Origin of the sequence: Kineococcus sp. NBC_00420 (assembly GCF_036021035.1) — a bacterium.
In the GTDB taxonomy this organism is placed as follows: domain Bacteria; phylum Actinomycetota; class Actinomycetes; order Actinomycetales; family Kineococcaceae; genus Kineococcus.
Genome location: NZ_CP107930.1, coordinates 5223272 through 5279824, shown reverse-complemented (window position 1 = coordinate 5279824; position 56553 = coordinate 5223272). Strand labels below are relative to the sequence as shown.

Sequence of the window (56553 nt, the reverse complement as noted above, 5' to 3'; positions counted from 1 at the left end):
GGTGGGCGGTCTCACCGCCGGCCTGGACTCCTGTCGGGACACCGACGACGGGTTCCTCTGGGTCGTGCTCCAGGACCCCACCGCGGAAGAGCTGTCAGAGGTCGGCAGGGAGCTGCACCTGCACCGCCTCGCCGTCCAGGACGCCGTGACCGGGCACCAGCGCCCGAAGGTCGAGCGGTACGGGGACACGGTCTTCGTGGTCCTGAAGGTCCTCTCCTACTTCGACGAGACCTCCAGCGTCGAGACCAGCGAACTCATGATGTTCGTCGCGGAGCGCTTCGTCGTCACCGTCCGCCGCGGCGACACCGGGCCGGCCTACGACGTCCGGGACACCGTCCAGCGGGACCCGCACCGGCTGAAGCTCGGTCCCAAGGCCGTCATGCACGCCGTGATGGAACACGTCGTCGGCGAGTACACCCGCATCGACGACGAGCTCGAACGCGACGTCGAGCAGATGGAGGAGCAGGTCTTCTCCCCCGACCGTTCCTCCGACGCCCAGCGGATCTACTCCCTCAAACGGGAGGTCCTGGAGGTCCGCCGCGCTGCGGTGCCCCTCGTCGCCCCGCTCAAGGCCCTGGTCAGCGACGACCACGAGCCCGAGCACGAGACCGGGCACCACGTGCTCGACCAGCAGGCGCGGTTCGTCCTGCGCGACGTGCTGGACAACCTGACCCGGACCGTCGAGCACGTGGAGAGCTACGACCGCCTGCTCACCGACATCCTCAACGCCCACCTCGCACAGGTCTCGGTGCGCCAGAACGACGACATGCGCAAGATCTCGGCGTGGGCGGCCATCGCCGCGGTCCCGACGTTGGTGGCCGGCGTGTACGGCATGAACTTCCAGCACATGCCGGAGCTCTCCTGGCGCTACGGCTACCCCGGCTGCGTGCTGTTCATGGTGGCCGTCTGCTTCGGTCTGTTCCGGGTGTTCAAACGGTCGGGCTGGTTGTAGGAACCAGCCCGACCGTCGGGATCGTGCGTCAGGAGCCGCCGGGCGTCAGCTCCAGGTGAGGACCAGCTGGGGGCGCAGGTTCGCGTCCTTGTTCTCCCTCGACCACAGCCACAGGCTGTCGACGCCCAGGGCGTCGACGGCCAGGCTCTGGGTCTTGCCGAGGACGGGGGTCAGCGGTGCGACGTCCAACGCGACGTCGTAGGCGGAGTTCACCTTCGCGCCGGCCGCGACCTGGCCGAGCAGGACACCGGAGGCGGGAACCTTGTTGTTCCAGTTCATGCTCTGCTCCTTCCAGCTGTTGGAGGCGAGGCGGACCTGGTGGGCGTTGGCCGAGGCCGACAGCGGGTCGGAGGCGGTGTGGACGCGCAGGGTGGCTCCGGTGAGCTTCTTGCCGGCCGGGGCGGTCGGCAGGTCGAAGCGCAGGTAGGCGCGGGCACCGGGGCGCGAGACCAGCAGCGGGTCGCTGCCGTACTCGGTGCCGGGGGCACCCTCGTTGGCGTAGGTGTCGGCGATCGGAGCGAGGGTCGTGGTGGTGGGCTTCGACGCGGGTGCGGCGGGGGCGGTCGTGACGGGGGCCGGGGTCGTCGGGGCCGGAACCGTGGGGGCCGGGGTCGTGGGACGGGGCGACGCGGGAACGGTCGGGGTCGTGGACGGCGCCGGGCCGCTGACGGCGACGGTCGAACCCTCGCGCCGGCTGGAGGCCGCGACGTAGTGCAGGTCCTGCACCGAGGGCGAGCTGGTGACGGCCTTCGGCGAGGTGACGGCGGCGACGGTGCTGGCGCCGCGGGTCACGACGGCCGAGACGGTGCCGTTGGTGAGCGGGACCACGCAGGTGTCCACCCCCGCGTCGACCTGGCAGGAGTGCTTGGTGCCGCCGACGGTGACGGTCACGGTGCCGGGGGCGGTGAGGAAGGTCGTCGCCTCGACGGTGTCCTGGGCGCCGGTCCCACCGCGCAGCCGCATCGTCTTGCTCTGCGCGGTGGTCTGCTTGGCCGACACGGACTGGGTGCGGTGGGTGACGTAGACGGTGTCGCGCTTCACAGCCGGGGCGGAACCCGTCTTGAACCAGGACACGTAGTAGGCGTTCATGTCCAGGAACGACCAGCCCTGGTCCACCGACGGGGCGATCTGGCTGCCCTCGGTGTAGTCGTTCCAGGTCGGGATCTGCACCCAGTCGGCACCGGTGTTGCGGGCGATCGCCCAGGTGTTGCGGAGGTTCTGGGTGTTCGCCGCTTCGTCGTAGATGCCCTGGTTCGGACGCTCGTCCTGCACCGAGACGGGCTGCATCCACTTCAGGCCCAGGTTCTCGACGGCCTTCGCGCGGGTGGTCGGGGCGGCGGCGGCGTCGGTGGAGTTCCAGGCGGGGTTGCGCGAGCCCCAGTTCGAGACGCCGTAGGCGATCGACTTGAAGGAGCTCAGGCTGCTGCGCTCGTCCAGCGACAGCGGGAAGAACGCGACCGGCTTCTGGTACTTGGTCTTCATGGTGGACATGAAGTCGCTCCACCAGGCGGCGTTCCGGCTGTCGGCGTGGAACGGGGCGACGACCAGGCGACCGTCGGCGAGGCGGTGCGCGGCGGGACTACCGGCCAGGTCGGCCATCGCGGCGGCCAGGGTGTCCGGGGTGGCGGAGGATCCACCGGCGGTCATGTCCGGCATCAGCAGGATGGTGAAACCGCCGACGTTGGCGGCGGCCTGGAGCAGCAGCTGCTGGTTCGCGTACAGCGGGCTGGTCTTGTTGATCGACAGCAGGTCCACGCTGAAACCGTCGATGCCGGCCGACTTCGCCTGGCGCACCTCGAGTTCGAAGTTCTTGAGCTTCCAGTCGGAACCGGACTGCTTGGCGACCGGGAGGGGACGGTCGCGCAGGAACCCGCCGTAGGCGGCGTGCTTGCCGCTCTCACCGGTCGGCGTCAGGTAGTTCCGGGCGTAGTAGTCGTTGGCCGGGTCGGCGTTGTCCAGCGAGAGCGGCAGCGACGGCATGTAGTGGGCGAAGACGAGCTTCCCGTGAGCGGCGGCCGCGGAGGCCGACGGCATGTCGAACGGGAGGACGTCGTTCGTGGTGAACGCGCTGGCGCTGGTGCGGTCGCCGGTCGCCGCGGTCGCCGTGGTGGCGGTGACGAGCGGGACGAGCGTCGCGGTGGTGACGGCGGTCGCACCCAGCAGCGCGGTGAGGACGCGCTTGGTGCGGGTGGTGCCGGTGCGGAGCTGGGGGGACAGACGCATCGGGGGTTCCTCCGAGGTGGGGGTGTAACGAATCTCTGACCGGTTTCGATGTGCGGTGAACTACTCAGAACTTCGGGTCCCCCCACGGGCCCCTTTAGCTGGTCGGCGCGGTGCGACTGCGCGTGACGATCTCCCACGTCCGGCGTTTCCGGTTCCGGGTGCCCCCGGCCTCTGCTGGGCCGAACGGGTGAAGGATCTCGCTCTGCGTCAGGAAACGGCGGTCGCGTAGATCGTCTCGAGGCGGGTGGTGACCGCCGCCATCGAGAACTGCGAGTGTGATGTGCGCCACGCGGCGCTGCCCGCGGCGGCCAGTGCCCCGGGTCGGGTCAGCAGGTCGCGCACCGCGTCGAGCAGGTCGGCGGGGTCGGGACCGACGACGGCGCCGGCCCCGGCGGCCGCGATCGCGGGGGCGAGCCCGCAGTCGTCCACGACCACGACGCCACGGCCCGCGGCCATCGCCTCGAGCACGGCGACGGGGAACGGTTCGGCCACCGAGGGCAGCACCACGAGCGAGGCGGCGGCCAGCCGGTCGGCGACGGCGGACGGCGCCAGCGCCCCCTCCCACCGCAGCCGGGGGTCGGCGGCGGCCGCCACGACGCGGCGGACGGCCGGCCCCTCCCCCTCGTCGGGTCCCACGAGGGCGAAGTCGGCGTCGATCCCCTCCCCCAGCAACGCGGCCGCCGTCGAGGCGAAGAGCGCCGGACGTTTGCGGGCCACGAGCCGGCCGAGGAAGAGGACACCGGGCCGGGCCGGCAGGGGCGGCACCGGGTCGACGTCCGGGATGCCGTTGGTGAGGCGCTGCCACCCCGGACCCGCGGGGACGAGGGCGCGCAGCCCCGCCTCCTCGGCGGGGGTCAGGTGCAGGACGGCGGCGGCACGGCGCAGGACGGTGCGGGTGGCCAGGGCGTCGAGCGGGCCGGCCAGCGGGTGCGCGCTCGGGACGACCATGCCGTGGGGCTGCAGCACCAGCGGGGTGCCGACGGCCAGGGCGAGCCGGGCCACCGGCAGGGTGACGAGGTCACGGGCGAGGTGGACGTGCACGACGTCGGCCCAGCGCAGCGCCCGCCGGGCGTCGGCGAGCAGCGCGGGCGAGGTCAGACCGCTGAACCCGGCCCCGGGCAGCACGCCGTGGAGACGGTGGGCCCGCAGCGGGGTGCCGCCGAGCTCGGTGGGCGGGGCGCCGGGGTAGCCGCGGGCGCCGGCGAGGACGCGGACGTCGTGGCCCCGGGCCCGCAGGGCGGACGTCTGGTGGGTCGCGACCGCGACCGGTCCCCCGAACGCTCCGTCGGGTGAGACCAGCGTCAGCACGTGCAGGACGCGCACCGGCTCAGCGCCCCGGTTCGATCGCCTGCGGGGCGAGGACGGTGGCGCCGGCCGGCACGTCGCGCACGACGAGGGCGCAGGCCCCCACGACGGCCCCGCTGCCCACGACGACCCCCCGCAGGACGGTGGCCCGGGCGGCGATCCAGGCGCCGTCGCCGACCTCGATGGGCGCGTTGTCGAACTCGAAGGTGGGCGAACGGTGGTCGTGGCTGCCCGTGCAGAGCAGCACGTCCTGGGAGATGCAGACGTCGTGCCCGAGGACGACGGGTTCCAGGTTGAGCACCCAGGCGCCCTGACCGATCCAGCTGTCGGCCCCGACGGTCAGCTTCCAGGGCCAGTGCACGCGCACCCCGTGCCGGATGAGGACCCCCGCACCGATGCGGGCCCCGAACGCCCGCAGCAGCGCGACCCGCAGGGCGGCGGGGCACCACCACCGCACCACGACGAGACCCGAGACGAGCTGCCAGGCGATCTGCCAGAGCGGGCCCCGGCCCTTGTCGTAGCCGGCGCCGGTGAAACCGGACAGCCGCCGGATCACGCCACCGGCTCCAGGGCACGCCGGTACCAGTCGTAGGTCGCCGCGACGCCGTCGGCCAGGGGGGTGGACGCGCTCCAGCCGAGGGCGCGCAGCTTCGACACGTCGAGCAGCTTGCGCGGGGTGCCGTCGGGCTTCGACGCGTCCCACTCGATCCGACCGCGGTACCCGGCGACCCCGGCGACCATCCCCGCGAGTTCGGCGACCGTGACGTCGGACCCGGTCCCGACGTTGACCGGGTCGGGGTCGTCGTAGTGGCGCAACAGGAAGAGGCACGCCTGCGCCAGGTCGTCGACGTGCAGGAACTCCCGGCGCGGGGTGCCGCTCCCCCAGCACGTGACCACGGGGACGTCGTCGCGGGCGGCCTCGTGGAACCGGCGCAGCATCGCGGGCAGGACGTGGGAGGCCTCGGGGTCGAAGTTGTCGTGGGGGCCGTAGAGGTTGGTGGGCATCGCGGAGATCCACGGCAACCCGTACTGGCGACGGACCGCCTGCACCTGCAGGACACCGGCGATCTTGGCGATCGCGTAGGCGTCGTTGGTGGGTTCCAGCGGCCCGGTGAGCAACGAGTCCTCGCGGATGGGCTGCTCGGCGAACTTCGGGTAGATGCAGGAGGAACCCAGCAGCAGCAACCGCGGCGTCCCGACCGCGACGGCCGCGTCGAGGACGTTCACCTGGATCCGGAGGTTGTCGGAGAGGAACTGGGCCGGGAACGTCGAGTTCGCGCCGATGCCGCCGACCTTGGCGGCGGCGAGCACCACGACGTCGGGCCGCACCTCGTCGAAGAACCGGTCGACGGCGGGGCGTTCGCGCAGGTCGAGTTCGCCGGAGGTCCGCACGACGAGGTTGCGGAACCCCTCGGCCTCCAGCCTCCGCAGCACGGCCGACCCGACCAGTCCGCGGTGACCGGCGACGTAGACCGTCGACTCCGGGTCGAGGGGCCACCGTCCGTGACCAGTGGGGGCGTCCATGGCTCGAAAGGTACAGGTCCGGTGACCCGTTCGGCAGACAGATGTCCCTCCTGGATGATTGTATGCTCACTACGAGTGACCAGGCAGTCCACGGGGGGCGACGGATGCGCAAGATTGCGCTCATCACGGGCATCACGGGTCAGGACGGCTCCTACCTGGCCGAACTGTTGCTGGAGAAGGGTTACGCGGTCCACGGACTGGTGCGGCGGTCGTCGTCGTTCAACACCGCCAGGATCGACCACCTGTACCAGGACCCGCACGACCCGCACGCGCGGTTCTTCCTGCACTTCGGGGAACTGACCGACGGCTCCCGGATGGTGACCCTGCTCGACGACATCCGTCCCGACGAGGTGTACCACCTCGCCGCGCAGTCGCACGTGCGCGTGAGTTTCGAGGAACCGGAGTTCACCGGCGACACCACCGGGCTCGGCACCACGCGCATCCTCGAGGCCATCCGCATGATCGGCCTGCAGTGCCGGTTCTACCAGGCCTCCAGCTCGGAGATGTTCGGCGCCACGCCACCTCCGCAGTCCGAGGTCACCCCGTTCCACCCGCGCAGCCCCTACGGCGCGGCGAAGGTGTACGGGTACTGGATGACACGCAACTACCGCGAGGCGTACGGGATGTTCGCGGTGAACGGCATCCTCTTCAACCACGAGTCCCCCCGCCGCGGTGAGACGTTCGTCACCCGGAAGATCGCCTCCGCGGCCGCCCGGATCGCCGCCGGCAAGCAGGACACCCTCTACCTCGGCAACCTCGACGCCGTCCGCGACTGGGGTTACGCCAAGGAGTACGTCGAGGGCATGTGGCGGATGCTGCAGCAGGACCGACCGAGCGACTACGTCCTCGCCACCGGGGTCGGCACCTCGGTCCGGGAGTTCGCGCAGAACTGCTTCGAGTCGGTGGGCCTGGACTGGCGCGACCACGTCGCGCACGACGAGCGCTACGAACGGCCCTCCGAGGTCGACGCGCTCATCGGTGACCCGTCCAAGGCCCGTCGCGAACTCGGCTGGAGCGCTACCGTGCAGGCCACGGAACTCGCGCAGTTGATGACCGAGGCCGAACGGCGCGCCCTGGTGTCGCCCGTCGCCCGCTGAGGAGGAACCCCGCCGATGCCCGGCAGCACGCAGCGCACCCGGGAACCGGTGGGGACCGCGGAACCGGGGCACGACTCCTCGAGCGCGGCGCTGGCCCTGGGCGCCGCGGTCGTCCTGGGCGTCGTCGTCCCGCTGCTCGTGGTGCGCTTCACCCCCGACCCGGCACCGGCGGACACGTTGTGGCGCTGGGCGATCGCGTTCACCGTCCTCGTGGGGGCGCGACTCGGCTGGGTCGTGGTGACCGCCCCCCGACGCCTGTTCGAGGTCGTGTTCTGGATCTTCGTGTACGTCTTCCTCGCCCTGGCCCCGGTGGTCCAACTGCGGTCGGGACAGCACCCCGGGACGACCCCGCGTCCGCACGTCGAACTGCACGCTCAGGCGCTGCTCGCCGTCGTCGTGGGTACCGCGGCCGTCGCGCTCGGGATCGCCGTCGGCCGGCGACGGCGGGTGGCTGCGCGCCTCGGTGAGGTCCCGCGACGGCGGGCCGTCGTGCTCGCGGTGCTCGCGCTGCTGCTGTTCGGCTACTACACGTGGAAGACCGGGTTGCCGGCGATGTTCGCGGCCCGGGACACCCGCAGCGCGGCCGCCCTGGCGGCCTGGCCGGACCCGGCCGTCAACGCCGTCGTCCGCTCGTTGGCGACGTTCCCGCTCGTCGTCGCGTTCGTGGCGCTCGTGCGGATCCCGGCCCGCCGCGGCCTGCTGCTGGTGGTGGGGGCCGCGATCGTCGTCTCCATGAACCCGATCTCGAGCCCGCGCTACGTCGCGGGGACGGCCGGCCTCTCGGTCGTCGTGGCGCTGGGGGCCATGGCGACCAGGGCCCGGGCCCGCGCCTTCGGTCTGGGTTTCGTCGCCGCGCTGCTGCTGCTCTACCCGGTGGCCGACGCCGCCCGGCGGGTCGTCGCCGAGGTGAACACCCGCGGCGCGCTGCCGCCGACCCTGGACGTCATGACCTCGGGCGACTTCGACGCGTTCGAGCAGATCACCAACGCCGTCTGGTACGTCCGCGACCTCGGGTCGACCGACGGACGGCAACTCCTCGGCACCGTGCTGTTCTGGGTCCCGCGGGCCTTCTGGCCGGACAAACCGACCGACACCGGGATCCTGCTCGCCAACGCGCGCGAGTACCGCTTCAGCAACCTCTCGGCGCCGTTGTGGGCGGAGTTCCTCGTCAACGGCGGGTTCCTGCTGCTGGTCGTGGGGATGCTGCTCGTCGGCTACGTGGTGGCCCGCGCCGACGCCGGCGCCGACCTCGGCTTCCGCACCGGGCGCCGGCCCGTGCTGGCGGTCGTGATGCCGTTCTACTTCGTCATCCTGCTGCGGGGTTCGCTGTTGCAGGCCATGGCCGGGTTCCTCGTCATCCTGGCCTGCGGACTCTTCGTCGAGTCGACCCGCCGGGCCGGGCCGACCGGCCCGGCGGGTCGTCACGTGCTGCTGCTCGACCGACCGGTCAGCTGAACTGCAGGTCGAGGACCGGCCGGGCGTCGACCCGGCTCTGCTCCCGGGTCCACAGCGTCAGGTTGTCGGTGCCCGAACCCCGGATCGCCAACGTCACCGTGGTCCCGGGGGTCAGCGCCCCGGGGGTCAGCACCACCGCGAACGACTGCTCGGGGGTCGTGCCGCCCGGAACGGTGCCGAGCACGACGGAACCCGACACCGGCTTGTTCCTCCAGGTCAGCGTGCTCTCCCCCCAGTTCCCCGTCGCCAGCCGCACCGACGCGGTGTCGGTCGAACCGGCCAGCTTGTCGCTGGAGGTCCGCAGGCGCAGGGTGGCCCCGGTCAGCGTGGTCCCCGCCGGAGCCGCCGGGACGTCGAAGCGGAGGTAGGCGATCGCCCCCTGGTCCCCCCGCGACGTCATCTGGGTGCTGGTCCCGTAGTTGGTCCCCGGCGAACCCTCGTTGGCGAAGGCGTCGGCGGTCGGGACGAGGTTGACCGTCGGAGCGCCCTGCTGCAGGGTCACCGCGACCTCCGGGGAGGCGGGCGAGGTGTTCCCCGCGGCGTCCTTCGCCGTGACGCGGTAGTACCAGGTCCCCGTCGCCGGGTCGTCGGTCGCCGTCGTGGTCGTGGGGTTCGCGACCGCCGTGGCGGCGGAGGGGGTGAAGCCCGACGTTCCGGAACGGTGCACGACGTAGCTCGTCACGCCGACGGCGTCCGTGCTCGGCGTCCAGGTCAGTCGCACCTGGTCCCCCTCGACGGTCGCCGTGGGCGCGCCCGGCACCGTGGGCGGGGTGGTGTCGGCCGGGGCCGCACCCCGGGCGATCTCCACGTGACGGGCGACCTGCGCCGCGGACAGCGCCTTGGCGTAGTAGGCCGTCTCGTCGAGGGACCCCACGAAGCTCGTGTTCGTCGGCTTGTCGGGCCAGGCCGTCGAGATCGTGTCGCCCCCCACCCGCCAGTACCCGGAGACGTTCTGGTTGGTCGTCGTCGAGTTCGAGGAGACCTTGGCCCCGTCGACGTAGAGGACCATCCCGGACGAGCCCTGGGTCGCGGCCACGTGGTGCCACTGACCGTCGTTGTAGGACCCGGTGGTGGAGAGGGTGACGACCTTGCCGCCGGCGAGGACGCCGAAGACGAGCCGCCCGGAGTTCGTCATGTACACGTGCTTGTCGTTGCTGCTGGAGTTCAGCGTGCGGCGGTCGCCGAACCCCATGATCTTCCCGCCGACCGTGGTCGTCGTCTTGAACCACGTCTCCTCGGTGAAGGACTTCGGGGCCGCGTAGCGGACCTCGGAGAAGATGGTGCTGCCCCCACCGTTCAGCGTGCGCGCCGTGCTCGGGTCGTCGCCGACGGCCCCGGGGACGCGGAACGTGGCGCCACCGTTGAGGGCACCGCTCTGGTTGGCGATGCTGTCGGAGACGAGGACGTCACCCGCTTCGTCGTAGCGCCAGAGGAACACCGCACCGTCGGCGCGGACCTGCTCCGCGTAGGCCGACGTGGTGCCGCGCACGGTGATCCCGCGCCAGTCGGTCGTCCTCGTGGTGTTGCCGTCGCTGACCTCCACCCGGTACCTCGGGGTGGAACCCACCGTCAACCCGGAGTCGAGCACGGTGGACTGCGGCCGGTTCCAGAACCACGAGGTGGCACTGGTGGTGGCGATCGGAGCGGTGGTCCCCTCGCGGTAGACGCGGTAGGTGAGGGTGGAGTCGTCGAGGTCGAGGGACCGTCGCCAGGCGACGCGCACCTGCCCCGGTGCGGGGGACGTCAGCAGGAACGGGGTCGCCGAGGGCGCGGCCTGTTCGGGACCGCTGCCGAACCGCGTGATGCTCTGCTGGGCCACCCCGTTGACGTTGGTGAACTCCCCGACCCCCCACAGGACCGCTCCGCGGGAGGCGGTCTGGGCGATGGTGATGGCGCGCGGCCCGATGTGCTCGCCGATGCCGTCGTCGGTGTTGGGGAACCACGACAGCAGACTGGGTTTGTCCCCGGTCTGGGTGGTCTCCGCGAGGAAGTGGTAGCGCTGCTCGTCCGGGTAGGCGCTGATCGGGCGGCAGTCGTGCGCGTGCGAGGCGCTGTAGAGGACTCCCTGGTAGACCGCGACGGCCTGGGTCGCGCCGAGGCAGCCGTCGCGCCAGCGTTGCGTCCAGGTGTCCCAGTCGACGGCGAAGCGGCCGTCGAAGGACCCCGTGCCGTACCCCTCGTTGGCGACGTAGAACCCGGTGGCGTCCACCGCGATCGCCTTGACCCGTGAGGAGGCGGGGACGTAGGCGGGCGTGAAGCGGCGGACCGCCGCCCCCGTCGTGGCGTCCACCACGACGAGCCCGTGCGAGGCCGCACCGGTCACGTTGTCGAAGAGCCCCCCGAGCACCACCTGGCCACCGGAGGGACGCAGGGCGAGGGCCAGCACGTCGTTGTCCAGCGCAGGGTCCCAGGCCGTGAGCGTTCCGGGGGCGGTGGTTCCGACGGCGGTGGTGACGGCGGCGACGGCGGCCGCCTTCGAGCGCACGGCGGCGCCCACCTTCGTGAACGAGCCCCCGAACCAGACGGTCCGGGCGTCGGTGACGATGCTGCGGACGGGACCGTCGGGCAGCGGGGCGAACGCCGTGATCAGGGTGCAGCTGGCGATGTCGATGGCGGCGAGCTGCTGGCGGGGCGTGCCGGAGACGGTGTCGAAGCTGCCGCCCACGTAGAGGGTCGCGCCGTCCGGGGAGACGGCCAGCGCGCGGACGGTGGCGATGCCGTTCTTCAGGGTGAACGTCGGGGCGCAGGCCGTGGGCTCACCGGTGGCCGCGTCGAACACGGCGAGGTTCGTGCGGGGTTGCTCCCCCGTCCCGGCCGGGGACCCGGGGGGGCGGATCGAGGTGAACGTCCCGCCGACGAACACCTGACCCCCCGCGTTGGCGACGGCCCAGGCCACCCCGTTGGCCTGCCAGCTGGGCAGGGCCGCGGCGCCGAAGGCCACGGGCGCCTGGATCGCGGAGGCCGGGGTCACCGTCGCGACCAGGACGGCCGCCACGACCGCGAGCGCCGGCAGGACCCTCCTCAGCGGGTGAGTTCGCGCCGTTCGCTGCTGGAGGTCACCGGCGTGTACGGGAGGTAGACGACTCTGACGCCGCGGGCGGCGAACTCCTTCTCGAGGTGCATCCACTTGGGGCTTCCCTTCCAGTCGTCGCCCTTGAAGACGACGTCGAACCCGACGTCGGTCCACGTCGCGAGCTTGTCGGTGGTGGTCTCGAGGTGCACCGCGTCGACGACCCGCATGGCGGCCACGATCTCCAGCCGTTCCCGTTCGCCGATGACGGGCCGACGGCCCTTCTGGGCGAACGCGACGTCGTCGGAGACGACCCCGGCGATGAGGTGGTCGCAGTGGATCCGCGCGCGGCGCAGGATGTTGAGGTGGCCGATGTGGAACATGTCGAACACCCCGGGGACGTAGCCGGTGACGGCGCGGTGGCCGAGGGTCCCGCGCGAGCGGCCGGTCACCGCGCACCGTCGGAGGCGAGCTGGGCGTACCAGTGCCGCGAGAGGGCGACGAGCATCGCGGTGTGGGCCAGGGCCAGGGCCAGGTAGACGAACCCGAACACCTGCGGGAAGCCCCAGAGCAGGAACGCGACGCTGATCACGCCGTGGTCGACCGGCAGCAGCAGCACCGGGGACAGCCGGCTGGCTCCGGTCGCCTCGGACCGGCCGCCGCCCCGGGCCTCGTGCAGCTTGGCCGCCAGGGTCCCGCCCTGGAACATCACCAGCGAGACGAGGACGAAGAGCAGCGGGACGAGGAGCCACCCACCGCTCACCCCGTTCCGGTACCAGGCGATGAGCACCGCCGAGTGCAGGCAGACCTTCACCCCGCAGTCGACGACGTGGTCGAGCCACTCCCCCGCGGGCGAACCGCCGCCGGTCAACCGTGCGAGCTGCCCGTCGGCGGAGTCGAGGGCGAAGGCGAAGACCAGCGCGAGCCCCGCGAGGGCCCCCGTCAGCGGCCCCGGCGTCGGCAGGGCGATGAGGGCCGCGCCGAGCAGGGACACGAACGCGCTGGCCCAGGTGATCTGGTCCGGGGTCAGTCGCAGGGTCGCGGCCAGGGCCGCGAGCCAGCGACCGGCGGGGCGGTTGACGCGGGAGGAGTAGAGGGACACGCCGCGGGACGGCTTCTGGGCGGTGCGCAGTCGTTCGTGGTGGCTGCGCACCGACGCGTCCCCGGCCTCGGGCGCGGGGGTCCCCTCGGCGTGCAGGTGGGTCACGTCTACCCCGATCTCGTGCAGTCGGTCCTGGGTGCGGTCGTCGGCCGGGGAGCGGTCGTCGACGAACAGCTCGTCGAAGCGGACGGACTCCCAGACCTCCAGGGTGTCGGGGTGGTCCAGGGCGAGGGCCACGTCGACGCAGCGCAGTTCGGAGACGATGAGGAGGCGTTCGGTGAAGGGGACGACGGGCCGCCGGCCGTGCAGGAGCTCGGCGAGCTCGTCGGTGGCGACGCCGACGCAGAGCAGGTCGCAGCGGGTCCGGGCGTCCTCCAGCAGGTGCAGCTGGGTGGCGTCGAAGAGGTCGAAGGCGCCGGCGGCGAACCCCACGCGCCCGTCGGCGAGACGGTGACCGGGATGACCGGGATGACCGGGGCGGACGGAACCGGGGGTGGACAGGCGGGTCGTCTCGTCGTCAGGCATCGGCGTTCCGCAGGGTTCGGGCGGGCGCCGGCTCGGGCGCCGGCCGGGTGAGCAGGCTGTGCCAGCCGAGGCCGGTCTGGACCCCGGCGGCGAGGGCCACGGCGGCGGCCACGGCCCGGACGTCGCCGGTCGTCGCGGCGAGCGCGGTGCCGGCGACGACGGAGAGCACGGTGGCGACGACGCGCTGGCGCAGCAGGTCACCGGCGTGTTCGCGGACCTTCAGACCCAGGACGGCGGCGGTCCCGAGCGCGGTGAGGACGTACTCGGTGACGGTGAGGGGCAGGACGGTCGCGGCCCCGGTCCAGGTCTCGCCGAACGCGGTGCGTCCCCAGCTGTCCGGCAGCAGCAGGAGGCACGTCCCCCAGAGCGCGGTGCCGACGCCGAGGACGAGGGCGGCGCGCGCGCAGAAGCGGCGGTCGCCGTCGCGGGCGCGGCGCACGAGGGTCGGGGCGAGGCTGAGGGAGACGTAGGCGAAGGCGACATTGACGGGACCCATCGCGGTGGCGGCGGCCCGCAGGCTGCCGGCCGCGGCGGGGTCGATGAGGTGGGCCGCGACGGTGAGCACGGCGAGCAGCCCGAGGGAGGCGATGACGCTGTTGGCGGCCAGCGACGCGGCGAGGGGGTCCTCGCGTCGCGCGAGGCGCACCAGCAGGTCCCGGCCGGCGCGGACGTCGGGGCGGGTGCGCAGGCCGAGCAGGGCCACGACGAGGGCGAGGGCGGCGCCACCGGCCCAGACGAGCAGCGTCGTGCGGCTGTCGGTGCGCAGGAGCAGGGCGACGCCGACCAGGGCCAGCCAGCTGAGGTCGGAGACGAGGGCGACGCCGGGTCGCCCGGCGGCGACGGCGCCGAAGCGCAGGACGTCCTGGGCGCAGACCACCGGGGTCGCGAGGCCGACGAGGAGTTGCAGCGCGGGGTCGTGTCCGCTGGTGAGCAGCAGTCCGGCTCCGGTCACGACCGCGGCCGTGGGCACGGCGAGCAGGGTGAGCGCGCCGAGGACCTCGGCGGTGACCCGGTGCGCCTGGTCGTGGTCGGGTGTGAGGGTGATCCGCGTGCCCAGGGCCGCGCGCGTGAGGGAGAGGACGAGGACCAGGACGGCGTAGCCGAGGGAGAATCGGCCGAAGGTGTCGGCGTCGAGGGCCCGGGCGAGCAGGACGAGGGCGAGCACGTTGGAGGCGCTGGAGGCGGCCTGGTCGAGGAGGGCGTTCAGCGAACGCTTCACGAGGCACCGAACCCGACGGTGCCCCACTTGCGGCGGCGGTAGGCGGTGTAGGCGGCGGCGTAGAGCGGGTAGGCGAACTTGACCGCCGCGGCGGGGGCGGCGACCCCGAGGCGGCCGTGCCGGCTGAGCCGGAGGAGGCCGCCGAGGGTGATGGCGCTGCGGGCGTCGCGGCTGGCGCAGGGGCCACGGCCCGCGTGCTCGCGGCGGTCGCGACGGATGGCGTCGTTGAGCAGGGCGAGGTAGACGAAGCGGTACTCGAAGAGGAGGAGGTCGTCGCGCAGCTCGTCGCGGTGGCCGGGGTGCTCGCTGCGCAGGCCTTCGACCTGCGCGCGGACGTGGTCGCGGACGTCGAGCAGGTCGCGGGTGCGGGTCTCGCGGCTGTTGAGGATGGACCCCTCGCGCAGGACGTAGGTGTAGAGGCGTTCGTCGAGCAGTTCGGTGCGCTGCGAGCGGGCGAGCAGGGTGGCGACGCCGGCGAGGTCGGAGTGGGCGCGGGTGGCGGGGAAGCGGACGGCGGGGCGGTGACCGCGGGCCTCGAAGAGCTCGCGGCGGAAGAGCTTGTTCCACAGGTGGCCCTGCAGCTCCCCGCGCAGCAGCCGGCGGAACGCGTCGACGGGCTCGGTCGCGTTCTCCTGCAGCGGTTCTCCCAGCGGCGTCCGGGTGGTGCGGTCGGCCCGGCGGGTCCAGGCGTCGCAGACGACGACGTCGGCGTCGGTGCGCCGGGCGCGCTCGCTCAGCCGTGCGGTGATGTCGGGCGACCACTCGTCGTCGCAGTCGGTGAACCAGACGTAGTCGGCGGTGACGTGGTCGAGGGCGCGGTTGCGGGCGCCGGCGACCCCGGTGCGGGTGCTGTTGCGCAGCAGGGTGGCGCGGGGATCGTCGCGGGCCCAGGTGCGCAGGGTCTCGGAGGTGGAGTCGGTGGAGGCGTCGTCGACGAGGAGGAGCTGCAGGTCGGGGTCGGTGAGGGCCTCGACCTGGGTGCGGGCGGCGGCGAGGTGGTGCTCGCCGTTGTGGACCGCGAGGACGATGCCGACGCGGGGAGGGGTCATCGGGAGATCACCTGCGGGCCAGCAGGTGTTCCGGGTCGTCGACGTCACGGTCCTCGAGGGTGAGTGCGCGGCGGCGGACGGCCTGGTCGCGGGCGGTCGCGGCGAGGACGCCGAGCACGAGGCCGCCGGCGAGACCGATCCCGATGCCGGTGGGGACGTCCGGTGAGGAGGGGGTGGTGGGCGCGGTGGCGGGGCTGGTGACCGTGGCGTCGACGATCTGCTTGCCACCGGAGGTGTCCTGCTCGAGGGTCTCGATGGTGGTGGCGAGGGCGTCGGCGGTGGCGCCGGCGAGGTCCTGGGCGTGTTCGGGGGTGGCCGCGTGGGCGGTGACGCGGAGCAGGACGGTGCCCGGCGGGACGGTGGCGGTGACGGAGTCGGCGAACTGCGCGGCGCTGAGCCCGAGGCCGACGCGGGTGTCGACGCTGGTCGCGATGTCGGGCGAGTCGACGAGCTGGGCGTAGGTGCTCATGCGGCCCAGGACGAACTGGGAGGCGGAGTAGGAGCCGCCGCCGGAGTCGTTCTGGCCGTTGAGGACGCTGCCCACGAACAGTTCGGTGCTGGAGGCGTAGCTGCGGGGCGAGAGGTAGGCCCAGCCGCCGGCGGCGAGCGCGCCGAGCAGGAGGCCGGCGACGATCCAGGTCCAGCGGCGGCCGACGAGGCGGAGGTGGTCGATCAGTTCCACGGCGTCTCCCCGAGATCCCGGATCCAGTGGTCGTAGGCGTCGATGGCGGCCCCGGCGCCGAGGCGGCTGGCGGCGTAGGCGGGGCCGGCCGCGGCGAAGCGGCCGGCGAGGTCGGGTCGTTCGGCGAGGCGGCGCAGACCGGCGAGGGCCGCGGCGGGGTCGCCGGGGTCGACGCGGAGGCCGGCGCGGGCGTTGTCGAGTTCGGCGGCGGCGGCGGAGTCGTCGTGGGTGGCGGCGAGGACGGGGCGGCCGGCGGCGAAGTAGGAGGTGAGTTTGCTGGGTGCGCACATGTCGTGCAGGCCGGGTAGTTCGTTGAGGAGCAGGACGTCGGCGGCGGCGAGGTGGGCGGTGAAGTCGGCGTCGGGGACGGGGTCGATGAACTGCACGTTGGGCAGGTCGGCGGCGAGGGCCTGCAGGGCGCGGCGGCGGGCGCCGTCGCCGAGGAGGACGAAGTGGTGGGGGGCGCCGTCGGCGAGGGCGAGGCGGGCGGTGTCGAGGACGTTCTCGAGGTGCTGCTTGGCGCCCATGTTCCCGGCGTGCAGGACGACGGGGGTGCGGGGGTCCCAGCCGTGGCGGGTGCGGACGGCGGTTCCGGCGGCGGCGTCGGCGCGGGTGACGTGGGTCCAGTTGGGCAGGACGGTGAGGTTGTCGGCGGGGACGCCGAGGGCGGTGACGGCGGGTCGGAAGCGTTCGTGGGCGAGGGCGACGCCGGTGGCGCGTCGCAGGAGGCGTCCTTCGAGGCGGGCCGCGATGCGCAGGGCGGCTCCTCCGGCGCTGGTGGTGTCCACGGCGGTGCGGCTGTAGACGTCCTGGACGACGACGCCGACGGGGGCGTGGGCGGTGTGGCCGTGGGCGAGGGCGGCGGCGACGGAGAGCAGGGCGGGGCTGACGGCGACGACGACGTCGGTGGGGGTGCGGGTGAGGCGGTGGTGGGTGAGCGCGGCGCCGGCGGCGAGGGCGAACCCTGCTTCGAGGCCGACGCGGCCGGCGCCGAGCGGGGCGCTGGGCACGGGGTGCCAGACGCGGGTGACGTGGACGTCGCCGTCGTTCTCGTGGCGCACGACCCCGGGGTAGTCGGGGTCGCGGCGCCAGGCGGGGTAGTGGGGCATGCCGGTGACGACGTGGACGCGGTGGCCGCGGGCGGCGAGGCCACGGGCGACGCCGGTGGTGTAGGGCGCGATGCCGGTGGGTTCGGGCAGGTAGTTCAACCCGACGAGGGTGACGTCGAGGCCGTCGGCGGCGCGGGTGGTGTGGACGAGTTCGGGCGTGCGTTCGATGCGCAGGTCGCTCGTTCGTCCTGTGCGTGGGCGTGTCGTCCCCATGCGGCGTTCCACAGTCGGCCCCCCCGGCGGTTCCGTGACTTCCGTGAACGCACCGTAGCGGTTGTGTAGGCCGATCAGGTCCCGTTTCTAGGTTTTCGAACGCGGAGTGTCACGAATCATCCGAAGTTCGTGCCGTTGAAGGCCGGGAGCACGTGGGTGAGCACGAGGACGTACACCACGGCGGCGGCGGCGAGGCGGTAGAGCACGAACGCGCGGTAGCTGTGGGTGGAGATGAAGCGCATGAGCCAGGCGATGACGACGTAGCCGACGACGAAGGCGACGATCGTGGCGGCGATCGTCGGGCCCCAGGCCACGGCGGCCCCGTCGTGGACCTCGCTGAAGAGCTGGAAGAAGCCGGAGAGGACGACGGCGGGGATCGCGAGCAGGAAGGAGTAGCGGGCGGCGGCCTCGCGGGTGTAGCCGAGCAGCAGCCCCATGGAGATCGTGCCGCCGGAGCGGGAGACCCCGGGGATCAGCGCGAGGGCCTGGGCGAGGCCGAACAGCACGCCGTGCTTCCAGGTGAGCTGGTCCAGGGTCCGTTCCTTGGCCCCGAAGCGGTCCGCCGCGCCGAGGACGAGGGCGAAGAGCCACAGCGTGGTGGCGATGACGACGAACCCGCGCAGGACGGTCTCGATGGAGTCCTGGAAGAGCAGGCCGAGCACCCCGATGGGGACGGTGCCGAGGATGACCAGCCAGCCCATCCGGGCGTCGGGGTCGGTGCGCGGGACGCGGCCGAGCAGGGACTGCACCCAGCGGCTGATGATGCGGGCGATATCCTTGCGGAAGTAGCCGATGACCGCGGCCTCGGTGCCGAGCTGGCAGATGGCGGTGAACGCCGCGCCGGGGTCGTCGGCCCCGATGAGGGTCCCGACGATGGCGAGGTGGGCGCTGGAGGAGATGGGCAGGAACTCGGTGAGTCCCTGCACGAGACCGAGGAAGGCGCCCTCGACGATGCCCATGCTCACGCGCGGGCACCCCCGCCGGGTCGGTGGGTGGGGGCGGTGGTCGGGACGGCGGTGAGCACGACGGGAACGCTAGCGGCTCCCCCGCCTCGCTCCCGTGCGCGCTCACGCGCAGGGCACCGAACCCTCACAAGGGGGTGGGGGTGTCCTCGGAGTCCTCGTCGTCGGACTCGTCGTCGGAGTCCTCGTCGTCCTCGGGGTCGTCATCCTCGTCGTCGTCGTCCTCGCGGTCGTCCTCGACGTCGTCGTAGAGGACGAACGGGGTGACCTCGTCGTAGGCGTCGTAGAGCGCCTCCTCGTAGGCCTCGAAGGCGTCGGCGACCCGTTGGTAGGCGTCGGCGACGGCAGGGTCGGTCTCCCCGCGTCGGTTGGCCGAGGCTGCGAGGTGGTCCTCGAGCGTGGCCACGAGTCGTGCGAGGGCCGCGCGCGGGTCGTCCGTCATGCCGTGACCGTATCGGAGATCCGCCCCCGGGTAGCGCGTCGGGTGCACCGCGTCGGGTGCATCATGGTGGGGATGTCTGATCACACCGGGCGTTCCGGCACCTCCGCGGCGGAGCAGTACGAGTACCGCGTCCTCACCCTGTCCCGCGAGACCACCCGTTCCGACGCGCGGCGACTGCTCACCGAGCACGCCGAGTACGGGCACTGGGAGCTGGCCCGGGTGCGCCTCTACATGGGCGGCAGCCGCAAGGTCTGGCTGCGTCGCAAGATCATCCGCGTCGCCAGGACGGCCTGAGCGTCCTACGCTGCGACGCCGTGGGAATCTTCCGGACGAAGAGCGTCGAGGACGCGATCGCGAGCACGGACGAACCGGGCCAACGGCTGAAGAAGACGCTGGGGGCCTGGGACCTGACCGTCTTCGGGGTCGGGGTCATCATCGGCACGGGCATCTTCGTGCTGACCGGGGAGGCGGCCGGGACGCGCGCCGGGCCGGCGGTGTCGCTCTCCTTCGTGGTCTCCGGCATCGTCTGCGCGCTGGCGGCGTTGTGCTACGCGGAGTTCGCCTCGACCGTCCCGGTGGCCGGGTCGGCGTACACGTTCTCCTACGCCAGCCTCGGTGAGGTGGTGGCGTGGATCATCGGCTGGGACCTCGTGCTCGAGCTGGCGCTCGGCGCGGCGACCGTCGCCGTCGGCTGGTCCGGCTACGCCGCCGACCTCCTGGACCAGACCCTCGGTCTGGACGTGCCGGGCTGGCTGTACTCCGACTCCCCCGGCCCGACGCAGCCGAACCTCATCGCGGCCGCCGTGATCCTGGCGCTGACGGCGGTGCTCTGCGTGGGCTCGAAGACGTCGGCCCGCTTCAACGCCGTCGTCGTGTGCGTCAAGCTCGCCGTCGTCGCGGTCGTGATCGTGGCCGGGTTGTTCTTCGTGAAGACCTCGAACTGGTCGCCGTTCGTGCCGCCGACGGGGTCCGCGGGTGCCTCGGCCGCGCCGGTGACCCCCTCGCTCTGGGCGGACCTGGGGGTGCCCCTGGGCACGTTCGGGATCGGCGGGGTGTTCACCGCCTCGGCCCTGGTCTTCTTCGCCTTCATCGGGTTCGACATCGTCGCGACCGCGGCGGAGGAGACGAAGAACCCCCAGCGCGACGTGCCCCGGGGCATCTTCGGGTCGCTGGCGATCTGCACCGTGCTCTACGTGCTGGTGTCCCTGGTCATCACGGGGATGGTCCGCTACGACCGGATCAGCGTGGAGGCGCCGTTGGCGAACGCCTTCCGCGACGTCGGGGCCGACCTCGTCGCGACGCTCATCAGCGTCGGCACGGTCGCGGGGCTGCTGACGGTCATGATGATCCTCATGCTGGGGCAAAACCGGGTGCTCTTCGCGATGGCGCGGGACCGGCTCATCCCGGCGTGGTTCTCGCAGGTGTCGCCACGCCGGGGCGTCCCGGTGCGCACCACCGTCGTGACCGGGGTCGTCGTCGCGGTCGTCGCGGCGCTGACGCCCATCTCCGACCTGGCCGAGATGGTCAACATCGGCACCCTGTTCGCCTTCGTGCTCGTCTCGATCGGGGTGATCGTGCTGCGCCGCACCCGCCCCGACCTGCCGCGGGCGTTCCGGATGCCGGGGGTGCCCGTCCTGCCGGTGGTCTCGGCGGTGGCCGCGGTGGTGCTGATGGGCTTCCTGCCCGGGATCAGCTGGGTCCGGCTGGGGATCTGGATGGTGCTGGGGCTGCTCGTCTACGCCGCCTACGGGTACCGCCACTCCCGGCTCGCCCGGGCCTGACGCCCGGGAACAACCGCGAGTGATGTAGCCTTCAACCAAGTACATGCAAACGCATGGACTTCCAGGAGGAGCGGGTCATGCAGTTCGGGATCTTCAGCGTCGGCGACATCACGCCCGACCCCACCACCGGTCGCGAGCCGACCGAGCACGAGCGCATCAAGGCGCTGGTGACCATGGCCGAGCACGCCGAGCAGGTGGGCCTGGACGTCTTCGCCGTCGGCGAGCACCACAACCCCCCGTTCGTGCCGTCCGCCATGACCACCCTGCTGGGGTGGATCGCCGCCCGCACCACCCGGCTGACCGTCTCGACGTCCATCGCGCACATCACCACCAACGACCCGGTGCGCATGGCCGAGGACTACGCGATGCTGCAGCACCTCAGCGACGGCCGCGTCGACCTCGTCTTGGGCCGGGGCAACGACGGGCGCCTCTACCCCTGGTTCGGGCAGGACCCCCGCCGCGGCGTCGAGCTCACGGTGGAGAACTACCAGCTGCTGCGCCGGCTCTGGGACGAGGACGTCGTCGACTGGGAGGGGGAGTTCCGCACCCCGCTGCAGGGCTTCACCTCCACCCCCCGCCCCCTGGACGGGATCGCGCCCTTCGTCTGGCACGGATCGATCCGGACCCCGCAGATCGCGGAGATCGCCGCCTACTTCGGCGACGGGTACTTCGCCAACAACATCTTCTGGCCCAAGGAGCACTACATCCGCCTCATCGACCTCTACCGGGAGCGCTACGCCCACTACGGCCACGGCACCCCCGAGCAGGCGATCGTCGGCCTCGGCGGCCAGGTGTTCATGCGGGCCAACTCCCAGGACGCGGTGCGCGAGTTCCGCCCCTACTTCGACAACGCCCCCGTCTACGGGCACGGGCCGTCGCTGGAGGAGTTCAGCGCGCAGACCCCGCTGACCGTCGGCTCCCCCCAGCAGGTGATCGAGAAGACGCTGACCTTCCAGGAGTTCTTCGGCGACTACCAGCGCCAGATGTTCCTCATGGACCACGCGGGGCTGCCGCTGAAGACGGTGCTCGAGCAGCTCGACCTGCTCGGGGAGCACGTCGTCCCCGTGCTGCGCAAGGAATTCGAGGCGCGGCGCCCCGCCGGTGTCCCCAGCGACCCGCCCTCGCACGCCGCGCGGGTCGCGGCGCGCGACGCGGAGGCCGCCGGTGCCGCCGTCGTCTGAGGGCCGGACCGGCGCGGCCGTCGAGGCCTGGGAGGCGTTGTTCCGGGTCCAGTCGACGTTGCTGCGCCGGTTCGCCGAGCAGGACGTGTGGGGTGGGTTGAGCGTGCGCGAGTACGACGTGCTCTACACGCTCTCCCGCTCCCCGCAGAGCCGGTGCCGCCTCGGCGAGCTCAGCGAGGACGTCTACCTCCCGCAACCCTCGCTGAGCCGGCTGGTGGACCGCCTCGCCCGGCAGGGGTTGCTGACCCGCGAGGCCGACCCCACCGACGGGCGCGGCGTCGTCGTCGCGCTCACCGCTGACGGCGCCGCGCTGCGGCGCGAGGTGGGCGGGCGGCACGCGGCGAGCATCGCCCGGGAGCTGTCCGTCCTCGACCGCGACGAACTCGCGGAACTCACACACCTGTGTGCGAAGGTCCTCCCGGCGTGAGCGCGTCGCTCCAGCTGCCGTAGGAGCCCAGCCCCTCGCCGTCGACGACCTCGACGGCGGCACCGGCCGGGTCCTCGACGCCCGCGAAGCACACCTGGAACGTCACCGTCTCACCCGGTGCGAGGTCCGGGAGGTCGTAGGCGTCGGGGCTCACCGCCTCACCGCAGTCCGTCGCCGAGAACTCCTCGCCGTCGGCGGAGTCGAGGTAGCCGTACAGGTCGTAGTACGCGCTGCCGGTGTCGGTTCCCGTGTACTGCGCGCTGAGGTCGGCGTAGAGCACGTCGCCCTCGGTGTGGACGGAGTCCACGCTGACGACGTACTGGTCGAGGACCGCGGACTCCCCGTAGCCGAACTCCCCCACCGACGTCCCGGCGGAGTCGCCGTAGGGCTGCGGCGCCAGGTCGTACTCCCCCTCCGCCCACTCCTGGTCGAAGGCGCCGCTGATCCCCAGCAGCAGGAACGAGCCGTAGACCACGAACAGCACGACCGTGACGACGACACCGACCAGGGCCCCCACCCCGCCGGTGACGAGCCCCGCGATCGCCAGACCACGCCCCGGCGTGCGCTTCGCGAGCGTGATCGCGCCCGTCGCGATCCCCGCCACGCCCAGCCCCAGGGCCAGCAGGCCGATCACCGGCGCCAGGACCACCGAGAGGATCCCTGCGACCAGGGACACGACCGCCAGGGCGGACGGCTGCTGCTGCGGGTACGAGGGGTACGGCGGGGGCGCGGGGTACGGCGAGGACATCCCTCCAGTGGAGCACCACGGACCTCGCCCGGTGGCCCACCGTGCGTCCGTCTCGCCCGGTCGGATCAGTCGGTCGGATCAGTCGACGGGGCCCCCCTGCGGCGGCGCCGGGGCGAAGGAGCTGTGGCGGTGCAGCTCCGCGTAGCGACCCGCGCGCGCCAGCAGCTCGTGGTGGGTTCCCCGCTCCACCACCCGCCCGGCCTCGAGCACCAGGATCAGGTCGGCGTTGCGCACGGTGGAGAGCCGGTGGGCGATGACGATCGCCGTCCGGCCCTCCAGCGCCTCGTCCAACGCGGCCTGGACGGCGACCTCGGAGGTGGTGTCCAGCGACGCCGTCGCCTCGTCGAGCACCACGACCCGGGGCTGGGCCAGCAGCAACCGCGCGATCGTGAGCCGTTGCCGCTCCCCGCCGGAGAAGCGGTACCCCCGCTCCCCCACGACCGTGTCCAGACCGTCCGGGAGCGCGGCCACCAGCTCCCCCAGCCGGGCCCGGCCCAGCGCCTCGAACAACTCCTGATCGCTCGCCCCCGGAGCGGCGAGGCGCAGGTTCGAGCGCAGCGACTCGTGGAACAGGTGCCCGTCCTGGGTCACGACCCCCACGGTCTCGCGCACCGAGGCGAACGTCAGGTCGCGGACATCGCGACCCCCCACCCGCACGGTGCCGTGGTCGACGTCGTAGAGGCGCGCGAGGAGCTGGGCCAGCGTCGACTTGCCCGCGCCGGAGGACCCCACGATGGCCACGACCTGACCCGGCTCGACCCGGAACGACACGTCGTGGATGACCTCCACCCCGCCCCGGGTGTCCAGGGTCGCGACCTCCTCCAGCGACGCCAGCGACACCTCCGAGGCGGCGGGGTAGGCGAAGCGGACGTTCTCGAACTCCACCCCCGCCGGACCGGCGGGCACCGTGGTCGCCGTCGGCTTCTCCTGCACCAGGGGCACGAGGTCGAGGACCTCGAACACCCGGTCGAAGCTGACCAGCGCGCTCATGACGTCGATCCGCGCGCTGGCCAGCGCCGTCAGCGGCGCGTAGAGCCTGGTCAGCAGCAGGGCCAGCGCGACGATGTTGCCGGCGTTCAGGGTGCCCGCGATCGCCGCGAGCCCGCCGACCCCGTAGACGACCGCGAGCGCCAGTGCGGAGACGGTGGTGAGGGCGGTGACGAAGACGGCCTGGCGGATGGAGCTCTTGACCCCGATGTCGCGGACGGAGCGGGCCGCGCCGGCGAAGGAGCGGGACTCCTCGTCGGGTCGGCCGAAGAGCTTGACGAGGGTCGCCCCGGGGGCAGAGAAGCGTTCGGTGGTCTGGTTGATCATGGCCGCGTTGAGGATGGCGGCCTGCCGGGAGAGCTGGGCGAGGTGGCGGCCCATCCGCCGGGCGGGGAGGACGAAGATGGGCAGCAGGACCAGGGCGATGAGCGTGATCTGCCAGGAGATGCCGATCATGACGACGGCGGTGAGGACGACGGCCACGACGTTGCTGACGATGCCGGAGAGGGTGTCGCTGAAGGCGCGTTGCGCGCCGAGGACGTCGTTGTTGAGGCGGCTGACCAGGGCACCGGTGTGGGTGCGGGTGAAGAAGGCGACGGGCATCCGCTGGACGTGGTCGTAGACGCGGGTGCGCAGGTCGAGGATCAGGTCCTCGCCCAGGGTGGAGGAGAGCCAGCGCACGACCAGGCCGAGGGCGGACTCGGCCAGGGCCACGGCGGCGATGAGGAGGGCGATGGTGACGACCCGGCCGCGGTCGCCGGCTCCCACGGCGTCGATGGCCCGGCCCGCGAGGACGGGGGTGGCGACGGCGAGCACGGCCAGCACGACGCTGCCGCTGACGAAGAGGGTGAGGCGGCGGGAACGTTCGCGGGCCATCGCGAGGACGCGACGGACGGTGCCGGGGCGGAAGGGTTTCTGGTCGGGAGCGGCCATGGCCCGCCACATCGAGGTCCTGGCGACGTTCTCCATGCTCATGGCTCGACGCTAGGGGGTGCAGCGCGCTGCAGCTCCACCCGGTCCCGGCGGCGACCGCGCCGATCGACTGCGACGTCAGCCGTGGAGCACGCCGAGGAAGTCCAGGGTGACCTCGTCGGGGTAGTTCCCCGTGGCGTGCATCTCGAGCAGTTCCGCACCGGTGAAGCCCAGGGACAGCAACCGCAGCGACCGCAGCGCCGAGGTGGTGGGCCCGGCCGCGTCGTCGCGCAGGACGCGCTCGACCTCGCGGGCGGCGTCGCGGACGGCGAGGACGTCGAAACCCTGCAGGGCGAGGAACCAGCCGGCCGCGACGGCGGCCTCGCGCAGGCTCCCCCCGTCCCGTCGGCTGGTGAGGGCGTCGCGGAAGGCGTCGGCCCGGTGCTGCGCCTCGTGGGCGAGGTGCGGGTCGCCCACGAGGTCGCGGTGGCGTCGCTGCGCGGGGGCGAGGTGGCGGCGGCCGTGGTCGCGGGAGGTGCGCCAGGCGCCCGGGTGCACGAGCAGGGTCAGCGCCTCCGCGGTGAGGACGTCGAACGGGAGGGCGGCGACCTCCGCGCTGACGGTGTGGGCCGGGCGGGTGCGCGCGAGGTGGGCCCGCAGGTGGTGGTCGTGACGTTGCTCGGGGACTCCGGGGCTGAGGAAGCGCGGCAACGGCCACTCGCCCGGCAGCAGGTCGTGCGGCGGCTCGACGTCGAGGGCGGGCCGGCACGCCGCGCACCCCTGCGGCGGGGTGGTCGGCAGTCCGAGCGCCTGCGGGCCGGGGTCGGCCAGGTCGCCGAGGGAGTTCACCCGGAGCAGGACGACCTCCAGCCCGGCGTCCTGGCAGGCGTGGACGTTCGCGCGCTGGGCCGTGCTGAGGCTCGTGGTGGGGGTGGCGACGCGGAGGAGGTGGGGACGGTCCGCGAAGCGGCCGCGGGTGTCCCCGCCCGGCCAGCTGAGGTGGGTGGGCCAGCCGGCGCGGCGGGCCGGCCAGTCCTCGCCCGCCCAGCGCAGCAGGTGCGCCAGCACGGGTACGGGGACGACGTCGAGGACGGTGTGCACGGCACGCCGGTCGCACTCGTCGTCCGGGACGGGTCTCGGGGCCAGGGAGGCCCGGTGCTCCGCGGTGGCCTCCCAGCGGTCCTCGACGTGGCGGTGCAGGTCGGGGTGCCCCTCGGGGTCGGCTGGCAGGTCGGTGGGCAGGACGCCGAGGAGGTCGGCGACGACGGTGGGGCCGAAGGCCATGACGTGACGGCCCCGGGCCAGGAGGTGGTGCAGGGCGTAGCGCTCGGGGGAGACGGCGGTGCGGGGGTCGTCGTCGGGGTGGATGAGGAGTGCGTCCCGCCCGCTCAGCGTCCAGGCGAAGAGGTCGTCGGTGGGGACGACGAGGCGGGGTGGCACGCGCGGCACGGTAGTCGCTGGGTCACGCCCAGCCGGGGAGGAGCGCGGCGAGGAGCTCGACCTTCTCGAGGGTCAGGGTCCCGTCGCGGTGGGCCGCGACGATCTCGGCGGCGCCGAGGCCGGCGTGGGCGGCGGCGAGGACGAGGGTGAGGTCCATCCCCGGCAGGTGGGGAGCGAGGTCGGCGTGCAGGCGGGCGTAGGCGAGGACGTGGGCGGGGTCCAGGGTGCGGCGGTGGCCGGCGAGGACGTGGTGGGCGCGCAGGACGCTGGTGGGTTCGCCGCGCTGGAGGGGCCGACCATCGAGGTGGGTGGCGACGACGCGGGTGCCGAGGGCGGTGACCTCGACGTGGTGGCCGGTGTCGCGGGCGAGGTCGGGCAGCAGGAGGTGGCGGTGCAGGTCGGCGAGCGCCGCGGGCCAGTCGAAGGGGGGTTGGTCCTTGCCGTTCCACAGGACGCGGGGCAGGCCCCAGTCGGGGTCGGGGCGGCCGGGGGGTGGGGCGAGGAGGTCGGTGGCGTCGAGGACGAACCGTGGTGGGGGTGGCCCGGGTCGGGGGCGGCGGTGACGCCTGCGGGCGGGCACGTCCCGAGGGTATGTCGGGGCTGTGTCGGGGGTGGCTGTCAGGGTGCTGGGCGTGGAGTCGTTGCCTGGGGGTCGTGCGGAGGCGTTGCCTGCGCACTGGGACGAGCTGGCGTGGCCGCGGCCGACGCCGGCGGCGTTGTTGACGGTGCTGGTGTGGGCGGTGCGCCCGCCGGTGCGTCCTACCGCGGGGGTGGTGGGTGCCCCGCGTCGTCAGGTGGGGCGTCGTGTCCCCTCGCGGCGGGTGGCGCCGGAGGTGGACGTGGCGTTGTTGCCGGACTACGGGCGGTTGCGGTCGTTGTCGGGGGTGGCGGCGATGTCGGCGGAGGAGTTCGGGGACGACGACGCGTTCGTGACGGAGATGTGGTTGCGGTCGTGGGTGCGTCGCCACCGCTCGGTGGCGGTGCGGGCGTGGTTGCGGGCGCAGCACCCGGGGGTGTCGCCGGAGGTGGTGACGGGGACGGTGCGGGAGATGAGCGTGGGGCTGGCGTTGGCGGTGGGCGACGTCGGGGTGCTGGTGGTGGGTCTGCGGGAGGGGTGGAGCGAGGAGTGGATGGTCGCGGTCCAGGAGGCGGGGTTCGGGGCGGAGGAGGCGCTGGCGCTGGCGGGGCGAGAGGACGGGTGGGAGGTCGTGCGGACGATGGTGGCGTTCTCGGGGTCGGTCTCGCTCTGACGTGGCCGGAGCGGTGGGCGCGTCAGAGCGCCTTCTCCGACCCGGGTCGACACGCCGCTCGTCTGCGCCTCGCGTCCGGTGACGTGTCCGGTGACGTGTCCGGTGACCTCGCGGGCGTGTGCGCCGCGGCCCGCAACGTCATCGCCCACTACCGGGCCGACCTGGGTGAGCTGACCGCCGCCCAGCGCGGCGAGGTGGACAGCCGCTGGCTCGAGGACGTCCTGGAGGTCGACGCCCGGCGCACCCCGGGTCCGCTGACCGAGCCCCGTCCGGTGCAGCACCGGGTGGCGGGGTGCTGCCGGGACCACTCGGTGTTCGTCGTCGGGGCACTGCGTGGACGGGGGACCCCGGCGCGGACGACGGTGGGGTTCGCGCACTACCTGACCCCGGGGTGGGCCGTGGACCACGTGGTCGTCGACGTCCACGACGGGTACCGGTGGCGACGGGTCGAACCCGGGCTCGGTGCGCACGGGGACTTCGACGTGCTCGACGTGCCCACCGGGGACGGGGCTCCGTTCGAGACCGCCGCTCGTGCGTGGCTGCGGTGGCGGTCCGGGACGTCGGACCTGTCCACCTACGGCGTCCGCAGCCGGCCCGACCTGAGCGGACCCTCGTTCGTCGGCGCCTACGTCGTCTTCCAGGTGGCGCACCGCTACGGGGACGAACTGCTCCTCTGGGACGGCTGGGGTGCGGTCGCGGATCCACTCGCGCACACGGCTCTGCTGGACGAGGTCGCGTCGCTGCTCGTGCGCGCCGACGCCGGTGAGGAGGGCGCCGAGGACGAACTGTTCGCCCGCTACCGCCGGGACGAGCGGTTGCGTCCGGGGGATCGGGTCTTGACCCACTCCCCCTTCGGCGCGCCGTCCCGGGTGACGGAGCTCGGCGGGGAAGGACGTCGCGTGAGGGCCGAGGGGTGAGCATCATCGACGCATGACGTCGCACCGCCGGCCGTGGAACCGGAGGAGTCGGGTGTCGTGGCCGGTCTGCGCTTCGTCGTCGCCCACACCGGCGGTCTCCTGCTGCCGTTCGTGCTGCGGGATCGCGGGGTGCAGGCGGAAGCGGCGATCCGGCAGTTCTCCCGCCGCTCCTGCGGCCCGGACGACGAGAACGGGGTGATCCCACCCTGGTCGCGGCCGCAGGTGCACGTCGAGGTGGACGACGCCGCGGGTTCCGCCCATCCCGGCGGCGGTCCGACGTCCGGCGGGGAGGACGACGTCGGGGTGCAGGCGCGCTGCTGGATCGAGGAGGTCCCCCGCGACCGGATCCTGTCGCTGCGGTGAGCGTCCCGGCGACGGCGCACGACCGGGGACCCGTCCCGACGCGGGTCCACGTCGACGTGGGCGTGGTGCGCCGGTTGGTGGCGGAGCAGTTCCCGCGGTGGTCGCACCTGCCGGTCCGGGCCGTGGCCGCGGGTGACTGGGACAACTGGACGTTCCACCTCGGCGCGGAGCTGTCGGTGCGCCTGCCGTCGGCGACGGAGCACGCCCTGGCGGTGCAGAAGGAGCACCGGTGGCTGCCCCGGCGGGCGCGACACCTGCCGTTGCCCGTCCCCACGCCGGTGGGCCGGGGTGAGCCCGGCGCGGGCTACCCCTTCGCCTGGTCGGTCTACCGGTGGATCGAGGGTGAGCCCGTCAGCACCGACGGTGGGTTCGCCGCGGCCGGCCTGGGACGCGACCTCGGTGGTTTCCTCGCGGACCTGCAGCGGGTCGACGCCGGGGGTGAGCCGGCGCCGGGCACGCACAACTGGTTCCGGGTCGGTCCGTTGCTCACCTGCGCCCCGACGGTGCGGAACGCGCTGGTGGCCCTGGAGGGCCGGGTCGACGCTCGCCGGCTACCCCCACAGCCCGACTGCCCGGCGCACCCTGGAGGCGGCCCTCGCGGAGTTCCGGGCCGGGTGAGAGCGGGACACGCTCAGGAGACGACGATCTTGTGCATCCACGGCGGGACGGTCGTGCGGTCCCCGTCGAGCAGCAGGGCGACGTAGCGCGCGTCGGGGTTCTCGGCCGGTGGGGATTCCGGCCAGGGGGTGTCGCCGTCGGTCATGGTGATGACGAGGTCGAAGCGGGGACGGGCCTGCGCGGCGACCTGCAGACCGACGCGCATGTCGGTGCCCCCGCCGCCGAGCATGGTGACGTCGCTCATCGTCCGGACGGTGCGGGGGCGGGAGGCGGCTGCGTCGCAGGCGATGACGGTGACCCCCTCGCCGCGGGAACGTTTGACGATGGCTTCGGTCTCGGCGTGGACGCGGGAGAGCATCTCGTCGCTGATGGAGCCGGAGGTGTCGATGACCTCGGCGACGCGCGGGGGGCGGGGTTGGCGCATCGAGGGCAGCACGACGTGGGGTACCGAGGCGGCGCGGCGGGAGGGTCGGGCGTAGGTGTAGTCGCGCATCCCGGCGACGTTGGCGCTGACCCGGCGGGTGATGCTGTTCATCTCCTTGCGCCAGTCGACCCGGGGTTCGAGGACGAGGGTGGCCCAGCGTTCCCACCCGGCGGGGACGGAACCCCGGCTGCGGGCGTGCTCGAGGACGTTGCGGGCGGTCTGCTGGCGGATGAGTTCGCCCCGTCCGGCGTCGACGCTGCCGTCGTCGCGACCGTCCTCGTCGGTGCCGGTCTCGTCCTGTTCCCAGGGTCGCCGGGTCCCACCGGCCCCCGATCCGCAGTCGTCGGTCGTCTCCTCCGGCCCGGTCCCCTCACCGGGACCGGCCTGGGGACCGTCCTCGGAGGGCTGCTCCTGCTCGGGTTCGTCCTCGGGGTCCGAGGAACCCTCGCCGTCCGGGGAACTCTCCCCACCCACCGTCAACGGCGCCGACGCCCTGGCGTCGCCGGTGGTGAGGACCACGACGTAGGTCCCGTCCTCCAGCGGGCGTTCGACCGAGACGTCCACGAGGGAACCGCCTCGCAGCCTCGGGGGACCCGCGGCGCCGTCGACCTCGGTCCCCAGGTCGTCGAGGACGGCGAGCGCCGTGGTGTCGTCGAGGGTGAGGTCGTCGACCTGCCCGGAGAGTTCGACGGGGACCACGAAACCGCTCGGGAGGTTCGACGGTTGCAGGTCGAGGTGGGGCAGGCCGATCGGGAGGACGGCCTGGACGACCTCGTCGCCGCTGCGCACCCGGATCCGGTAGGCGCCGTCGGGGAGCGGCCCCAGCTCGAAGGTCAGACGGGTCGCGCTGATGGGGGTGAGAGCCGAGACGACGTCCAGGGCGCGGCCGTCGGGGCGCAGGACGTGGACGCGCGAGGAGGGACCGAAGTGGGTGTCCTCCCCCACGACCACGATCTTCTCCGCGGGTTCCCGGGCGCGGGTGAGGTGGTCGGGGCGGAAGGTGAGGCTGGGTGCGGTGACCGTCAGGTGGGCCGAGCTCCGTTCCGTCCCGTGGGTGAGCACGACCTCGTAGCGGCCCGCCGGCAGCGGCGGGTTCAGGAGGAGGGTCCCGCCCCGGGGGTCGCGCACCTCGAAGCGTCCGGCCGCGCCGGCGACGGGTTCACCGTCGGCGCCCAGCACCTCGACCGTGCTGGACCCCGTCAGCACCGGGTCGCGGGTCAGGCACAGGAGTGTCGCGGGGGTCTCGTTCTCCCGCAGCGTGTCCGGCAGCAGGACGAGGGCCGGGTCACGCTGGGCGAGGCGGCGGCCGAGCGGTCCGGCCAGCAGCAGCCGGTACACCTCCTCCGCGGTCATGCCCTCCCGCGCTCCGGGGACGCGCTCGGGGTACCAGGCCTTCACGGCGGGCAGCCGGACCCCGGCGAGGCGCAGGTCGGCGTTGATGGCGCTGTCGGCGGCCCGGTTCCACAGCGGTACCCGCTCGGGGGGTTCGCGCAGGGCGGCGAAGCGTTCGCCGTGCTCGCGCAGGGGGTGGCCGATCTCGTGCAGCCACGCGCCGGCGACCTCCTCGACGGTGGTGGTGAGGACGAACTCGGGGTTGTAGTACATGCGCCAGCGACCGTCGATGGCCAGCGTCGGGAGGTCCCCGCTGGGGATCGCCTTCACCGCGTAGAGGGCGTCGGCCAGGTAGGGCATGAGGTCGGTGGCCTTGGCGCGGCCGGCGGCCAGGCGCAGGTTCGCCTGGCGCAGCAGGGTCTCCTCCACGGCTCAGCCCTTGGTGGTGAGCAGGTTCAGCTCGGTCAGGATGGGCGCCAGGCCCTTGATGATGCGCTCGTTCGGCAGCGCACCGGTGGGACGCGCGGCCGCCCAGGCCCGGCCGTAGGAGAAGGCGATGTCGGCGCTGCCGCTCTCGGCGATCACCGCGAGGACGACCCCGCAGTTGACCCAGCGTTGCGCGGTGTTGCGCGCGGCGGTCGCCGACCACACCGACGCCGCGACCGCGTAGGTCTGGTCGGTGCGGCGGCGGTCCACGACGTAGACGTCGGGGTCGGCGAGCAGGGTCTCGGGGTCGGGCAGGTCGAGTTCACGCAGGTAGTTCAGGAACATCCCGCCGGCGGTGATGCCCACGGTCCCGGCCATCAGCATCGTGACCACGGTGCTGTTCATCCCCGCCGCGGTGGCGTAGGCGTGCAGTCGGGCCGCCATCTCCCACGACCGCGGTGTCGGGAAGGCGCGGCCGGCCTCCTCGGAGGTGCGGGGCATCTGGGTGACCAGCTCGGGTTTCGACCCCAGGAACACCCCGACGACGGCGAGGGTCTGCACGAGCAGGGCCTCCACCGCGTTCTCCTCGAGCGCCGGCACGGCGACGCTCGGCCAGCCCGTGGTGAACCCCTCGCGGACGGTGTCGGCGTCGAGTTCCCACGTGAGGTGCACGAACCGGTTCGCGACGGGCGGGGCGAGGTCCCAGCCGTCGGCGGCGACGTCCGGTGGGTTCGCCGCGGCGATCGTGCGGACCCCGTCGGGCAGGCGCAGGTCCCCCACGACGCCCTCGAGGATCGGGCGCAGCAGCGCCGCCTGGGTGGCGGGCGGGGCGGTGGAGACCTCGTCGTAGAACTGGATGCCCGTGCGGCCCTCCTCGAGCACGGCGTCGCGCAGGCGCACCGCCCACGACGGCGCCGCGAGCGAGGCCGTGCGGGTGGCCGGGTCGACGACGGGCAGACCCGCGAAGTCGCTGGGCTCGCGGATGGAGGCGATGACGGTCTCCAGGTGGGCGCCCATCCCGCTCGCCAGCTCCTGGATCACCGAGGACTTCCCCTGACCGGGTGGGCCCCAGAGGATGACGGGCACGTCGGCGAGCAGGGCAACACCGAGGGCGTTGCAGGTGTCGGTGTGGCGCTGGCTCATGCCGCCATTGTCGTGGGAGCTCCCCGGGCCTCCTCCCGGCGGGTGAGACTGGCCGGGTGTGGCGAAGCGCAGGGGTCCGCGTCCGCTCGACGGTGGCGGCGACGGCGCTGCTCGCGGTCCTCGTGCTCGCCGGGGCCGTCACGGGTCTGGTGCTGCTGCGCTCGACGCTGTACTCCGGCGAGCAGGAGACCGGGTCCGTCCAGGCGCGGCTGGTGCGGCTCTCGGTCACGGCCGCCGCGCTGAGCGGATCGGACGCCGCCGCCCGACAGGCCCTGGACACCGCCGTCGGCGCGCAGGCCGACCGCGGGTCGCACATCCAGGTCCTCGACGCCGACGGCGACGTCGTGGCCCGCAGCGCCCGTCTCGCGGGCCTGCCCGCGCTGACGGCGTTGCGCCCGGCCTCAGCACGCCTCGAGCACGAGGTCGTACGCCTCCCCGCCCTGGGCGAGGACCACCGCTGGGTCGTGACCGTGCTCGGCGCGGACGTGGAGGACCGGGACTTCCACGTCGTCGTCGCCGAGTCGACCGCCGACGCCGACCGGGTGCTCCGGTGGGCGGGGGTCCTGCTGGGTGTCGGGTCCCCGCTGCTGCTGGCCGCGATCGGCGTCGCGACCTGGACCTTCGTGGGCCGTTCGCTGCGTCCGGTGGAGGCGATCCGGGCGAGGGTCGAGGGCATCAGCGCCCGGGGCCTGGACGGGCGGGTCCCGGTCCCCGCGGGCGAGGACGAGGTGAGCCGGCTCGCGGTGACGATGAACGAGATGCTGGCCCGGCTGGAGGCGGCCCAGGCCGGCCAGCGGCGCTTCGTCGCCGACGCCAGCCACGAACTGCGCAGCCCCGTCGCCACCCTGCGCGCCGCCGCGGAGGTGTGGGCGGGGTCCGGGGGCAGCCTGGCGGAGTTCACGACCCTGGTGGCCTCGGAGAGCGGACGGCTGGAGACGCTGGTCGCCGACCTCCTCGCCCTGGCCCGCGCCGACGAGGGCCGCCTCCTGCTCGTCCCGCAGGAGGTCGACCTCGACGAGGTGGTCGAGGTCGAGACGACCCGCCTGCGCAGCGTCAGCGGCCGCACGGTTCAGGCCACCATCGTGCCCGTGCGGGTCCTCGGCGATCCGCTCGCCCTGGCCCGCACCCTGCGCAACCTCACCGACAACGCCGTGCGCCACGCCACCTCCCGCGTGGAGCTGGAGGTGGCGCAGGAGGGCGACGTCGCCGTCCTGCGGGTGGGCGACGACGGACCCGGCATCCCCACGGGGGACCGGGCCCGCGTCTTCGAACGGTTCGTGCGCCTCGACGGGAGCCGCGGACGAGGTTCGGGCGGAACGGGTCTGGGCCTGGCGATCGTCGCGGAGACCGCCGCCGCCCACGGCGGTTCCGTGAGCGTCCGCGAGCGCCGGGGTGGGGGGTGCGTGGTGGAGGTGCGCCTGCCCGCGGGTGGTCCTCAGCCGCCGTCGGCGGCGAGGCGGTAGCCGGCGCCGCGGACGGTCTGCAGGGCGTGGCGCTGGAAGGGGAGGTCGATCTTGAGGCGGAGGTAGCGGACGTAGACCTCGACGACGTTGGGGTCGGTGGTGACGTCGGGGTCCCAGACGGCGCGGAGGATGTCGGGTTTGGCGACGACCTGGTCGCGGTGGCGGAGCAGGAACTCCAGGAGGGCGAACTCGCGGGGGGTGAGGGTGAGGGGGGTCGTGCCGCGGACGACGCGGCGGGTGGCGGGGTCGAGGGAGAGATCGCCGGCGGTGAGGACGGCGGGGCGTTCGGGGGCGCCTCGGCGGTGCAGGGCGCGCAGGTGGGCGAGCAGGACGGGGAAGGAGAAGGGTTTGGTGAGGTAGTCGTCGGCGCCGAGGTCGAAGGCGTCGACCTGGTCGTACTCGCCGTCCTTGGCGGTGAGGATCAGGACGGGGGTCCAGACGCCGGCGGTGCGCAGGTCGCGGCAGATCTCGTAGCCGTTGCGGCCGGGGAGCATGAGGTCGAGGACGAGGACGTCGTAGCCGGCGGTGGCGGCGCGGTGGTAGCCGCTGGTGCCGTCGTGGGCGACGTCGACGGTGATGCCCTCGGCGCTGAGGCCGCGGCGGACGGTGTCGGCGAGGAGGGTCTCGTCCTCGACCAGGAGCACCCGCACGTCTGCAGGGTAGCCGCGGTGAGCCTCGACGTTCGGGCTCACGACGTTCAGGACTGACGACCCGGCGGACTCACCCGGCCGTGGGCTTCGTCCACATCACCTGCCAGCCGTGGCCGTCGAGGTCGAAGAAGCTGCGGGTGAGCATGAAGCCGAAGTCCTCGAGCCCGTCGGCCTCGACGCCGCCGGCGGCGAGGGCGGCGTCGGCGACGGTGTCGACGTCCTCGCGGGTGGCGACGGTGAAGCAGTACAGCGCCAGGGCGTGGGTGGTGGGGTCACCCGCGGGGAGGGTGGAGAGCTCCGCGAACCGGGCGTGGTCGGCGAGCATGACGCGGGCGTGGTCGCCGACGAGCAGGCAGGCGCCGTGTCCGTCGGCGAAGTCGGGGTCGAACGTGAAGCCCAGTCGGGAGAAGAAGTCCTGGCTGCGGGCGACGTCGGCGACGGGCAGGGTGACGAAGAAGGTGCGGCCGGGGTGCGCGGGGGTGGTCATGGCGGGTCTCCAGTCGCGGGTGCGGGTGGTGTCGTGGTGACCGGGTGGGGTGGGGGAACTCATCGGCGACTCATCGACGACTCACCGGCGGGGTCGACCGCGAGGCGGCCCGGGCCCGGCGGAACCCCCGTGTGTCAGTATGCTGACATGGATGAGGGTGACGTCGGCATCGACCTGGACACGTCCCTGGGCTACCTGCTGAAGGAGGCCGCCAGCGCCCTGCGCGTGGCCCTGGAGGCGGTGCTGCGCCCGCTCGGCATGACGGTGACGCACTACTCCTGCCTGGAGCTGCTGGCCCAGCGCCCGGACCTGTCCAACTCCGACCTCGCCCGCGGCACGTTCGTGACCCGGCAGTCGATGAACGTCCTGCTCCACGCGCTGGAACGCGACGGTTCGGTGAGCCGGGCGACGCAGGCCCCGGTCGGCAAGGCCCTCCCCACGCGGCTCACCCCCCTGGGCCGGCAGCGGTTGGCGACGGCGAGCGCCGCCGTGCGCGCCGTGGAGGTCAGGATGCTGGGTGGGATGACGGGGGCGGAACAGGCGGCGGCGTCGCGCGCCCTGCGGAGCATGGTCCGGTCCCTGACGGAACCCGAAGAGAGCTCCTGAGGGCCGCGGCGAGGCGCTGCACGTCCTCGTCGGGCATCCCCGCGAGCGATCGGCGACGCAGGTGTCCGCCCTGGGGCAGGCGGATCGAGGGTTCCTCGTCCCACCGCCCGGCGGGGCGGACGTCGGCGACCTGCGACCACGGGACGAGCGGGCCGAAGCGCCACCCGGTGCGCAGGCGGACACCTTCCGCCGCGACGAGGACCGCGGCGGGGAAGCGCCTGCGCAGCACCAGCACGGCCGCCACCACGGCGAGGAGGGCGATCGCGACCCCCTGGACCCCGGGGTCGCGGGGGTCGTCGAGCAGGCGGAACACCGTGGACCCGGTGAGGGCGCCCAGCACCCCGGCCAGGACCCGCCAGGCGAGGAGCGGCGGGCGCAGCAGGTAGAGCGGCTGGAGGCCGGTGGTGTCCAGCGCTCGACTTGTCCCGCCCGCCGCGTTCACTCCCGGACCGGGGCGGCCTTGCGCTGGTGGCGCATCCCGACGGCGACGACCCCCGCGGTCAGCACCAGCGAGAGGCCGAGCTGCACCCGCTGCCCGGGGAGCACGACCATGAGGATCAGCACGACGGCGATGAAGGCGATGGTGGCGTAGGTCAGCCAGGGGAAGAGCCACATCCGCACCACGGGGCGCTCCCCCGCGGCGTCGAGGCGACGGCGCACGACGACCTGGCTCAGCGCGATGAAGGCGTAGATGACCAGGGCGAGGGCACCGCTGGTGGCGAGGAGGTAGTTGAAGATCTTGTCCGGCAGGACGTAGTTGCCGATGACGGCGACGAAACCCACGACGGTGGAGATGAGGATCGCCGGGTAGGGCACGCCGCGGCGGGAGACGTGGGACAACCACCCGGGTGCGTCCCCGCGCCGGGAGAGGGAGAAGACCATCCGGGAGGCGGTGTAGAGGGCGGAGTTGAGGCAGCTGGCGACGGCGGTGAGGATGACGACGTCCATGATGGCGCCGGCGCCGGGGATGCCGATGGTCTCCAGGGTGGTCTGGAAGGAGCCGCCCTCCTCGAGCTGGCTGGAGTTCCACGGGACCAGGGCGACGACGATGAAGATGGAGCCCAGGTAGAACAGTCCGATCCGCCCGATCACGGAGTTCACTGCGCGACGGACCCCCTTCTGCGGGTCGGGGGATTCCGCGGCGGCGATGGTGACGATCTCGGTGCCCATGAAGCTGAACATCGTCAAGAGCATTCCGGCGAGGACGGCGGAGAAGCCCTTGGGCAGGAAACCGCCCGCGTCCCCGGTGAGGGAGAACCCGGGTGTCCCGCTGACGTCGGTGCCGGGCAGCACCCCGAAGATGGCCAGCAGGCCGACGACGATGAACCCGACGATCGCGACGACCTTCACCCCGGCGAACCAGAACTCGAACTCGCCGTAGTTGCCGACGCTGGCCAGGTTGGAGGCGGTGAGGGCCAGCGTCACCAGCAACGCCCAGACCCATTGCGGGGCACCGATCCAGTCGCTGAGGATGTTCGCGGCCGCGGTCGCCTCGACGGGGATGACGAGCACCCAGAACCACCAGTACAGCCAGCCGACGCTGAACCCGGCCCAGCGTCCCATCGCCCGGTCGGCGTAGGTGGAGAAGGACCCGGTGTCGGGGTTGGCGGTGGCCATCTCCCCGAGCATGCGCATCACCAGCACGACGAGCGTCCCGGCGAGGGCGTAGGAGAGGAGCACCCCCGGGCCCGCTTCGGCGATGGCCGACTTGGACCCGACGAAGAGGCCCGCCCCGATGACTCCGGCGATGGAGATCATCGTGATGTGACGGGGTTTGAGCCCGGTACCCAGACCCTGCTGTTCCTGCGTGGTTGTCACGGTGTCGACCTCTCGAGTGCGGAGCTGCTCCTCGGCTGTGCGAAACGGCGGCTCACGGTAGCGTCCCGACCCATGAGTCCGCGAACCATCGCCACGTCCCGTCGTGTCGAACTGCCCGAACTGCTGGACTTCGTCCGCACCCGCCACCACGTGGTCCTCACCACCACCCGATCCGACGGTTCACCGCAGATGTCGCCGGTGACCGCGGGGATCGACGAGCAGGGACGCCTGGTCGTCTCCACCTACCCCGACCGCGCGAAGGCCGGCAACGCCCGCCGCGACCCGCGGGGTTCGGCGCTGGTCCTCTCCGACGACTTCGGCGACGCCTGGGTCCAGCTGGACGGCGAGTTCGAGGTCCTCGACGGTGAGGACGCGATCGAGCCGCTGGTGGACTACTTCCGCTGCATCTCCGGCGAGCACCCCGACTGGGAGGAGTACCGCCAGGCCATGCGCGATCAGGGGAAGTCGCTGCTGCGGATGACGATCCGGCGGTGGGGCCCGATCGCGACGGGTGGTTTCCCGGCGCGCCTGGCGGAGTGAGCGGCGCGGCTGAGCGGCTGAGTGGCGGGGGCCGGGGCTCAGACCTCGTCGCGCAGGTTCGCCTCGACGGCGCGCACCAGGGCGTCGTCCACGTCGACGTGGTGGTCCTCGCGGGCGTGGGCGGCGACCTGGGCCAGGATGTCGGCGCGGTCGACCCCGAGGAACTCGCGGTTGCACCCCGGCACGACGTCACCGCAGCGGAAGGCCTTCACGCACCCATCCTCCACGGCTGGCGCCGGTAGCCGGCCGTCGGGTCGGCGGCGAGGTCGAGGACCACGTCCTCGACGCCGACGACCCCGACGTAGCGGCCGGTGGAGTCCGTGCAGACCAACGGGTCGAAGCGGACCCCGGCGGCCCGGGCCAGGGCCCGTCCCGCGGCCTCGGACACCGGCGTCTCCGGCGCGAGGCGGATGTCCACGGGTTCGACGCGGGGCCGCTCCCCCGGGCGGTGACCGGGCAGGACGATGACCCGGGGCACGTCCTCGACGTCGACGACGACGACGGGGGCGCAGTCCTCGACGGCGACCCGCACCGCCGCGGAGACGCTGCGGGAGGTCTTGGTGCGCCGGGCCAGGTCACCGCTGCGGCGGACGGGGTCGAGAGCGGGGCGCTCGGGGCGGTGCAGCATCCGCATCGCCTCCGTCCCCAGCCCGGCGAAGTCGTCGCCCGGGCGGGCCAGCAGGAACCCCTGGACCAGGGGGACACCCATCCCCCGCAGCACGTCGAGCTCGGCGACGGTCTCCACGCCCTCGGCGATGATCCAGGCGTCGAGGCGGCCGGCGCACTCGCCGAGGAACTGCACCAGCGACCGCTTCACGAGGTCCCCCTCGAGGCCCCGAACCAGTTGCAGGTCGATCTTGAGGATCTCCGGGCGCACCACCGCCATCCGCAGCAGTCCCGAGTGCCCGGTCCCGACGTCGTCCAGGGCGACGATGGCCCCCCGGGCCCGCAGCACCGCGAGCGGCTCGACGAGGTCGCGGGGGTCGCAGGCCGCGTGCTCGGTGAGTTCCAGCACGACGCCGGTGAGGTCCTGCGCGCGCAGGATCGACATCACCTCGGGGTCGGAGAGGGAGGTCGGGCTGGCGTTGACGGTGAGGAAGGCCCCGTGCGGGAGGCGGTCCAGCAGGCGCAGCGCGCCGCGCAGGACGACCTTGTCGAGGTCGGCGTCGCGGCCGAGGGTGCGCGCCGCGACGAACCAGTCCTCGGTGGGGATGGTGGAGGGGAACCGGCTGAGCACCTCGTAACCGGCGATGCGGCCCGCGGCGACGTCGACGACGGGGTGCAGGACCAGTCGGAACAGGCTCGGGTCCGCGCAGACGGCATCGAGTCGTCGGCTCCACCGCGCGCGGTGCGTCACGCCACCCATTGCGCCGCCTCCCTGAACCATCACTCTCGGTGGCAGATACCCCATCACGCTGTGAACGAATCCTTCCCGTGAGGGAATGGTGCAGATCCGTCGCCGCGTCGAGGGAGCATATAGCGGTGACCGCTCGACTACACGTTGCTCATGAAGTCCGGGTCTCAAGAACGACCCGGGGGCCGTCGATCACCTCCGGGTGAACCGTCGATCACTCTCCGCGCTGGTGCTGGTCCTCGGCCTCGGCGCCGGTGGGCTCGCCGGCGCCAACCCCGCCCTGGCCGACCCCGGCACGGCGGCGCAGGCGCGTCAGGAGGCCGCCGCGGCCGCCCAGGCCGTGCAGCGGGCCGGCGAGCGGGTCACCGCGGCCCAGGAGGCCCTCGTCCGGCAGCGGAGCGACGTCGCGAGCGCGGTGAGCTCGAGCATCGGGGCCCAGGTGCAGGCCGACCACGAGGAGCGCGCCGCCGCCACGGCCCGCTCCCGCACCGCCCAGCGGGTGCGCTCCATCTACATCGACGGCGGGGTCGTGGGCGGGGCCGGTCGCGGGCTCGCGCTGTTGACGTCGCTCACCCACGGGGCGGACCCGACGGTGGCGCTGGCCGGCCTGAGCGCGGCCCGCCGCGTCGACGACGCGGTCGACGCGGCGGCGCGGACACGGGCCGCCTCCGCCCGCGAGGACGCCCAGCAGGCCGACGGGGGTGCCGTCGCAGCGGTCGCCGGTCTGCGCGACGTCGCCGCGCAGGTGAGCGCGATGACCGACGCCCTCACCGGCGCGCAGCAGCGGCTGGAGGCCCTGACCGCGGAGGCCGCCTCCCTGCAGGCCGCCGAGGACGCGGCCGCCGCACTGGCCGCCGCCCAGGCCCGCGCGGCGGCGCTGAACGCCGCCGCCACCAGCTCGGCCGAGGGGGTGCACGCGCGCACCGTCCCGGCCGACTACGACGACCTCTACCGCCACGCGGCGGCGACCTGCGCGGGGATGCGCCCGGAACTGCTGGCGGCGGTGGGTCAGGTGGAGAGCGGTCACGGGGTGAACGTCGGCCCGAGTTCCGCCGGTGCGCAGGGCCCCATGCAGTTCATGCCCGCCACCTTCGCCAGCTACGGCGTGGACGGTGACGACGACGGGAGCATCGACGTCCAGGACCCCGCCGACGCGGTGTTCAGCGCCGCGAAGTACCTGTGCGCCAACGGCGGTGGGCAGGGACGCGACGGTGAGGCCGGCGCGTTGTTCCGCTACAACCACGCCGACTGGTACGTCGCCATGGTCCAGCGGATCGCCGACGAGCTCACCGGGAGCGCCTCCCTCACGTCTCCGTGAGCCGCAGCACGGCCGTCCCGCTCAGCGTCTGCACCTCGACCCTGGCGATCTGGGCCCGCGTCCACGACGTCGCACCGCTCAGCCTGGCGTCGCGGCCGGGGATCGCGGTCCAGGTCCCGACCTGCTGGGTGGTGCCCGCGGCGTCGGCGATGACCAGCGCGTAGGGGAAGGGGTCCTCGGCCGCGGCCTGGGCGTAGGCGCACACCAGGTCGACCCGGGTGCCCCAGCCGACCTCGGTGAGCTGGACGGTGGCGGTGATCGGCACGGGCAGCAACGGGTCCATCTGCTGCACGTCGCCGCGGGTGGCGCTGGGGGCCGCCCCCGCGACGGGGGTGGACGGGCCGGCCTCGTCGCCGTCGCGCCAGACGAGCGCGGAGACGAGGGCCGCGGCCGCGGCGAGGCCGCCCGCGAGCGCCGCCCGGCGGGTGGTGCGGTGCCGGCGCACGGCGCGCAGCAGCGCGGGCAGGACGGTGTCGGGGACGGCTTCCTCGCCGTGGCCGCGCTCGCGCAGGGCGGCGACGGGGTCGTCCTCGCCGAGGGCGTCGACGACCTCGCGGGGGGTGCGGGAGAGCAGTCCGGGGAGTCCGGCGAGTTCCTCGACGGCGCGCCGGCAGTCGGGGCAGGTGCGCAGGTGGGCCTCGAACCCGGCGCGCTCGCCCGGGGAGAGGGCGCCGATGACGTAGGGACCCGCGGTGGTGGTGAAGTCGTCGTCGTCGTAGGCGGGGTGGCCGGTCATCAGCGGCTCACCCCCATCTCCTGCAGGGCCAGTCTGAGGTTCATCAGGGCGTAGTGGGTGCGTGACTTCACGGTTCCCTCGGGGATGCCGAGGGCGCGGGAGGCCTCGGCGACGGAGCGGCCCTGGAAGTAGCACTCGCGCAGGACGGCGCGGTGCTCGGCGGAGAGGCGGGTGAGGGCCTGGGCGACGACCCACTGCTGGAGGACCTGTTCGGACTCGTCGACGACGACGCGGTCGGGGACCTCGGCGTGGACGCTCTCGCGGCGGTTGCGGGCCGAGCGCCAGTCGTCGATGACGAGGCGGCGGGCGACGGTGAAGAGCCAGGCGCGGGTGGAGCCGCGTTCGGGGTCGAGGGACTCGGGGTGTCGCCAGGCGCGCAGGAGGGTCTCCTGGACGACGTCGTGGGCGCTGACGCGGTCGCCGGTGAGGGAGACGACGTAGCCCCACAGGGCACCGGCGTGCTCGTCGTGCAGGGCCCGCACGAGTTCCTCGTCGGCATCGGTCATCGCTGCTCTCCTCCTCGTGCTCTCTCCGAGGACACCACGAGACAGCACCGGAAACGGTTCGACGGGGTTCCTAGGGTGGGCGTGTGGGTGAGCGGGAACCGTCTCGGGAGTCGTGCGAGGAATCGTCCGGGGAGTCGTGGCGCGGGGTCCAGGTGCCGGTCGGGCCGGTTCCGGTGCCGGAGCCGTTGCGGGAGGTGGTGGGCCGCTGGGGGGCGCCGGCGGGGGCGCGGGAACTGCCGGCGGTGTGGGTGAACGCGGCGGGCGGCATCACCTTCCCGCTGCAGGGGTCGGCGGTGTTCTGCAAGTGGGCACCCGCGCGGATGGGCGGGCACCTGGCGGCGGAGGCGCAGCGGGCGCGGTGGGCGATCCGGTGGCTGGCGGTGCCGGAGGTGCTGGAGCACGGCTCGGGCGCGGACGGGGAGTGGCTGGTGACGCGGGGGCTGCCGGGGCGCACGGCGGTCGACCCGGACTGGCGGGCGCGCCCGGAGGTGGCGGTGGTCTCGCTGGGGCGGGGTCTGCGTCGACTCCACGAGGCCCTGCCCGTGGCGCAGTGCCCCTTCGACTGGGGTGTCCCCCACCGGCTGGCGCGTGCCGTGGGCGACGTCAGCGGGTTGCAGCATCCGCCGCCGGTGGACCGCCTCGTGGTCTGCCACGGCGACGCGTGCGCGCCGAACACGTTGCTGGCCGAGGACTCCGGGGAGGCGGTGGCGCACGTGGACCTGGGTGGGCTGGGGGTGGCGGACCGGTGGGCGGACCTGGCGGTGGCGACGATGAGCCTGGGCTGGAACTACGGGCCGGGCTGGGACGCGACGTTCCTGGCGGCCTACGGGGTGGACCCGGACCCGGTGCGTACCGACTACTACCGGGCGTTGTGGGACGTGGGTCCGTGAAGGGCCCCGGGGTGCGGGTACCGTCGCGGGGTGAGCTCGGGTGGCGCGGACCTTCGACACTTCCTGGCCGGGTTGGCCTGGCCGGAACCGCAGGGACCGGTCTTCGACCCCGACACCGCCCCGGCGGATCCCGTCGAGCTGTTCGTGCGGTGGCTGCGCGAGGCGGTGGACTCCGGTGCGCCCGCGCCGCACGTGATGACGCTGGCGACGGTCGACGCGGCGGGCCGCCCCGACGCGCGGGTCACCGTCCTGGAGGACGTCGACGACGCGGCGTTCTGGGTCGCGGCGAGCGAGTCGAGCCCCAAGGGCAAGCAGCTGGGCCGGGTCCCGGTGGCGGCACTGGTCTTCCACTGGCCGCTGCAGGGTCGTCAGGTGCGGGTGCGCGGCACGGTCCGCCCCGCCGGGGAGGCGCGCACGGCGGCGGCGTTCGAACGCCTCAGCGCCCACGAACGCGCCGAGCTGCTGGTGGACCGCCAGAGCGGACCGCTGCACGACGAGGAGTGGCTCTCCAACGCCCTGGGGGACCCGACGGAGCTGCTGGAGCTCGAGGGCGCGGGGCCGGTCGCGGCCCCGACGTGGCGGTTGTGGGGGGTCGACGCGGGTCGGATGGAGTTCTTCCAGGCCGCCCGCGACGGTCACCACGTCCGTCTGCGCTACTCCCGCGACGAGTCCGGCTACGCCACGGAACTCCTGCGCCCCTGAGCGGGCGGTCTCACAGCGCCCGGGCGGAGAACCTGCCGTCGCGGTGCTCGACGTCGAGGGCGAGCCCGAAGGTCTGCGACAGCGTCGCGGAGGTGAGGACGTCCTCGACGGGACCGCCCGCGACCCGGGCCCCCTCGCGCAGCAGCAGCGCGTGGGTGGTCCCGACGGGGATCTCCTCGACGTGGTGGGTGACCAGCACCGTCGTGGGGGCCGCGGGGTCACCGGCGAGGGCGGTGAGGCGGCGCAGCAGGTCCTCCCGGCCGCCGAGGTCGAGCCCGCCGGCCGGTTCGTCGAGCAGCAGCAGCTCGGGGTCGGTCATGAGGGCGCGGGCGATCTGGGTGCGCTTGCGTTCACCGTCGCTGAGGGTGGCGAAGGCGCGGTCGGCGAGGTGGGCGACGCCGAGCAGGGCGAGGAGTTCCTGCGCGCGGGCCTCGTCGTCGGGGTCGTACTCCTCGCGCCAGCGGCCGGTGACGCCGTAGGCGGCGGTGACGACGACGTCGCGGACGCGTTCCTGTCCGGGGACGGAGTTGCCGAGCGCCGTGCTGGCCAGGCCGATGCGCGGGCGCAGCTCGAAGACGTCGACGCGGCCGAGGGTCTCACCGAGGATGCCGACGGTCCCCGAGGTGGGGAACAACCGACCGGCGGCGAGGGAGAGCAGGGTCGACTTCCCCGCACCGTTGGGGCCCAGGACGACCCAGCGTTCACCCTCCTCCACGGCGAGGTCGACGGCGTCCAGCAGGACGCTGGTCCCGCGCCGGACGGTCACCGCGGACAGGTCCAGCACCGACGCTGGGACTCGGCTGGTGTCGCTGGTCATGCGGGCGACCCTAACGACCCAGGTGGGAGCGGGCCCGCGCGGGTCGTAGGCTTCCGGCGTGCTGGACCTGCCCCGCTCCGCGCGGTTGGCCGCCTGGGGAACGGGTGTGCTGAGCGCGAACGCCTCGCTGGAGTCCGCGGTCGCCGCGGTCGTGCGCGACGACGAACCCCACACGGTCTCCTTCGCGGAGTCCGCGCCCACCCTGCCCGGGCTGCCCGGCGCGGGCGGGACCCCCGACGACGTGACGACCCTGCTGGCGGCGCTGGCCGAGTGCGCCCACGCCGCACCGGGCGGGGGCCGGTTGCTGCTGGCGCTGCCCGTGCCCGGGGACCCCCGCGGTCTGCCCGGGCCGGCCGCCGTGAACGTCACCGCCCTCGAGGTCGGTGAGTGCGTCGTCGCCGAGCTCGGCGGGCACGACACGCGCTGGGCCCTGGTCCCGGAGGTCACCGAGTTCGGGTCGGTCTGGGAGCCGGGGGCCCTGGTCACCTGGACCGTGCTCGGTGCCGCACCGCGCCGGGCCCCGGAGAGTTCCAGCGTCGCGGAGTCCGAACGTGAGCTGCGGGTCGCGTTGGCCACCGCGACCCAGGCGCTGGCGACCCTGGACGTGGCGCGCTGGCGCGAGGACGCCGCGGACCGGATCGCCGCGGTGCGCGACGGGGGCCTGGCCCGCGACGCCGTCCCCGCCGACACCTCCCCGCGGGCGATGCGGGTCCTGCAGACCGCCGCGCGGGTCCTCGCGATCGTCGACCTGGCCACCGAGGACGACGGGGCCGCCATCACCAGCCTGGAGGCGACGTCACGGGCGCAGGCGCTGCGCGAGGTCGCCGGGGTCGCCCGCCGCGCGCTGGTCGCGGCCGTGAACGCCCACACCGAACCGGCCCGTCCCTGACCCACCGACCCGTGGCCGGATCCGAGCGGGATCTGTCCTGCACGGCACGCACGGCGAGCCGGGGGCTCGGCCACGATGGCGGGGTGAGCACCACCACCTCCCCCACGCGCCGGGTCCACCCGGCCTGGACCGTCGCCGCCGTCACCTTCGCGACGTTGCTGGCCGCCGGTGCCTTCCGCTCCGTCCCGGCGACCCTCATCGACCCGATCTCCGCGGAGTTCGGCTGGTCGACGGCGTCGATCTCGGCCGCGGTCAGCGTGAACCTCGTCCTCTACGGCCTCATCGCCCCGTTCGCGGCGGCGCTGATGCAGCGCTTCGGGGTGCAGCGTGTCGTCGCGGTCGCGTTGCTGCTGGTCGCGGCGGGATCAGCGGGGTCGGCCTTCGTCGAGGCCCGCTGGCAGCTGGTGGCGACGTGGGGTGTCCTCGTCGGTCTCGGCACGGGGGCGATGGCGATGTCGTTGGCGGCGACGGTCGTGGGCCGCTGGTTCGTGCTGCGCCGAGGTCTGGTGACGGGATTGCTCGCCGCGGCGGCCTCGGCGGGTCAGCTGGTGTTCCTGCCGCTGGTGGCGCGCCTGGCGCAGGCCCACGGCTGGCGCACCCCGTGCCTGGTCATCGCGGCGGTGGCGCTGGTCGTGGTCCCGCTGGTGGTGCTGCGCCTGCACGAGTTCCCCGCTGCCCGGGGCGTCCTGCCCTACGGCGGGACGAGCGCGGTCGACGTCCCGGTGCGACCGCTGGGGGCGCTGGGCGCGCTGCGGGTCGCCGTGCGTTCCCGGGCGTTCTGGTTCCTCGCGCTGGGATTCGCGATCTGCGGGGCGTCGACGAACGGCCTGATCGGCACGCACTTCGTCTCCGCCGCCCACGACCACGGGATGCCGGCGACGACGGCCGCGTCGCTGCTGGCCCTCGTCGGGCTCTTCGACGTGGCGGGGACGATCGCGTCGGGGTGGCTGACCGACCGGGTCGACCCCCGGTTCCTGCTGCTGGCCTACTACGCGCTGCGCGGGGTGTCGCTGCTGCTGCTGCCGAGCGTGCTCTCGCCGGGGGTGCAGCCGGCGACGTGGGTGTTCGTGGTGTTCTACGGACTCGACTGGATCGCCACCGTACCGCCGACGATCGCGTTGGCGCGCAAGCACTTCGGCGACGCGGGTCCGGTCGTCTTCGGCTGGGTCTTCGCCTCCCACCAGCTCGGCGCGGCGGTCATGGCCTTCGTCGCCGGTGTGGTGCGCGACGAGACCGGTGACTACCGCGGCGCGTTCCTGGTCAGCGGGGCGCTGTGCCTGATCGCTGCGGCAGCGTCGACGGCCGCGACAGGGCCGCGAGCGCGCGGTTCTCGGCCGGCAGCCGGAACCCCAGCAGCAGCACCGCGTTGAGGACGGTGAAGGCGAGCGCCGTGACCCACGCCGTGTGCACCAGCGGCAGCGCGAACCCCTCGAGCACGACGACGACGTAGTTGGGGTGGCGCAGCCACCGGTAGGGACCCCGGGCGACCAGGGTGAGACCGGGGACGACGATGACCCGGGTGTTCCACTGCGGCCCCAGCGCCGTGATGCACCACCAGCGCAGGCCCTGCGCGGCCAGGACGAGGACCAGCATCGGCCAGCCGAGGGCGGGGACGAAGGGCCGGTCGGCGGCGAGGACCTCGACCAGGCAGGCCAGCAGCAGCCCGGTGTGCAGGACGACCATGGGCGGGAAGTGGCCACGGCCGGACTCGACGCCGCCCCGCGCGAAGGACCACCGGGCGTGGCGGGTGGACACGACGAGTTCCGCGATGCGCTCGAACCCCGTCGCCAGGACGAGGGCGGCGAAGAGCCAGGTGCTCACCGGGCCTCCAGCAGCAGGGTCTCGGTGCTGACGCCGGGTCCGACGCCCAGGACGAGGGCCCGTCGCCCGGGGACGCGCTCGGTGCCGGCGAGGACGTGCAGCACCGCGGAGCTGGAGAGGTTCCCGCTGGCGCGCAACGCCGCCCGGCTCGCGTCGAGGGCGTCGGCGGGCAGGTCCAGGGCCGCCACGACGGCGTCGAGGACCTTCGGGCCACCCGGGTGCACCACCCACTCGTCGACGTCGGCGACCCCGCCGTGGGGGTGCAGGAAGGCGCGGACGTCGTCGCCGACGTGGGCGCGCAGGACCTGCGGGAGCCCGGCGGAGAGGACGATCCGGAACCCCTTCGAGCCGATCTGCCAGCCGAGGGCGTCGGCGCTGCCCGGCAGCAGCCGCGAGGTGTGCTCCAGCACGTCCCAGCCGGGGCGCCCCGCAGCGCGCTCGGCGCCGGCGAGGACGACGGCGGTGGCGCCGTCGCCGAACAACCCGCTGGCGACGAGGTTCGCCGTGGAGGGGTCGTCCGGCTGCAGGGTGAGGGAGCACAGTTCGACGCTGACGAGCAGGCCGACGGCGTCGGGGTGGCCGGTCAGGTGGTCGTCGAGGCGGGCCAGCCCGGCCGCTCCCCCGGCGCAGCCGAGCCCGAACCCGGGCCAGCGCACGACGTCGGGGCGCAGGCCGACGCGCTCGACGAGCAGGGCGTCGACGGAGGGCGCGGCGACGCCGGTGACGGTGGTGAAGAGCAGGACGTCGACGTCCTCCGGCTGCAGACCCGCGGTGGCGAGGGCTCCCTTGACCGCGCGTTCGGCGAGGTCGAGGGCGATCTGGGCGAAGGCGGCGTTGGTGGCGTCGAAGGCGTCGGGCCGGGTGACCAGCTCGGGGTAGTCCGACAGCGGCAACGCCAGGTGCCGGAAGTCGACGCCCGCGGCGCCGTGCAGGCGCCGCATCAGTTCCCGGTGCCGGCCGGGGCGGGACAGCAGCGGGGCCAGGGTGTCGGTGATCTCGGCCTGGGTGTGGCGGTGGGCCGGCAGGACCGGCTCGGTGGCCAGCACGCGGGAGGGGTTCCGGGGGCGCGACGTCACGCGGCGATGCTCGCACCCGCACCGCCCGGTCGCAGGACCTGGGGTCCGGCGGTGGCCGGGACGTCGTCGTGGTGGTGGACGCCGGGGGGACCGCGCCCCGGGTCGGCTGCTACACCCTCGACGGAACGCTGCTGTCCTGCGCCACCGGCGCGGCGGGTGCGGCGCACCACGACGACGACGCGGCGCGGGGCCTCACCGCCGGGGTGGCGGGGATCGGTCGGCCCGGGTCCAACCAGGGGGTCGGTCGCGACGGGGCGTGGGCCGCGTCGTTCTACCCGCTGGACCTCCTGGACTGTCCCCGGACGTTCGTCAACGACGCCGTCGTGGCGCACCGCGGCGCGTTGCTCGGCCAGGCCGGGATCGTCGTGGTGGCCGGAACGGGATCGATGGTCCTGGCGATCGACGAGAACGGCGTCGAGGTCGAGAGCGGGCAGTTCCAGCACTACGCCGGCGCGGCCCGCCACGTCGCCTTCGACGTCGTGCACCAGGTCCTCGCCGGGAGGGCGGAACCGGCCGACGGAGAACTCGTCACGCGGATCCTGGGGCACTGGGGCGCCGCGGACGTCGACGCCCTGCGCCGCGCGCTCCGGCAGCAGGACGACGTCGCCCACAACGACGTCAAACGCGTGTTCGGGAACGTCGCCCCCGTCGTCACGGAACTCGCCGACTGCTCGCCGCTGGCCGATCGGGCCCTGCGGAGGCTGGCCGAGATCACCGCCGACGGTGTGCTGCTGCTCGCCCCGCTCCTGCAGCGCACCCCCGTCCCGGTGAGTCTCGCCGGCTCCCTCGCCCTCGACCCGGCGTTCTCGACACGCCTCGCCGTCGCGCTCGACGTCCCCGGTGCCACCCCCGTGCGCCTGGTGCCACCCGCGCTGGGCCCCTTGGCCGGGGCCGGGTTCCTGGCCCTGCGCCGCCTCGGCGCCCCGCTCGGACCCGAGGTGGTGCGGCGGCTAGGTTCGTCGGGGTGAAGATCGTTCTCCCGGGCGGTACCGGTCAGGTCGGCGCGCTGCTGCGCCGGGCCTTCGTCTCCCGCGGCGCCGAGGTGGTGGTGCTCAGCCGACGCCCGGAGGTCCTGGAACCCGGGGTGCGGCACGTGCTCTGGGACGGGCGGACCCTCGGTCCCTGGACGCGTGAGTTCGAGGGGGCCGACGCCGTCGTGAACCTCGCGGGGCGCACGGTCAGCTGCCGCTACACCGACGCGAACCTGCGCGAGATGATGAACTCCCGGATCGACTCGACCCGGGTCGTCGGTGCGGCGATCGCGGAAACCCGAGAACCCCCGCGGGTCTGGTTGCAGATGAGCACGGCCACCATCTACGCCGACGCGCGGTCCCGGCCCGACGACCTCGCGCACGACGAGGCGAACGGGATCATCGGCGGTGAGGAACCCGACGTCCCGCTCTACTGGGAGTACAGCGTGCGCATCGCCCGCCGCTGGGAACAGGCCCAGGCCGACTCCCCCACCCCACGCACCCGCCAGGTCGCGTTGCGGGCCGCGATGGTCATGACCCCCGACCGCGGCGGGGTCTTCGACTACCTCTCGGGGATGGCCCGCCTCGGGGTGGGCGGGGCCGTCGCCGGTGGTCACCAGTACGTCTCCTGGATCCACGGCGACGACGTGGTGCGGGCCGTGGGGTTCCTGCTCGCGCGCGACGACCTCGACGGACCGGTGAACCTCTGCGCCCCGCACCCCGTGCCGCAGCGGGAGCTGATGCGGGACCTGCGCGCGGCGTGGGGTTCCCGCGTCGCGGTCCCGGCGACCGCGTCGATGGCCCGGCTCGGCGCGTTCGTGCTCGGCACCGACGCGGAACTGCTGCTGAAGAGCCGGCGGGTGGTCCCGGGCCGGTTGCTGGACGCGGGTTTCACCTTCGCGCACCCGCGGTGGCGACCCGCGGCGGCGGACCTCGCGTCCCGCGCCCGGGAACTCAGGACCCCGACACGTAGCGGTTGAGCACCACCCGCAGGACCCGTTCCAGCACAGCGCGTTCGATCCAGTCCGGAACGGGGACGTGAGGGACGGTGACCGCGTCGGCGAGGACCCCCGCCGCACGCTGCAGGACACCCTCGACGCTGTCGCCGAGCCCGGCCAGCTCCGGCCGGTGCTCGCGCAACCCCTCGCGGACGTCACGCAGGAACTCGTGGTCGTCCACGGCCAGCAGGTCCAGGAGTTCGCGCTCGAGCCCGGCGGTGAGGACCTCCGGCGCGGTTCCCGCGGCGCCCTCGCTGCGCAGCACCGCCCGCTGGGTCCCGGCCACCCAGCCGTCGTCCATCCCGAGGGCCCGCCCCAGGTGGGCGACCGCGTCCAGGCGACCCCACCGCCAGTCCCAGGTCCGCCACCCGGACGGCCCGAACGCACCGAAGTGGCCGGCGCGGATCCCGAACAGCTTGCGCCGGCCCAGCACCTCGGGATCGACGCCGAGGTCGGGGAGAAGAGGGGTCGTGACGTCGGGACCCAGCCGGAGGAACTCGAGGGAGGCGCCCCGGGCGAACGGGGTGCGGGCCGTCAGCGCCCGGGAGGTCACCTCGATGGCGAAGGCGGCCCGCAGGACGTCCGCGGCCCCCGCCCCGTCCCGGGTCCCGGCGTGGACCGTCGCGATCCGCTGCAGCAGGTCCCCGACGACGTCGGGGATCCGCAGCCGGGTGAAGACCTCGTTGACGTGGCCGACCACGACGGCGTCGGACGCGGCGGCGACCTCGGCCGGCAGGTCCGCGAGGTGGCGTTCCAGGGCGTCGTTGACCGCCTCGACGTCCCCGAGCAACGCCGACACCGCAACGGCCGCGGCCTCGACCGGCTCGCCGCGTTCGAGGCGGTGCCGCAGGTCGCGGGCCAGCAGCCGGGCACACCGTTCCGCGGTCGCCGGCCCCCAGCCCCACGGGACGGCGACGAGGTCGGCCGGTCCCGCCCCGACCGTCCACGCCGGGGCGGGGCCTTCCGTCGGCCCGGTGGAGGGGGCCGGGCCGTTCAGCCGGTGCGGTCGGGTGCGTTCCCCCGCGGCCGCCAGCGACCTGGCCTCGTCGATCCCCCCGAGGCGTCGACCGTCGCGGTAGAGGGGCAGCAGGCTCTCCGCGGCGGCGACGACCTGCGCCGCACCCGGTCCGTCCTGCCGCCCGGGGTCCAGCACGGCCTCGAGGAGGGCCTGCGCCTGCGCCCCCGCGTCCGCGACGTCGACGAGCGCCTGCAGGTCCTCGACGTCGGAGCGGAGATCGGCCTCCCGGGGCAACCCGAGCGCGGCCACGACGACGTGGACCCAGTCCGGGTCCTCCTCGGGAGGCGGCTCGCTGACGGGTCGACCGGCGGAGGGGACGACGTAGACCAGCAACCGGCGCAGGCTCGCGTCGGGCGGGGTGCGGGTGATGCTGTCCAGCACGGGGCCGAACGGGGCGTTGTCGAGGACACCTCCGTCCATCACCAGCGCGGCACCACCCCCCGTCGCCGGCCGGATCCGCACCGGCGGGACGGTCATCGCGCCGACCTCCGCGACGGGGACGAACGCGGCCGGGAACGAGGCCGACGCCCGGACGGCGCGGGTGAGTTCCACCGGGTGGTCGCCGAACTCGTCCAGCACCGCCCGCCGGAACCCCTCCCCGGGGTCGTAGACGACGTGGTCGGGGTCGTGCCGGAACCGGTAGAGCCTGCGGTGGTCGGGGACGGCGAACTCCTGACCGAAACCGTCGGCGTAGGAGCCGGCCGCGGGTCCGAGCGCGGTCCCGGTGGTGAACAGCGTCACCGCGCGCCGCAGTGCGGAGCCCTCCGGTCGGGGTGCGCGGCGATCCCCCGGGCTCGCACCGTCACGCTGGGCCGCGAGGTCGCGCAGGGTGCGTCCGATCATCTGCTCGAAGTAGTCGCCGCTGAACAGCGACCGCCAGGTCTCGGGGTGCTGCGCTCGCAGCAGCGTCGCGGTGTCGAGGGCGGCGCCGTGTTCCCAGAGGTGGCGCAGGTAGGGGTGCTCACGGTCGGGGTCGGCCCAGTCGGTCGCCCCGTCGCTCGCGATCGCCCGGGCCAGGAACGCCGCGTTCAGCCCCCCGGCGCTGGAACCGGCGAGGACGTCGACCACGACGCGCGCACCCTGCAGGGCCTCCCGCCAGCGCCGCCAGACCTCGCGGTCGTGGTCGGGCACGTCCTGCGCCGAGCAGTCCGGGTCACCCGCGCGGCGCAGGAGGTCGAGTTCGTGGGTCACCCCGCCCATCCAGACGGCGAGGCTGACCCCGCCGTTCATCACCAGCGCGATGCGCAACTCCCGACCCGTCGTGGTCACCGTCGGATCCTGGCACCGCCCGCAGGGGCTGACAACGCACTACGGTGCGAGCCGTGCTGCCGAGCGGGGTGTCCATGCTGTGGGAGTCGTGCGACCCGGAACCCGCTCTGCGCGAACGGTTCGGGTTCGACGGTTTGGACGCGGTGGCGGAGTGGGTGACGGCCGCCCTCGCGGGGACCTGGGACGTCACGGTCCGCGAGTGCCCGCGGTTGGCCATCAGCGACCAGAACGTCATCGCCTGGGCCGCCTCGGACCGGGGAGACCTGGTCGTGAAGTGGTCCCGGGACACCGCGCGCTTCGCCCGGTTGGACACCTCGACATCGATGCTGCGCACCCTGGACCGCCGCGGGGTCCCGGTCGCGGCGCCGTTGGCGACCCGGGACGGACGTGAGCGGGTCGTGCTGGCGGGGCCGCTCGGCGACCTCTCCGTCACCGTCCTCCCGGAACTGCACGGCGACTGGCTGGACGTGGGCGACCTCGCCGCCGTGCACTCGGCCGGGGCGTGGCTGGCGAAGCTGCACGCGGCGTTCCCACCTGCCCCCGGCGGGTCCACGAGCCCGCTGCGCCCGCGCCTGGAGACGTGGCTGGAGACCTCGGACCGCGGCCTCGTCCCGACTGCGTCGGCGCGCCTGTCCGCGCTCCTGACCCGGGTTCCGCCGCTGGAGGACGCACCGCAGTTCGTCCACAACGACTTCCGGGCCGCGAACCTGCTGACGCGGGACTCCGAGGTCGTGGGCGTGCTCGACTTCGACGAGGTCGCCGTGGACCACCGGGTCGGCGACCTCGCCAAGGCCTGCGTCTACCTCGGGACCCGCTTCACCGACTGGCGTCCCACGCCCCCCGCGGTGCGGACGGCGTTGCGCGAGGGCTACGAGTCGGTGCGCCCCCTGAGCCCCGGGGAGGCGCACTGGCTCGAGGTCTTCGTGCTCTGGCAAGCGCTGATGGCCGTCCCCGGTCCCGAGGACCCGGGCGGCTGGGCGGCGGCGGTGTGAGTGTCAGGTGTGCTCAGAGGACGGAGCGGTAGACCTCCAGGGTCCGGGCCGCGATGGCGTCCCAGGAGAAGTGCTCCACCGCACGGGCCCGGCCGGCGGCCCCGCGGGCACGGGCCCGGTCGGGGTCGGAGACGGCGTCGGTGAGGGTCGCGGCGAGGTCGGCGACGAACTTCTCGGGATCGACGGGGGCGCCGGTGCCGTCGGTGACCTGCTCGATGGGGACCAGCCAGCCGGTCACGCCGTCGTCGACGACCTCGGGGATGCCGCCGGTGGCGGTGCCGACGACGGCTGCGCCGCACGCCATCGCCTCGAGGTTGACGATGCCCAGCGGCTCGTAGACGGAGGGGCAGACGAACACCGTCGCCTGCGAGAGGTGCTCGAGGAGTTCGGGACGGCTCAGGTGGCGGTCGAGCCAGACGACGCCCTCGCGGGTCTTCTGCAGTTCGGCGACGAGCCCGGCCACCTCGGCGGCGATCTCGGGGGTGTCGGGGGCACCGGCGCACAGGACGAGCTGAACCTCCGGCGGGAGCTGGGCGCAGGCCCGCAGCAGGTGCGGCAGCCCCTTCTGACGGGTGATGCGGCCGACGAAGACCACGCTGGGGCGGTCGGGGTCGACCCCGTTGGCCCGCACCAGGTCACGGCCCGGCACCGGGACCCACTCGGAGGCGTCGATGCCGTTGTGGACGACGTGGACGCGGGCGGGGTCCAGGGCCGGGTAGCTGCGCAGGATGTCGGCGCGCATGCCGGCGCTGACGGCGATGACGGCCGCGGCGGCCTCGAAGGCGGTCTTCTCGGCCCAGCTGGACACGCGGTAACCGCCGCCCAGCTGCTCGGCCTTCCACGGCCGCAACGGTTCCAGGCTGTGGGCGGAGACGACGTGCGGGACGCCGTGCAGCAGGGAGGCCAGGTGGCCGGCCATGTTGGCGTACCAGGTGTGGGAGTGCACGACGTCGGCGCCGGCGACGTCCTGGGCCATCGCGAGGTCGACGCCGAGGGTCCGCAGGGCCGCGTTGGCCCCCTCCAGCGTCGTCGGTTCGGGGTAGGCCGTCGCGCCGGGCTCGGTGCGGGGCGCGCCGAAGCAGCGGACGGCGACCTCGGGTCCGCCGGGCACGGAACGCAGCGCTTTCACCAGTTCCTCGACGTGAACTCCCGCTCCGCCGTAGATCTCCGGCGGGTACTCCTTCGTCAGCAGGTCGACACGCATCGAACTTCCTTCCCGTACATGGTGGGCACGCCACCGTAGCGGGGCCTATGGTGCCCCTCGTGGCCACACCGAACGTCCTCGCGATCGTCCTCGCCGGCGGGGAGGGGAAGCGGCTCATGCCGCTCACCGCCGACCGGGCCAAACCCGCCGTTCCGTTCGGGGGGACGTACCGGCTCATCGACTTCGCCCTCTCCAACCTGGTGAACGCCGGGTACCGCAAGATCGTCGTCCTGACGCAGTACAAGTCCCACTCCCTGGACCGCCACATCTCCCAGGGCTGGCGGATGTCGAACCTCTTCGGGTCCTACATCGCCTCCGTGCCCGCACAGCAGCGGGTCGGGCAGCGCTGGTACCTGGGTTCGGCCGACGCGATCTACCAGTCGCTGAACCTGGTCTCGGACGAGCGGCCCGACTACGTGGTCGTGGTCGGGGCCGACCACGTCTACCGGATGGACTTCTCGCAGATGGTCGAGGCGCACATCGCCTCCGGTTCGCCGTGCAGCGTCGCGGCGATCCGCCAGCCCATCTCCCTCGCCGACCAGTTCGGGGTCATCCAGACCGAACCGGGTTCGAACAAGATCGCCGAGTTCCTGGAGAAGCCGAAGGACCCGCAGGGTCTGGAGGACTCCCCGCACGAGGTCCTGGCCTCGATGGGCAACTACGTCTTCACGGCCGACGCGCTCGTGGACGCGGTGACCCGCGACTCCGAGGACGAGGGCTCCAAGCACGACATGGGCGGCGACATCGTCCCCGACTTCGTCTCGCGCGGGCAGGCCTCGGTCTACGACTTCAAGGACAACGAGGTCCCCGGGGCCACCGACCGCGACCGCGCCTACTGGCGCGACGTGGGAACGATGGACTCCTACTTCGAGGCCCAGATGGACCTCATCTCGGTGCTGCCGGTGTTCAACCTCTACAACTACGAGTGGCCCATCATCACCGCGCAGGACTACTACCCGCCGGCGAAGTTCGTCCACGGCTGGCAGGGCACCTACGGCCACGCGGTGAACTCCATCATCTCCCAGGGCACCGTCGTCTCCGGTGCGCTGGTGGAGAAGTCGGTGGTCTCGCCCAACGTGCGCCTCGACTCCTGGGCCCACGTCAGCGAGTCCGTCCTCATGGACGGGGTGCAGGTCGGGCGCCACGCCGTCGTGCAGCGGGCCATCGTCGACAAGTTCGTCACCATCCCCGAGGACGCGCGGATCGGCGTCGACCCCGACGAGGACCGCGCCCGGGGTTTCCACGTGACCGACTCGGGCATCACGGTCGTCGGCAAGGGCCAGACGATCCCGACCTGAACCCGGACCTGGTGGCAGCGCCGGGCGGGACCTAGGGTCAGCACATGACCGCAGATCCGCGCCCGGTGCGCATCGGCATCCAGATCCAGCCCCAGCACGCGCAGTACCCCGCGATCCGCGCCGCCGCGGCGCGGGCGGAGGAGATGGGCGCCGACATCGCCTTCAACTGGGACCACTTCTACCCGCTCTACGGCGAGCCCGAGGGCCTGCACTTCGAGGCCTGGACGATGTTGGCCGCGTGGGCGGAGGCGACGTCGCGCATCGAGATCGGTGCGCTGGTGTCCTGCAACTCCTACCGCAACCCCGAACTGC

Annotated in this window: 56 protein-coding genes (2 of these 56 only partly in view); 24 read left to right on the top strand and 32 right to left on the bottom strand. The window is 73.6% G+C overall.

All coding sequences use genetic code 11. The features are described 5' to 3' along the window. Positions 1-952: the 3' portion of a magnesium/cobalt transporter CorA gene (gene corA / locus OG218_RS25775; protein ID WP_328296071.1), read on the top strand. The gene continues 44 nt to the left of window position 1, outside the view; only the last 952 of its 996 coding nucleotides appear in the window; the start codon falls outside the window, past its left edge; the stop codon is at positions 950-952. A 45-nt stretch (positions 953-997) separates the two neighbouring features. On the opposite strand, the gene OG218_RS25770 is transcribed toward corA, so the two are convergent. The 4 genes from OG218_RS25770 to OG218_RS25755 form a co-directional block, all read right to left on the bottom strand. Beyond that, positions 998-3175 carry an endo-1,3-alpha-glucanase family glycosylhydrolase gene (locus OG218_RS25770; protein WP_328296070.1) on the bottom strand — a complete coding sequence of 726 codons (2178 nt, stop codon included), beginning with the start codon at positions 3173-3175 and terminating at the stop codon, positions 998-1000. A 207-nt stretch (positions 3176-3382) separates the two neighbouring features. Beyond that, positions 3383-4498, bottom strand: a complete 1116-nt coding sequence (locus OG218_RS25765; RefSeq protein ID WP_328296069.1) for a glycosyltransferase — start codon at positions 4496-4498, stop codon at positions 3383-3385. Positions 4499-4502: 4 nt separating this feature from the next. Next, positions 4503-5036, bottom strand: a complete 534-nt coding sequence (locus OG218_RS25760) for a putative colanic acid biosynthesis acetyltransferase (RefSeq protein WP_328296068.1) — start codon at positions 5034-5036, stop codon at positions 4503-4505. Continuing rightward, complete coding sequence (locus tag OG218_RS25755) at positions 5033-6004, bottom strand: GDP-L-fucose synthase family protein (protein WP_328296067.1); 972 nt, start codon at positions 6002-6004, stop codon at positions 5033-5035. Before OG218_RS25755 ends, OG218_RS25760 begins: the two co-directional genes overlap by 4 nt. A gap of 104 nt (positions 6005-6108) precedes the next feature. On the opposite strand from OG218_RS25755, the gene gmd reads away from it, so the two are divergent. Next, entirely contained in the window at positions 6109-7101 is a 993-nt protein-coding gene (gene gmd / locus OG218_RS25750; protein ID WP_328296066.1) for a GDP-mannose 4,6-dehydratase, read from the top strand. A 15-nt stretch (positions 7102-7116) separates the two neighbouring features. Further along, the gene (locus OG218_RS25745) at positions 7117-8556 is read left to right on the top strand and encodes a hypothetical protein (protein ID WP_328296065.1); all 1440 of its coding nucleotides are present in this window, start codon (positions 7117-7119) and stop codon (positions 8554-8556) included. On the opposite strand, the gene OG218_RS25740 is transcribed toward OG218_RS25745, so the two are convergent. From OG218_RS25740 to OG218_RS25700, 9 genes are all read right to left on the bottom strand, one after another. Continuing rightward, positions 8549-11551, bottom strand: coding sequence for a CBM96 family carbohydrate-binding protein (locus tag OG218_RS25740; protein ID WP_328296064.1), 3003 nt, complete (start codon positions 11549-11551; stop codon positions 8549-8551). The two genes, OG218_RS25745 and OG218_RS25740, sit on opposite strands and share 8 nt — an antisense overlap. Before the next feature lie 26 nt (positions 11552-11577). Beyond that, the gene (locus tag OG218_RS25735; protein ID WP_328296063.1) at positions 11578-12018 is read right to left on the bottom strand and encodes an adenylyltransferase/cytidyltransferase family protein; all 441 of its coding nucleotides are present in this window, start codon (positions 12016-12018) and stop codon (positions 11578-11580) included. Then, positions 12015-13193 carry a CDP-alcohol phosphatidyltransferase family protein gene (locus OG218_RS25730; protein ID WP_328296062.1) on the bottom strand — a complete coding sequence of 393 codons (1179 nt, stop codon included), beginning with the start codon at positions 13191-13193 and terminating at the stop codon, positions 12015-12017. Before OG218_RS25730 ends, OG218_RS25735 begins: the two co-directional genes overlap by 4 nt. Next, positions 13186-14412, bottom strand: coding sequence for a hypothetical protein (locus tag OG218_RS25725; RefSeq protein WP_328296061.1), 1227 nt, complete (start codon positions 14410-14412; stop codon positions 13186-13188). Before OG218_RS25725 ends, OG218_RS25730 begins: the two co-directional genes overlap by 8 nt. Further along, the gene (locus tag OG218_RS25720) at positions 14409-15461 is read right to left on the bottom strand and encodes a glycosyltransferase family 2 protein (RefSeq protein ID WP_328296060.1); all 1053 of its coding nucleotides are present in this window, start codon (positions 15459-15461) and stop codon (positions 14409-14411) included. The genes OG218_RS25725 and OG218_RS25720 overlap by 4 nt, the downstream gene beginning before the upstream one ends. Before the next feature lie 7 nt (positions 15462-15468). Next, positions 15469-16143, bottom strand: coding sequence for a YveK family protein (locus OG218_RS25715; protein WP_328296059.1), 675 nt, complete (start codon positions 16141-16143; stop codon positions 15469-15471). Then, positions 16134-17465, bottom strand: coding sequence for a glycosyltransferase family 4 protein (locus tag OG218_RS25710; RefSeq protein ID WP_328296058.1), 1332 nt, complete (start codon positions 17463-17465; stop codon positions 16134-16136). The genes OG218_RS25715 and OG218_RS25710 overlap by 10 nt, the downstream gene beginning before the upstream one ends. 116 nt (positions 17466-17581) lie before the next feature. After that, the gene (locus OG218_RS25705; RefSeq protein ID WP_328296297.1) at positions 17582-18424 is read right to left on the bottom strand and encodes an undecaprenyl-diphosphate phosphatase; all 843 of its coding nucleotides are present in this window, start codon (positions 18422-18424) and stop codon (positions 17582-17584) included. A 130-nt stretch (positions 18425-18554) separates the two neighbouring features. Further along, the gene (locus tag OG218_RS25700; protein ID WP_328296057.1) at positions 18555-18869 is read right to left on the bottom strand and encodes a primosomal protein; all 315 of its coding nucleotides are present in this window, start codon (positions 18867-18869) and stop codon (positions 18555-18557) included. 72 nt (positions 18870-18941) lie between these two features. On the opposite strand from OG218_RS25700, the gene OG218_RS25695 reads away from it, so the two are divergent. The 4 genes from OG218_RS25695 (at position 18942) to OG218_RS25680 (ending at position 22258) form a co-directional block, all read left to right on the top strand. Then, positions 18942-19163 (top strand): DUF5703 family protein, encoded by a 222-nt coding sequence (locus OG218_RS25695; RefSeq protein ID WP_328296056.1) that lies wholly within the window; start codon positions 18942-18944, stop codon positions 19161-19163. 20 nt (positions 19164-19183) lie between these two features. Further along, the gene (locus OG218_RS25690; protein WP_328296055.1) at positions 19184-20650 is read left to right on the top strand and encodes an amino acid permease; all 1467 of its coding nucleotides are present in this window, start codon (positions 19184-19186) and stop codon (positions 20648-20650) included. A 77-nt stretch (positions 20651-20727) separates the two neighbouring features. Beyond that, positions 20728-21831, top strand: a complete 1104-nt coding sequence (locus OG218_RS25685; RefSeq protein WP_442906561.1) for an LLM class flavin-dependent oxidoreductase — start codon at positions 20728-20730, stop codon at positions 21829-21831. Next, positions 21815-22258 (top strand): MarR family winged helix-turn-helix transcriptional regulator, encoded by a 444-nt coding sequence (locus tag OG218_RS25680; RefSeq protein WP_328296053.1) that lies wholly within the window; start codon positions 21815-21817, stop codon positions 22256-22258. Before OG218_RS25685 ends, OG218_RS25680 begins: the two co-directional genes overlap by 17 nt. Here OG218_RS25680 and OG218_RS25675 read toward each other — a convergent pair. The 4 genes from OG218_RS25675 to OG218_RS25660 form a co-directional block, all read right to left on the bottom strand. Next, entirely contained in the window at positions 22224-23006 is a 783-nt protein-coding gene (locus tag OG218_RS25675) for a DUF4190 domain-containing protein (protein ID WP_328296052.1), read from the bottom strand. The genes OG218_RS25680 and OG218_RS25675 overlap by 35 nt on opposite strands. Positions 23007-23084: 78 nt before the next feature. Then, positions 23085-24968, bottom strand: coding sequence for an ABC transporter ATP-binding protein (locus OG218_RS25670; RefSeq protein WP_328296051.1), 1884 nt, complete (start codon positions 24966-24968; stop codon positions 23085-23087). 75 nt (positions 24969-25043) lie between these two features. Next, complete coding sequence (locus tag OG218_RS25665) at positions 25044-26345, bottom strand: hypothetical protein (protein ID WP_328296050.1); 1302 nt, start codon at positions 26343-26345, stop codon at positions 25044-25046. A gap of 22 nt (positions 26346-26367) precedes the next feature. Beyond that, a complete protein-coding gene (locus OG218_RS25660) occupies positions 26368-26925 on the bottom strand; it encodes a hypothetical protein (protein ID WP_328296049.1) in 558 nt (185 codons plus the stop codon). 52 nt (positions 26926-26977) lie between these two features. Here OG218_RS25660 and OG218_RS25655 point away from each other — a divergent pair, with 52 nt between their 5' ends. From OG218_RS25655 to OG218_RS25640, 4 genes are all read left to right on the top strand, one after another. Further along, entirely contained in the window at positions 26978-27595 is a 618-nt protein-coding gene (locus OG218_RS25655) for a hypothetical protein (RefSeq protein WP_328296048.1), read from the top strand. 83 nt (positions 27596-27678) lie between these two features. Next, positions 27679-28512: a transglutaminase domain-containing protein gene (locus tag OG218_RS25650; protein WP_328296047.1), complete on the top strand. Its 834-nt coding sequence runs from the start codon at positions 27679-27681 to the stop codon at positions 28510-28512. Between the two features lie 57 nt (positions 28513-28569). Next, positions 28570-28875, top strand: coding sequence for a hypothetical protein (locus OG218_RS25645; protein ID WP_328296046.1), 306 nt, complete (start codon positions 28570-28572; stop codon positions 28873-28875). Continuing rightward, complete coding sequence (locus OG218_RS25640) at positions 28872-29579, top strand: phosphotransferase (protein WP_328296045.1); 708 nt, start codon at positions 28872-28874, stop codon at positions 29577-29579. Before OG218_RS25645 ends, OG218_RS25640 begins: the two co-directional genes overlap by 4 nt. Here the strand turns inward: OG218_RS25640 and OG218_RS25635 are convergent. Both OG218_RS25635 and OG218_RS25630 read right to left on the bottom strand, forming a co-directional pair. Continuing rightward, positions 29507-31678 (bottom strand): DUF2201 family putative metallopeptidase, encoded by a 2172-nt coding sequence (locus OG218_RS25635; RefSeq protein WP_328296044.1) that lies wholly within the window; start codon positions 31676-31678, stop codon positions 29507-29509. The two genes, OG218_RS25640 and OG218_RS25635, sit on opposite strands and share 73 nt — an antisense overlap. A 3-nt stretch (positions 31679-31681) precedes the next feature. Then, entirely contained in the window at positions 31682-32818 is a 1137-nt protein-coding gene (locus OG218_RS25630; protein ID WP_328296043.1) for an AAA family ATPase, read from the bottom strand. Positions 32819-32874: 56 nt separating this feature from the next. On the opposite strand from OG218_RS25630, the gene OG218_RS25625 reads away from it, so the two are divergent. Continuing rightward, positions 32875-34281 carry a sensor histidine kinase gene (locus tag OG218_RS25625; protein WP_328296042.1) on the top strand — a complete coding sequence of 469 codons (1407 nt, stop codon included), beginning with the start codon at positions 32875-32877 and terminating at the stop codon, positions 34279-34281. Here the strand turns inward: OG218_RS25625 and OG218_RS25620 are convergent. Together OG218_RS25620 and OG218_RS25615 are read right to left on the bottom strand one after the other, a co-directional pair. Then, the gene (locus tag OG218_RS25620; RefSeq protein ID WP_328296041.1) at positions 34254-34931 is read right to left on the bottom strand and encodes a response regulator transcription factor; all 678 of its coding nucleotides are present in this window, start codon (positions 34929-34931) and stop codon (positions 34254-34256) included. The genes OG218_RS25625 and OG218_RS25620 overlap by 28 nt on opposite strands. Before the next feature lie 70 nt (positions 34932-35001). Beyond that, on the bottom strand, positions 35002-35418 hold the full coding sequence (locus tag OG218_RS25615) for a VOC family protein (RefSeq protein ID WP_380162086.1): 417 nt from the start codon (positions 35416-35418) through the stop codon (positions 35002-35004). 147 nt (positions 35419-35565) lie between these two features. Between OG218_RS25615 and OG218_RS25610 the strand changes: the two genes are divergently transcribed. After that, positions 35566-36024: a MarR family winged helix-turn-helix transcriptional regulator gene (locus tag OG218_RS25610; RefSeq protein ID WP_328296039.1), complete on the top strand. Its 459-nt coding sequence runs from the start codon at positions 35566-35568 to the stop codon at positions 36022-36024. On the opposite strand, the gene OG218_RS25605 is transcribed toward OG218_RS25610, so the two are convergent. Continuing rightward, a complete protein-coding gene (locus OG218_RS25605; RefSeq protein WP_328296038.1) occupies positions 35924-36466 on the bottom strand; it encodes a hypothetical protein in 543 nt (180 codons plus the stop codon). The two genes, OG218_RS25610 and OG218_RS25605, sit on opposite strands and share 101 nt — an antisense overlap. Continuing rightward, positions 36463-37782 carry an amino acid permease gene (locus OG218_RS25600; protein ID WP_442906560.1) on the bottom strand — a complete coding sequence of 440 codons (1320 nt, stop codon included), beginning with the start codon at positions 37780-37782 and terminating at the stop codon, positions 36463-36465. Before OG218_RS25600 ends, OG218_RS25605 begins: the two co-directional genes overlap by 4 nt. 132 nt (positions 37783-37914) lie before the next feature. On the opposite strand from OG218_RS25600, the gene OG218_RS25595 reads away from it, so the two are divergent. Further along, positions 37915-38382, top strand: a complete 468-nt coding sequence (locus tag OG218_RS25595; RefSeq protein WP_328296036.1) for a PPOX class F420-dependent oxidoreductase — start codon at positions 37915-37917, stop codon at positions 38380-38382. A gap of 38 nt (positions 38383-38420) precedes the next feature. Here OG218_RS25595 and OG218_RS25590 read toward each other — a convergent pair whose 3' ends face one another. Together OG218_RS25590 and OG218_RS25585 are read right to left on the bottom strand one after the other, a co-directional pair. Then, positions 38421-38594 (bottom strand): DUF1059 domain-containing protein, encoded by a 174-nt coding sequence (locus OG218_RS25590; protein ID WP_328296035.1) that lies wholly within the window; start codon positions 38592-38594, stop codon positions 38421-38423. Then, a complete protein-coding gene (locus OG218_RS25585; RefSeq protein WP_328296034.1) occupies positions 38591-39739 on the bottom strand; it encodes an EAL domain-containing protein in 1149 nt (382 codons plus the stop codon). Before OG218_RS25585 ends, OG218_RS25590 begins: the two co-directional genes overlap by 4 nt. A gap of 199 nt (positions 39740-39938) precedes the next feature. On the opposite strand from OG218_RS25585, the gene OG218_RS25580 reads away from it, so the two are divergent. Continuing rightward, positions 39939-41054 (top strand): lytic transglycosylase domain-containing protein, encoded by a 1116-nt coding sequence (locus OG218_RS25580; protein WP_328296033.1) that lies wholly within the window; start codon positions 39939-39941, stop codon positions 41052-41054. Here the strand turns inward: OG218_RS25580 and OG218_RS25575 are convergent. Continuing rightward, positions 41041-41790, bottom strand: coding sequence for a zf-HC2 domain-containing protein (locus tag OG218_RS25575; protein WP_328296032.1), 750 nt, complete (start codon positions 41788-41790; stop codon positions 41041-41043). The two genes, OG218_RS25580 and OG218_RS25575, sit on opposite strands and share 14 nt — an antisense overlap. Further along, the gene (locus tag OG218_RS25570; RefSeq protein ID WP_328296031.1) at positions 41790-42296 is read right to left on the bottom strand and encodes a sigma-70 family RNA polymerase sigma factor; all 507 of its coding nucleotides are present in this window, start codon (positions 42294-42296) and stop codon (positions 41790-41792) included. Before OG218_RS25570 ends, OG218_RS25575 begins: the two co-directional genes overlap by 1 nt. Before the next feature lie 83 nt (positions 42297-42379). Between OG218_RS25570 and OG218_RS25565 the strand changes: the two genes are divergently transcribed. Together OG218_RS25565 and OG218_RS25560 are read left to right on the top strand one after the other, a co-directional pair. Beyond that, positions 42380-43186 carry an aminoglycoside 3'-phosphotransferase gene (locus tag OG218_RS25565; RefSeq protein ID WP_328296030.1) on the top strand — a complete coding sequence of 269 codons (807 nt, stop codon included), beginning with the start codon at positions 42380-42382 and terminating at the stop codon, positions 43184-43186. A gap of 30 nt (positions 43187-43216) precedes the next feature. After that, a complete protein-coding gene (locus tag OG218_RS25560; RefSeq protein WP_328296029.1) occupies positions 43217-43888 on the top strand; it encodes a pyridoxine/pyridoxamine 5'-phosphate oxidase in 672 nt (223 codons plus the stop codon). A 10-nt stretch (positions 43889-43898) separates the two neighbouring features. Here OG218_RS25560 and OG218_RS25555 read toward each other — a convergent pair whose 3' ends face one another. Then, positions 43899-44705, bottom strand: a complete 807-nt coding sequence (locus OG218_RS25555; protein WP_328296028.1) for an ABC transporter ATP-binding protein — start codon at positions 44703-44705, stop codon at positions 43899-43901. A 58-nt stretch (positions 44706-44763) separates the two neighbouring features. On the opposite strand from OG218_RS25555, the gene OG218_RS25550 reads away from it, so the two are divergent. Further along, positions 44764-45594, top strand: coding sequence for a hypothetical protein (locus tag OG218_RS25550; RefSeq protein WP_328296027.1), 831 nt, complete (start codon positions 44764-44766; stop codon positions 45592-45594). A gap of 83 nt (positions 45595-45677) precedes the next feature. After that, positions 45678-46964, top strand: a complete 1287-nt coding sequence (locus OG218_RS25545; RefSeq protein ID WP_328296026.1) for an MFS transporter — start codon at positions 45678-45680, stop codon at positions 46962-46964. On the opposite strand, the gene OG218_RS25540 is transcribed toward OG218_RS25545, so the two are convergent. Together OG218_RS25540 and OG218_RS25535 are read right to left on the bottom strand one after the other, a co-directional pair. Then, positions 46855-47415: an isoprenylcysteine carboxyl methyltransferase family protein gene (locus OG218_RS25540; RefSeq protein WP_328296025.1), complete on the bottom strand. Its 561-nt coding sequence runs from the start codon at positions 47413-47415 to the stop codon at positions 46855-46857. The two genes, OG218_RS25545 and OG218_RS25540, sit on opposite strands and share 110 nt — an antisense overlap. Continuing rightward, positions 47412-48491, bottom strand: coding sequence for a type III polyketide synthase (locus tag OG218_RS25535; RefSeq protein WP_328296024.1), 1080 nt, complete (start codon positions 48489-48491; stop codon positions 47412-47414). Before OG218_RS25535 ends, OG218_RS25540 begins: the two co-directional genes overlap by 4 nt. A 71-nt stretch (positions 48492-48562) precedes the next feature. Here OG218_RS25535 and OG218_RS25530 point away from each other — a divergent pair, with 71 nt between their 5' ends. Beyond that, the gene (locus OG218_RS25530) at positions 48563-49459 is read left to right on the top strand and encodes a hypothetical protein (protein WP_328296023.1); all 897 of its coding nucleotides are present in this window, start codon (positions 48563-48565) and stop codon (positions 49457-49459) included. Continuing rightward, a complete protein-coding gene (locus tag OG218_RS25525) occupies positions 49456-50442 on the top strand; it encodes an epimerase (protein ID WP_328296022.1) in 987 nt (328 codons plus the stop codon). Before OG218_RS25530 ends, OG218_RS25525 begins: the two co-directional genes overlap by 4 nt. Here the strand turns inward: OG218_RS25525 and OG218_RS25520 are convergent. Then, a complete protein-coding gene (locus OG218_RS25520; RefSeq protein ID WP_328296021.1) occupies positions 50417-52747 on the bottom strand; it encodes a DUF3376 domain-containing protein in 2331 nt (776 codons plus the stop codon). The two genes, OG218_RS25525 and OG218_RS25520, sit on opposite strands and share 26 nt — an antisense overlap. A 53-nt stretch (positions 52748-52800) precedes the next feature. On the opposite strand from OG218_RS25520, the gene OG218_RS25515 reads away from it, so the two are divergent. Next, entirely contained in the window at positions 52801-53739 is a 939-nt protein-coding gene (locus OG218_RS25515) for a phosphotransferase enzyme family protein (RefSeq protein WP_328296020.1), read from the top strand. 13 nt (positions 53740-53752) lie between these two features. Here OG218_RS25515 and glgA read toward each other — a convergent pair whose 3' ends face one another. Then, the gene (gene glgA / locus OG218_RS25510; protein WP_328296019.1) at positions 53753-54943 is read right to left on the bottom strand and encodes a glycogen synthase; all 1191 of its coding nucleotides are present in this window, start codon (positions 54941-54943) and stop codon (positions 53753-53755) included. Positions 54944-55002: 59 nt separating this feature from the next. On the opposite strand from glgA, the gene glgC reads away from it, so the two are divergent. Then, positions 55003-56241 carry a glucose-1-phosphate adenylyltransferase gene (gene glgC / locus OG218_RS25505; protein ID WP_328296018.1) on the top strand — a complete coding sequence of 413 codons (1239 nt, stop codon included), beginning with the start codon at positions 55003-55005 and terminating at the stop codon, positions 56239-56241. 44 nt (positions 56242-56285) lie between these two features. Next, positions 56286-56553: the beginning of an LLM class F420-dependent oxidoreductase gene (locus tag OG218_RS25500; protein WP_328296017.1), read on the top strand. 536 nt of this gene lie beyond the right edge of the window; 268 of the gene's 804 nt are visible here — the first part of the coding sequence; it begins with the start codon at positions 56286-56288; the stop codon falls past the right edge of the window.

Bases quoted from the DNA above. Each gene is read 5' to 3' on its own strand.
- OG218_RS25770 (WP_328296070.1), bottom strand. From the start codon at position 3,175: ATGCGTCTGTCCCCCCAGCTCCGCACCGGCACCACCCGCACCAAGCGC.
- OG218_RS25755 (WP_328296067.1), bottom strand. From the start codon at position 6,004: ATGGACGCCCCCACTGGTCACGGACGGTGGCCCCTCGACCCGGAGTCG.
- gmd (WP_328296066.1), top strand. From the start codon at position 6,109: ATGCGCAAGATTGCGCTCATCACGGGCATCACGGGTCAGGACGGCTCC.
- OG218_RS25745 (WP_328296065.1), top strand. From the start codon at position 7,117: ATGCCCGGCAGCACGCAGCGCACCCGGGAACCGGTGGGGACCGCGGAA.
- OG218_RS25730 (WP_328296062.1), bottom strand. From the start codon at position 13,193: ATGCCTGACGACGAGACGACCCGCCTGTCCACCCCCGGTTCCGTCCGC.
- OG218_RS25720 (WP_328296060.1), bottom strand. From the start codon at position 15,461: ATGACCCCTCCCCGCGTCGGCATCGTCCTCGCGGTCCACAACGGCGAG.
- OG218_RS25710 (WP_328296058.1), bottom strand. From the start codon at position 17,465: ATGGGGACGACACGCCCACGCACAGGACGAACGAGCGACCTGCGCATC.
- OG218_RS25705 (WP_328296297.1), bottom strand. From the start codon at position 18,424: ATGGGCATCGTCGAGGGCGCCTTCCTCGGTCTCGTGCAGGGACTCACC.
- OG218_RS25700 (WP_328296057.1), bottom strand. From the start codon at position 18,869: ATGACGGACGACCCGCGCGCGGCCCTCGCACGACTCGTGGCCACGCTC.
- OG218_RS25695 (WP_328296056.1), top strand. From the start codon at position 18,942: ATGTCTGATCACACCGGGCGTTCCGGCACCTCCGCGGCGGAGCAGTAC.
- OG218_RS25685 (WP_442906561.1), top strand. From the start codon at position 20,728: ATGCAGTTCGGGATCTTCAGCGTCGGCGACATCACGCCCGACCCCACC.
- OG218_RS25675 (WP_328296052.1), bottom strand. From the start codon at position 23,006: ATGTCCTCGCCGTACCCCGCGCCCCCGCCGTACCCCTCGTACCCGCAG.
- OG218_RS25670 (WP_328296051.1), bottom strand. From the start codon at position 24,968: ATGAGCATGGAGAACGTCGCCAGGACCTCGATGTGGCGGGCCATGGCC.
- OG218_RS25630 (WP_328296043.1), bottom strand. From the start codon at position 32,818: ATGAGCCAGCGCCACACCGACACCTGCAACGCCCTCGGTGTTGCCCTG.
- OG218_RS25615 (WP_380162086.1), bottom strand. From the start codon at position 35,418: ATGACCACCCCCGCGCACCCCGGCCGCACCTTCTTCGTCACCCTGCCC.
- OG218_RS25610 (WP_328296039.1), top strand. From the start codon at position 35,566: ATGGATGAGGGTGACGTCGGCATCGACCTGGACACGTCCCTGGGCTAC.
- OG218_RS25600 (WP_442906560.1), bottom strand. From the start codon at position 37,782: ATGATCTCCATCGCCGGAGTCATCGGGGCGGGCCTCTTCGTCGGGTCC.
- OG218_RS25595 (WP_328296036.1), top strand. From the start codon at position 37,915: ATGAGTCCGCGAACCATCGCCACGTCCCGTCGTGTCGAACTGCCCGAA.
- OG218_RS25575 (WP_328296032.1), bottom strand. From the start codon at position 41,790: ATGACCGGCCACCCCGCCTACGACGACGACGACTTCACCACCACCGCG.
- OG218_RS25570 (WP_328296031.1), bottom strand. From the start codon at position 42,296: ATGACCGATGCCGACGAGGAACTCGTGCGGGCCCTGCACGACGAGCAC.
- OG218_RS25555 (WP_328296028.1), bottom strand. From the start codon at position 44,705: ATGACCAGCGACACCAGCCGAGTCCCAGCGTCGGTGCTGGACCTGTCC.
- glgA (WP_328296019.1), bottom strand. From the start codon at position 54,943: ATGCGTGTCGACCTGCTGACGAAGGAGTACCCGCCGGAGATCTACGGC.